The sequence below is a fragment of the Desulfurococcaceae archaeon MEX13E-LK6-19 genome (assembly GCA_029637525.1).
Lineage (GTDB): Archaea > Thermoproteota > Thermoprotei_A > Sulfolobales > Desulfurococcaceae > MEX13ELK6-19.
The window spans coordinates 1,095,758-1,153,428 of the sequence record CP072660.1 but is presented as its reverse complement, the minus strand read 5'-3'; the positions used below and the strand labels follow the sequence as shown (position 1 = coordinate 1,153,428).

Annotated in this window: 48 protein-coding genes (2 of these 48 running past the window's edge); 30 read left to right on the top strand and 18 right to left on the bottom strand. The window is 41.8% G+C overall.

Going from position 1 to position 57,671, the window contains the following annotated elements; translation table 11 throughout:
* From J4526_06200 to J4526_06190, 3 genes are all read left to right on the top strand, one after another.
* A protein-coding gene (locus J4526_06200; protein ID WFO74670.1) for a sodium:solute symporter family protein crosses the window boundary here: on the top strand, window positions 1-440 show its final stretch. It extends 1,087 nt beyond the left edge of the window; the window shows 440 of its 1,527 coding nt (coding positions 1,088-1,527); its start codon lies off the left edge, out of view; it ends in the stop codon at window positions 438-440.
* 143 nt (window positions 441-583) lie between these two features.
* Window positions 584-1,969 carry a hypothetical protein gene (locus tag J4526_06195; protein WFO74669.1) on the top strand — a complete coding sequence of 462 codons (1,386 nt, stop codon included), beginning with the start codon at window positions 584-586 and terminating at the stop codon, window positions 1,967-1,969.
* Between the two features lie 2 nt (window positions 1,970-1,971).
* Window positions 1,972-2,637, top strand: coding sequence for a hypothetical protein (locus tag J4526_06190; protein ID WFO74668.1), 666 nt, complete (start codon window positions 1,972-1,974; stop codon window positions 2,635-2,637).
* A gap of 50 nt (window positions 2,638-2,687) precedes the next feature.
* On the opposite strand, the gene J4526_06185 is transcribed toward J4526_06190, so the two are convergent.
* The 6 genes from J4526_06185 to allB form a co-directional block, all read right to left on the bottom strand.
* Window positions 2,688-3,149, bottom strand: coding sequence for a (2Fe-2S)-binding protein (locus J4526_06185; GenBank protein ID WFO74667.1), 462 nt, complete (start codon window positions 3,147-3,149; stop codon window positions 2,688-2,690).
* Window positions 3,150-3,157: 8 nt separating this feature from the next.
* Window positions 3,158-4,042, bottom strand: a complete 885-nt coding sequence (locus J4526_06180; protein WFO74666.1) for a xanthine dehydrogenase family protein subunit M — start codon at window positions 4,040-4,042, stop codon at window positions 3,158-3,160.
* A gap of 5 nt (window positions 4,043-4,047) precedes the next feature.
* Window positions 4,048-6,396: a xanthine dehydrogenase family protein gene (locus J4526_06175; GenBank protein ID WFO74665.1), complete on the bottom strand. Its 2,349-nt coding sequence runs from the start codon at window positions 6,394-6,396 to the stop codon at window positions 4,048-4,050.
* A gap of 145 nt (window positions 6,397-6,541) precedes the next feature.
* Window positions 6,542-7,075: a hypothetical protein gene (locus J4526_06170; GenBank protein WFO74664.1), complete on the bottom strand. Its 534-nt coding sequence runs from the start codon at window positions 7,073-7,075 to the stop codon at window positions 6,542-6,544.
* Window positions 7,062-7,712, bottom strand: coding sequence for a YkgJ family cysteine cluster protein (locus J4526_06165; GenBank protein WFO74663.1), 651 nt, complete (start codon window positions 7,710-7,712; stop codon window positions 7,062-7,064). Before J4526_06165 ends, J4526_06170 begins: the two co-directional genes overlap by 14 nt.
* Before the next feature lie 24 nt (window positions 7,713-7,736).
* Window positions 7,737-9,083, bottom strand: a complete 1,347-nt coding sequence (gene allB, locus J4526_06160) for an allantoinase AllB (GenBank protein WFO74662.1) — start codon at window positions 9,081-9,083, stop codon at window positions 7,737-7,739.
* 123 nt (window positions 9,084-9,206) lie between these two features.
* On the opposite strand from allB, the gene J4526_06155 reads away from it, so the two are divergent.
* From J4526_06155 to J4526_06135, 5 genes are all read left to right on the top strand, one after another.
* Entirely contained in the window at window positions 9,207-11,549 is a 2,343-nt protein-coding gene (locus J4526_06155) for a xanthine dehydrogenase family protein molybdopterin-binding subunit (protein ID WFO74661.1), read from the top strand.
* A gap of 6 nt (window positions 11,550-11,555) precedes the next feature.
* Window positions 11,556-12,461 carry a xanthine dehydrogenase family protein subunit M gene (locus J4526_06150; protein ID WFO74660.1) on the top strand — a complete coding sequence of 302 codons (906 nt, stop codon included), beginning with the start codon at window positions 11,556-11,558 and terminating at the stop codon, window positions 12,459-12,461.
* A 6-nt stretch (window positions 12,462-12,467) separates the two neighbouring features.
* Window positions 12,468-12,944: a (2Fe-2S)-binding protein gene (locus tag J4526_06145; GenBank protein ID WFO74659.1), complete on the top strand. Its 477-nt coding sequence runs from the start codon at window positions 12,468-12,470 to the stop codon at window positions 12,942-12,944.
* Between the two features lie 47 nt (window positions 12,945-12,991).
* Window positions 12,992-13,918, top strand: a complete 927-nt coding sequence (pyrB, locus tag J4526_06140) for an aspartate carbamoyltransferase (protein WFO74658.1) — start codon at window positions 12,992-12,994, stop codon at window positions 13,916-13,918.
* A gap of 121 nt (window positions 13,919-14,039) precedes the next feature.
* Window positions 14,040-14,471: a universal stress protein gene (locus tag J4526_06135; protein WFO74657.1), complete on the top strand. Its 432-nt coding sequence runs from the start codon at window positions 14,040-14,042 to the stop codon at window positions 14,469-14,471.
* 11 nt (window positions 14,472-14,482) lie between these two features.
* On the opposite strand, the gene J4526_06130 is transcribed toward J4526_06135, so the two are convergent.
* Both J4526_06130 and J4526_06125 read right to left on the bottom strand, forming a co-directional pair.
* Window positions 14,483-16,651 (bottom strand): glycoside hydrolase family 65 protein, encoded by a 2,169-nt coding sequence (locus J4526_06130; protein ID WFO74656.1) that lies wholly within the window; start codon window positions 16,649-16,651, stop codon window positions 14,483-14,485.
* Window positions 16,648-17,352, bottom strand: coding sequence for an HAD family phosphatase (locus J4526_06125; protein ID WFO74655.1), 705 nt, complete (start codon window positions 17,350-17,352; stop codon window positions 16,648-16,650). The genes J4526_06130 and J4526_06125 overlap by 4 nt, the downstream gene beginning before the upstream one ends.
* A 196-nt stretch (window positions 17,353-17,548) precedes the next feature.
* On the opposite strand from J4526_06125, the gene J4526_06120 reads away from it, so the two are divergent.
* From J4526_06120 to J4526_06095, 6 genes are all read left to right on the top strand, one after another.
* Window positions 17,549-18,589 carry an Rrf2 family transcriptional regulator gene (locus J4526_06120; GenBank protein WFO74654.1) on the top strand — a complete coding sequence of 347 codons (1,041 nt, stop codon included), beginning with the start codon at window positions 17,549-17,551 and terminating at the stop codon, window positions 18,587-18,589.
* 238 nt (window positions 18,590-18,827) lie between these two features.
* Window positions 18,828-20,150, top strand: coding sequence for an ABC transporter substrate-binding protein (locus J4526_06115; GenBank protein WFO74653.1), 1,323 nt, complete (start codon window positions 18,828-18,830; stop codon window positions 20,148-20,150).
* A gap of 24 nt (window positions 20,151-20,174) precedes the next feature.
* Window positions 20,175-21,164 (top strand): sugar ABC transporter permease, encoded by a 990-nt coding sequence (locus J4526_06110; GenBank protein WFO74652.1) that lies wholly within the window; start codon window positions 20,175-20,177, stop codon window positions 21,162-21,164.
* Window positions 21,161-22,003 carry a carbohydrate ABC transporter permease gene (locus tag J4526_06105; GenBank protein WFO74651.1) on the top strand — a complete coding sequence of 281 codons (843 nt, stop codon included), beginning with the start codon at window positions 21,161-21,163 and terminating at the stop codon, window positions 22,001-22,003. Before J4526_06110 ends, J4526_06105 begins: the two co-directional genes overlap by 4 nt.
* 7 nt (window positions 22,004-22,010) lie before the next feature.
* Window positions 22,011-23,105, top strand: a complete 1,095-nt coding sequence (locus J4526_06100; GenBank protein WFO74650.1) for an ABC transporter ATP-binding protein — start codon at window positions 22,011-22,013, stop codon at window positions 23,103-23,105.
* A gap of 132 nt (window positions 23,106-23,237) precedes the next feature.
* Complete coding sequence (locus tag J4526_06095; protein WFO74649.1) at window positions 23,238-23,717, top strand: NUDIX hydrolase; 480 nt, start codon at window positions 23,238-23,240, stop codon at window positions 23,715-23,717.
* Here J4526_06095 and J4526_06090 read toward each other — a convergent pair.
* From J4526_06090 to J4526_06065, 6 genes are all read right to left on the bottom strand, one after another.
* The gene (locus tag J4526_06090) at window positions 23,704-25,131 is read right to left on the bottom strand and encodes a hypothetical protein (GenBank protein ID WFO74648.1); all 1,428 of its coding nucleotides are present in this window, start codon (window positions 25,129-25,131) and stop codon (window positions 23,704-23,706) included. The genes J4526_06095 and J4526_06090 overlap by 14 nt on opposite strands.
* 209 nt (window positions 25,132-25,340) lie before the next feature.
* Window positions 25,341-26,447 carry an ABC transporter ATP-binding protein gene (locus J4526_06085; GenBank protein WFO74647.1) on the bottom strand — a complete coding sequence of 369 codons (1,107 nt, stop codon included), beginning with the start codon at window positions 26,445-26,447 and terminating at the stop codon, window positions 25,341-25,343.
* 5 nt (window positions 26,448-26,452) lie between these two features.
* Entirely contained in the window at window positions 26,453-27,202 is a 750-nt protein-coding gene (locus J4526_06080) for a carbohydrate ABC transporter permease (GenBank protein ID WFO76357.1), read from the bottom strand.
* Window positions 27,203-27,332: 130 nt separating this feature from the next.
* Window positions 27,333-28,220, bottom strand: a complete 888-nt coding sequence (locus tag J4526_06075) for a sugar ABC transporter permease (GenBank protein ID WFO76356.1) — start codon at window positions 28,218-28,220, stop codon at window positions 27,333-27,335.
* A 227-nt stretch (window positions 28,221-28,447) separates the two neighbouring features.
* A complete protein-coding gene (locus tag J4526_06070; protein ID WFO76355.1) occupies window positions 28,448-29,632 on the bottom strand; it encodes a carbohydrate ABC transporter substrate-binding protein in 1,185 nt (394 codons plus the stop codon).
* A 422-nt stretch (window positions 29,633-30,054) separates the two neighbouring features.
* Window positions 30,055-31,110, bottom strand: a complete 1,056-nt coding sequence (locus J4526_06065) for a hypothetical protein (GenBank protein WFO74646.1) — start codon at window positions 31,108-31,110, stop codon at window positions 30,055-30,057.
* A 313-nt stretch (window positions 31,111-31,423) separates the two neighbouring features.
* On the opposite strand from J4526_06065, the gene J4526_06060 reads away from it, so the two are divergent.
* Window positions 31,424-32,479, top strand: a complete 1,056-nt coding sequence (locus J4526_06060) for a glycosyltransferase (GenBank protein WFO76354.1) — start codon at window positions 31,424-31,426, stop codon at window positions 32,477-32,479.
* Window positions 32,480-32,489: 10 nt separating this feature from the next.
* On the opposite strand, the gene J4526_06055 is transcribed toward J4526_06060, so the two are convergent.
* Window positions 32,490-33,575 carry a helix-turn-helix domain-containing protein gene (locus J4526_06055; GenBank protein WFO74645.1) on the bottom strand — a complete coding sequence of 362 codons (1,086 nt, stop codon included), beginning with the start codon at window positions 33,573-33,575 and terminating at the stop codon, window positions 32,490-32,492.
* 189 nt (window positions 33,576-33,764) lie between these two features.
* Here J4526_06055 and J4526_06050 point away from each other — a divergent pair, with 189 nt between their 5' ends.
* The 7 genes from J4526_06050 (at window position 33,765) to J4526_06020 (ending at window position 44,746) form a co-directional block, all read left to right on the top strand.
* Window positions 33,765-35,087, top strand: a complete 1,323-nt coding sequence (locus tag J4526_06050) for an ABC transporter substrate-binding protein (protein WFO74644.1) — start codon at window positions 33,765-33,767, stop codon at window positions 35,085-35,087.
* A gap of 59 nt (window positions 35,088-35,146) precedes the next feature.
* On the top strand, window positions 35,147-36,028 hold the full coding sequence (locus J4526_06045; GenBank protein ID WFO74643.1) for a sugar ABC transporter permease: 882 nt from the start codon (window positions 35,147-35,149) through the stop codon (window positions 36,026-36,028).
* Window positions 36,025-36,855, top strand: coding sequence for a carbohydrate ABC transporter permease (locus J4526_06040; GenBank protein ID WFO74642.1), 831 nt, complete (start codon window positions 36,025-36,027; stop codon window positions 36,853-36,855). Before J4526_06045 ends, J4526_06040 begins: the two co-directional genes overlap by 4 nt.
* Window positions 36,856-36,861: 6 nt before the next feature.
* Window positions 36,862-37,965 carry an ABC transporter ATP-binding protein gene (locus tag J4526_06035; protein ID WFO74641.1) on the top strand — a complete coding sequence of 368 codons (1,104 nt, stop codon included), beginning with the start codon at window positions 36,862-36,864 and terminating at the stop codon, window positions 37,963-37,965.
* Window positions 37,966-38,077: 112 nt separating this feature from the next.
* Window positions 38,078-40,315 (top strand): beta-galactosidase trimerization domain-containing protein, encoded by a 2,238-nt coding sequence (locus J4526_06030; GenBank protein ID WFO74640.1) that lies wholly within the window; start codon window positions 38,078-38,080, stop codon window positions 40,313-40,315.
* Window positions 40,316-40,329: 14 nt separating this feature from the next.
* Window positions 40,330-41,589, top strand: a complete 1,260-nt coding sequence (locus J4526_06025) for a hypothetical protein (protein WFO74639.1) — start codon at window positions 40,330-40,332, stop codon at window positions 41,587-41,589.
* Between the two features lie 40 nt (window positions 41,590-41,629).
* Window positions 41,630-44,746: an alpha-mannosidase gene (locus J4526_06020; protein ID WFO74638.1), complete on the top strand. Its 3,117-nt coding sequence runs from the start codon at window positions 41,630-41,632 to the stop codon at window positions 44,744-44,746.
* Window positions 44,747-44,790: 44 nt separating this feature from the next.
* Here the strand turns inward: J4526_06020 and J4526_06015 are convergent, their stop codons facing one another.
* Complete coding sequence (locus J4526_06015; protein ID WFO74637.1) at window positions 44,791-46,905, bottom strand: hypothetical protein; 2,115 nt, start codon at window positions 46,903-46,905, stop codon at window positions 44,791-44,793.
* Between the two features lie 268 nt (window positions 46,906-47,173).
* On the opposite strand from J4526_06015, the gene J4526_06010 reads away from it, so the two are divergent.
* The 6 genes from J4526_06010 (at window position 47,174) to J4526_05985 (ending at window position 53,488) form a co-directional block, all read left to right on the top strand.
* Window positions 47,174-48,139 (top strand): GNAT family N-acetyltransferase, encoded by a 966-nt coding sequence (locus J4526_06010; protein WFO74636.1) that lies wholly within the window; start codon window positions 47,174-47,176, stop codon window positions 48,137-48,139.
* A 262-nt stretch (window positions 48,140-48,401) separates the two neighbouring features.
* On the top strand, window positions 48,402-49,520 hold the full coding sequence (locus tag J4526_06005) for a glycosyltransferase family 2 protein (protein ID WFO74635.1): 1,119 nt from the start codon (window positions 48,402-48,404) through the stop codon (window positions 49,518-49,520).
* Window positions 49,521-49,574: 54 nt separating this feature from the next.
* On the top strand, window positions 49,575-49,730 hold the full coding sequence (locus tag J4526_06000; GenBank protein ID WFO74634.1) for a hypothetical protein: 156 nt from the start codon (window positions 49,575-49,577) through the stop codon (window positions 49,728-49,730).
* Window positions 49,731-49,886: 156 nt separating this feature from the next.
* Complete coding sequence (locus J4526_05995) at window positions 49,887-50,237, top strand: CPBP family intramembrane metalloprotease (GenBank protein WFO74633.1); 351 nt, start codon at window positions 49,887-49,889, stop codon at window positions 50,235-50,237.
* 141 nt (window positions 50,238-50,378) lie between these two features.
* Window positions 50,379-51,614, top strand: a complete 1,236-nt coding sequence (locus J4526_05990; GenBank protein WFO74632.1) for a hypothetical protein — start codon at window positions 50,379-50,381, stop codon at window positions 51,612-51,614.
* A 254-nt stretch (window positions 51,615-51,868) separates the two neighbouring features.
* Window positions 51,869-53,488: a hypothetical protein gene (locus J4526_05985; protein ID WFO74631.1), complete on the top strand. Its 1,620-nt coding sequence runs from the start codon at window positions 51,869-51,871 to the stop codon at window positions 53,486-53,488.
* Here the strand turns inward: J4526_05985 and J4526_05980 are convergent.
* Window positions 53,481-54,857 (bottom strand): glycerate kinase, encoded by a 1,377-nt coding sequence (locus J4526_05980; protein WFO74630.1) that lies wholly within the window; start codon window positions 54,855-54,857, stop codon window positions 53,481-53,483. The genes J4526_05985 and J4526_05980 overlap by 8 nt on opposite strands.
* 31 nt (window positions 54,858-54,888) lie before the next feature.
* The gene (locus J4526_05975; protein WFO74629.1) at window positions 54,889-55,764 is read right to left on the bottom strand and encodes a DMT family transporter; all 876 of its coding nucleotides are present in this window, start codon (window positions 55,762-55,764) and stop codon (window positions 54,889-54,891) included.
* Window positions 55,765-55,975: 211 nt separating this feature from the next.
* Here J4526_05975 and J4526_05970 point away from each other — a divergent pair, with 211 nt between their 5' ends.
* Both J4526_05970 and J4526_05965 read left to right on the top strand, forming a co-directional pair.
* The gene (locus J4526_05970; GenBank protein ID WFO74628.1) at window positions 55,976-57,142 is read left to right on the top strand and encodes a hypothetical protein; all 1,167 of its coding nucleotides are present in this window, start codon (window positions 55,976-55,978) and stop codon (window positions 57,140-57,142) included.
* Window positions 57,143-57,153: 11 nt separating this feature from the next.
* Window positions 57,154-57,671, top strand: the 5' portion of a protein-coding gene (locus tag J4526_05965; protein WFO74627.1) for a hypothetical protein. 481 nt of this gene lie beyond the right edge of the window; only the first 518 of its 999 coding nucleotides appear in the window; the start codon lies at window positions 57,154-57,156; its stop codon lies beyond the right edge, outside the window.

Sequence of the window (57,671 nt, the reverse complement as noted above, 5' to 3'; positions counted from 1 at the left end):
GGAATGCTTACCAACGTGTATTCAAGCCTAATGCAACAGGTAAAGAACTAGTTTTCGCAGCCAGGCTATTCACGGCAGCAATAGCTATTATCTCACTTATACTAGCCCTATACGCGCCAGGAATACTGATCTATCTTCTACTCATAGGCTACGCAGGCATAGTACAGTTCTTCCCACAATACGTTATAGGACTATTAAAGCCAGGGCTTATAGGCAAGAGAACTGCTGTAGCAGGAATGTCTGTAGGAATGATAACAGTAGGACTAATCAAGACCTCGAAAGATATAGCATCAGCCCTGGCAGCCACACCACTAGCTCCTGTAGGAGAATTCCTTGTATCATTAAAAAGACTAGGCTTCTATGCTGGGTTCTATGGTCTCATAGCAAATCTAATAGTGATCGCTATAGGTATAGTGGTTGGCAAGCTAGCTGGAAAATAACAACATTATTTTTCCAACATAATATGACCAAAACTGTTTTTAACCACTTTTCTTACACGCAACACCACGTACACATGACAGGATACAGTATCCTTGGGGGACACTGCAGTTAAGATGGGATACCAACTGTAGGTGGATAAGCATTGCACCTGCCAAGGAGACCTTCTTTTTCCATAATAACTGAGCGAGCCAGAAAAAAGAAAGGCAAAGAACTATTGTTCCTATTGTTTGTGCTTGAAGCTGCTTTCGGAGGATTCTACGTCGTTATAACACGTGGTCTAACACCAATATTCCTAGTATCTACAGGCTATGGGCTCCGTGATCTCCTTCTCTTGAACTCTTTCGCAGGCCTATTGGCTCTACTAATGGCTCTTATTCTCTACAAGAAAGCCGTCCTCGTTCCAAGTAAGAAGAAACTCTTGTTCTTCCATGTACTCGAGAGAATCATGTGGCTCGCAATACCTTTTGCCGCATACTCCACCGAGAGCGAGACCATAGTATATAGCCTAGCCGTGGCTTCTACAATACCTACTGGCGTGTTTCTCAACCAGTTCTTTCTTGTCTCCTTCCCTGAGGCCGAGTACAAGAGACTAGTTGCACAAAGAACTATTTCGGGCAGCATAGCAAGTATAATAGCCCAAGTAATAATGGTCATTACATTAGCCGTAGGAGAACCTGGAACCAAGTATATAGCATTATACATTATCGCATTCATGTTAGGCCTCGTAGCCAGCATTATAATGGCTATTGCTCCTCTAGAGGAACGCGAGATACCGAAGATCTTTGAAAAGGAGGAAGAGGCTGAGGTTAAGGCTGTTAATGTCTATCTCCTCTTAGTGGTATTACTTAGCTCATCAAGCCTCTTATCGATAGCATGGGTACCAAGGATAATGCGTGATCTTAATGCGCCCGATTACCTGGCAGCATTACTTGGGTTCATTCAGACGCTATCAAACATCTTCTCAAGCCTATATTGGGTTAGAAAAGGAATAACCAGCTATAGGTATGCCATTATCCTGTTAAGCACGATCCCTATTTTAGTCTATATAACACCGTTCCCGCTAGCTCATTTAGGCATAGCTGTAATATACAGCTTCTCGTTGGTCGGAACAAACCTCTACGTAAGCATAGCTTATGCAGGACTGGTTAAGAAACTAGGTGTTACACGAGCAGGAATACTATTATCAACAGCTGGCGCGATGGCGACAATGATAGCCGGGTTTACAGGATATCTCGTAGCCGAGACCACAATGCTAGTATTCATTGCTGCCAGCCTATATGGTTTCCTAGGATTAGGTATAGCATTAACTACAATACCTGAACTAGCAATAGTTCCGCCAAGCTATACTAGATTGTACTCGAGAATACTTTATCAATCAAGCATAACGAGCTATAGCTTCATACTGTTCACAATGGAGGAAACAGCCAGGACCGCCCTGAGATTCACTATTCTAGTGCTAGCACTAATTATATTGTTCATAATATATAGGACACTATACTACATTATCATGTTGACCAGTGGTGGATGAAAATGCTTGGCCTAGACGTCTACGCGAATGAGACACTACCTACCACGAATACTACTGCAGGCGGTATAGAGGTTCTATGGAAAGCCTTCTCGATGGCCCTACGTGATCTCGTATCAGTGTTTCCAAAGATCTTTATAGCTATAGCGATAGTAGCGGTCTACGTAGCTATAGCACTTATTGTTACCAGGCTGCTTAGGAAGATACTCACTATCTTCCGCGTAGACGAGATCATGAAGCCGTTGCTCATGCACACCTATTTTAGTGTAACAAATCTCGTAATAGCACTAACCAACATAGGCTTAGCGATACTCGCACTATACTCAATAGTTTTGACGTTATTCCCAGAACAAGTCCATGCAACAACATTGTTCATAGACTACGTGGCCCGTGTTGCTAGCGTCGTATTCCTAGTCATATTCGTCTTCATATCACTGAGCTTGCTTGTAGAAAGAATACGTATGGAAGCACGTCTCCGAGGCTTCATGTTCCTGCTCTTGTTGTTCATGTCACTAGTACTGATTATAGACATAACAGCACTCTCTCCGGAAGTAAAGGCAGCACTAGCATGGGGTATCAGCATAGGAATAGGGTTATCTATAGGAGTGTTCTCGGCCTGGTACTTCTTCCATGACATAATAGAGAAGTATCGCAGAGAAAAACATGAATAGAATATTGTAAACACTTTTCCCGATTTTGTTTACTAAATACCTGGATGGTATCAGTCTCTAGTGCTCGCCGCCAATACTGCCTCAATAATTTTCTTGTAGCCTGTACATCTACACAAATTGCCTTCTAGAGCTTTTATCACATCTTCTTTCGTGATGCCTCTTCCCTGTGATAGAAGACTATAAGCTACAAGCATTATTCCCGGTGTACAGTATCCGCATTGTATGGCTCCTTTTTCCGCGAAACTATAGACTAGCTTCTTGAATAAATCATCATTTGCTAAACCTTCAACAGTTGTTACTCTATGCCCATTAACTTGTACTGTGAATATCATACATGAATACACTGGTTTTCCGTCAAGCAGTACTGTACATACACCGCATTCTCCTTTCTCGCAGCCACGCTTAACGCTCTTGACCCCCAGTTTAAGTCTCAATGTATCAAGTAGTATCTCATTGGGTTTAACATCGACTTCTACAGGTTTGTTGTTGAGAATGAAACTTACTTTAACCATTTACTTGACTACACCTCCTCAAAGCTATATCCTAGGTTCTTTAATGCATTAACCAGTGTATCACGTGTTAAAACAATAGATAGTTCTCTACGGTAATCAGCCGATGCACGTACATCACTTATCGGCGATATATCTTTTATAACAAGTTTTGCCGCTTCATCGATTACATCACGTGATATATTCTTTCCACGCAAGTACTCTTCAACACTCTTTGCTCTAACAGGCGTTGGTGCAACAGAGTTTAACGCTATTCTCACGTCTTCAAATACTCCATTAGATACCTTCACAGCAGTAGCAATAGCAACAACTGATAATGTGAAAGCGCTTCTACGACCAAACTTTATGTAAGAGAAACCATAGCTGTCTAGTATTGGGACTATTATCTCGGTCAGCAACTCGTTTTTCTTCAGAACAGTATTCCGTGGGCCTTTAAAGAACTCTGTTATATCCACTATTCTTTCTCCATTGATACTAGTCAGCTTAAGTTTCGCTTCATGAACAAGTAGTGGTGGTGCTGTGTCGGCTGCTGGCGAGGCGTTACACAAGTTACCACCAATAGTAGCCATATTACGGATCTGCCAGCTAGCCATGTTGTAGACAGCATTATGGAGTAATGGGAGCTTTGTCTTTATAGTACTTGATTCAACAAGTTCTTGTAGGCGAGTCAACGCACCGATTCTTACAACACTTCCTTCATCAATAATGTAGTTGAGCTCTTTGATACTACTTATGTCGATTAAGTGTTTTGGTTTGTATCTACGTATCCTCATGTCGTTAATGAGGTCTGTACCGCCGGCAATAACTTTGGCATCCTCTAGTTTATCGATAAGTTCTAGAGCTTCATCAAGGCTCTTGGGCTTATAGTAGTTAAACAATGGTATTCTATAGAACATGCCTATCACCTCTCCGTTTCTTTAATTAATTTCAAGAGTTTCTCGGGTGTCAACGGTAGCTCCTTAACTCTTGTGTTGAGAGCATGTGATACAGCATTGGCGATAGCTGCAGGTAATGGTATGAAAGCCATTTCGCCAACACCTTTAGCTCCAAATGGCCCGTATTTGAACAAGTCCTCAACGTAAACGGGTTTCTCGACTTCTAGCGGTGCGTCCATTGCTGTAGGTATCACGTAGTCTGTTAGATCGGTATTAATGATCTCTCCCTTGTTGCCGAAACGGAGTTCTTCCATAAGAACGTAGCCTATGCCCTGTGTGATCGCTCCCTCGATTTGTCCCTCGACTTGTACCGGGTTGATTATCTTGCCTGCAGCAAGCCCTGGCCATGCCTTTAACACTCTTGTTCTACCAGTATGTGTATCGACTTCAACCTCCACGACAACCGCTACGAAGCTGTAGGCTGGATAAGCATAGCCTTGTCCACGTTCGTTGTCAAATCTGCCTTTGGGTAGGAAGAAGTATCCTGTAGCCGAGAGATCTATTCCTCTAGCATATGCTTGCTTAACTAGTTCCCTCCATGTAATCGTTTTTTCTTCTCTACCTTTGGCATAGATTCTACCTTCTCTCATAACGATCTTATCAGGAGGAGCGTTCAAGAGATCGGCTGCCAACTTGTTGAGCCGCTCACGTAGTTTAGCAGCTGCAACAAGTACGCCTATAGCACCAATACTAGTCCCTCTTGATGCATGTGTAGCCCCTGTGTCCGGTGCATCACTTGTCCCATGTATGATCCTTACGAGTTCTAGTGGTACGCCAAGAACTTCTGCAACAATTTGCCTATGGCTGCTCGACGGCGACCCCTGTCCTATTTCTACGATACCAGTGTATACTGTCACTGAGCCATCCTTGTCTATTTTTATGTAAGCATTACTCCAATCAGGTACTCCACGACTAGTACTAATACCATGCCATGCAACCCCTATTCCCACACCACGTTTAAACCGCTTACTACGCTTATTCCATTCCTCCACTTCTTTCCTTAGCCTCCACCAATTAATCGTCTTGGCGAGCTTGTCAACCATATCGGCGACTCCAACAGCATGATCCAGTTTCTGGCTGGTAATAGTCTCCATTCCAGGGCGAAGCAGGTTCTTGAGCCTAAACTCAACAGGATCCATACCAAGTTTACGGGCTAGCTCATCCATCTGGGACTCTGCTGCAAACTGTACTGAGGGATTACCGAATCCACGGAAAGACCCTTGGGGTACTTTATTCGTGTAGACACAATAACCGTCAACCCAGGCATTAGGTACATAATATGGTCCTGATGCATGTACTGTTGCTCTCCACAGTATGAATGGTCCCCTATTGGCGTATGCACCTGTATCATGGATAATAGTTACCTTTATTGCTGTTAATTTCCCGTCTCTTGATGCCCCTGATTTATACTTTATAATAGTTGCTTCTCTCTTCGGGTGAATACGTATGGATTCTTCTCTAGTGTACATGAGGAAAGCTGGTTTACCAGTGACATAGGCTACTAGTGCTGCTTTAGCTGATACCAGCGGCCCTTCATCGTCTTTACCGCCGAAAGCACCACCTATGTATGGTGTGATGACTCTTATTTTGGATGCAGGTAAACCTAGTACACGTGCAATAATCTGTTGAGCCAAGTGGGGGTATTGTGGACAACCAATAACTGTTACCCCGCCATCTTCCGGTATTGCGAGAGCAGCTTCTGTCTCGAGGTACGCGTGCTCTTGGTGATGTGTCCTATACTCGTTTTCGACAACAACATCAGCTTCACTAAATCCCTTCTCTACATCTCCACGCCTAACCTTGGTTCTAAACGCTATATTCGAGCCAAACTCGTCATGTACAAGAACATCATTTCTCTCCATCGCATCAAGAGGATCCAGTAATGCTGGCAGAGGCTTGTACTTTACCTTAACTTCCTCCGCGGCTTGAAGAACATGATCTATATCCCAGCCAGCTACAAGAGCAATTGTTTCTCCATGATATCTCACCTTCTTCTCGGCTAGAAGAGGCTGATCAGGTAACGCGTAACCTACCTGGTTCTCGCCCGGGATATCACGGTAAGTAATAACTCTCTCAACTCCAGGAACTTCTAGTGCTCTAGAGTAATCAATATCCTCGATTAACGCGTGAGGTTCCGTGCTAAGGACTTGTTTAACAAAAAGCATACGCCCATGCTCAAAGTAGTCTTCAACAAATCTAGCACGGCCTAACGCCTTATCTATAGAGTCGCTACGCACAATATTCTTTCCAACAACAATGTATTCTCTGGCCGAAAGCCACTTATTAATTAGATCAAATGGATCTTCTATAGACATGTATACCACGCAAAACAGTCTACTCTACATCATCAATATACTGTCTCTATTCTATAATAACTTAATCCCAGCCAAACAATAAACACTATAGACAACATATTCCCTACACTCTTTAACTAACTGCTTACTCGTTTATGTGAAAACACTATGGTTCAATACAATATTTTGATACACGTTTACTCGTCTTAACAAAGAGGCATCTGCTGAGCTTCTCCGGATCAGCTATCCCACATAATCTCTGTAAATAATTATTATTACCCAGAGTAATCATGTACACGATAGCATCCATGGCCCGTAGTATCAGCTCATTGTCTACCTCAAGACCTTCATATAGTCTTGTTGATGGATGAACATAGTTCGATAATGTTAGATAGAGACGAAGTAGTTTCTTTCGAGTAACTCCATCAACCCCTTTGAGTTTAGTTATCATCCATGTTTTGAAGCTAGCGTATTCACGGCTTCTCTTAGATAATATGCGCTGGAACTCATCATCACCAACGCCTATGAGCCTATAATAGGTTTCTTGGCCAACAACCTCATAGATTATCTTCAATATAGAATATAGACAGATCAGGGGACAATTCTTCTCAATACATGTAATAAGATCCTTGGCTAGGCGGCATACAAGAGACTCCTCGGCAATACATAGTATTTCCTTGAACAACTTAATGCATTCCACAATGTTTTCTCCATTCATACCCGAATAGTCTCCTCATACGCTTGGCTTCCTGTTTAACCATATCTTTAAGCAGGTCTATACTATGTCTCCATGGCTTAAAAACAGGCTTGCCTTTATCAATACCGTACTTATAATATATGGTATTACCACGTAGTGCAACTAAGCCGCAAAAAGTAATCATGCATATTACTGGTTTCATCATATGTATTTTACACAATTTCTTTTCTTCATCAAAAAATACGCATCTACCATGTCTGCCTACGTCAAGACTATATATTTTTACGTTGATGCCATCTAGGAGCCTATAGTATCTATATGGTAGTTTCTCTATAATCTCGTCAAGCCCCATAGCTTCTATTGAGAACATGAAAGCCCCGGAATAAACACGGCAACACTCACCACATTGTAGACAAATCATCTTATATGAATCTTCAATAATGTTCTCATCGATTTCAATAAAGTATTTCCTGGGATAATTATCTCTACTATCCAGCTTAAAGACTGGAGCGTATATGTTTTGTGAAGGAATGTAGTACGTGCCGATATAGTGTTTCTTCAATAAAGCCATATGGTAGAGTACAGTATAGTTGTACATAGCATCGTTTTTAGGGCCTATGGGAATAATGTATTTGGGCAAAATACTGTACACCAAGATTTCATGCTATATATTCTTAACTGGCTTCACTAGTTTACCTGTAGGCTTATCAATAGTTTCTCCTTCACTGTAAACTAGTGTTCCCCTTAGTATGACGTGTTTTATCATGCCCTTGAGTCTCCATCCATGGAATGGTGTTAGCTTGTGTTTTGTATGGAGTTTATTCTTATCGATCACTGTTTCCTTGTTCGGGTCTATGACTACTATGTCTCCATGGCAACCTGGTTCTAAACAGCCTTTCATAGGATATAGATTGAATCTTTTAGCTGGGTTCAAGGACAATAGTTCTGGTATTTTCATTAAAGATATGTTGTTCCTCAGTGCCTGGTCGATCATTAGTGGCAGTAGTGTCGCTACTCCCGGGAATCCCCCCGGAGCACTCCATACATCACGTTTTTTCTCATCAGCACTATGTGGGGCATGGTCTGAAGCAATGATGGTTATTATGTTGTTTTTCACTGCTTTCCATAGGCATTCACGATGCCATGGCTCTCTGATAGGTGGGTTTACTTTAATTAGTGTGCCGTACTTCTTGTAGTCTCTTGAATCAAGTAGTAGGTAATGAGGATTTGTCTCACCAGTGATATCAACTCCTTCATTTATTGCTTGTCTGAGTGCTTCTACTGCTTCACAACTACTCATATGGACAATGTGTATACGTGCCCCCGTGTGTTTCGCTATAACTGCTAGTTTTCTTATAGCCAGTTCCTCACATATGGGGGGTCTTGAATCCATGTGTGCCTCTGGATCAATTCTACCACTCGTCTTTATCTTCTCGGTAAAATACTTCACAAGACTCCATTCTTCTGCATGGAATGCCAGTGTAACGCCTGTTTCTTTCGACAACTCCATTGCCTCGTATAATGTTGGTGTGCTCGGTGCCGGTATATCCCCCGTGGTTGGCCCCAAGAATATTTTGAAGCCTATAGCCCCGGCTTCGACCATGGGTTTAAACTCATCTATATTACCATCATGTATAACACCATAGAGCCCGAAGTCAACATAGGCTTTGGGCTCAAGAAGTTTTGCTTTCTCAACTAGTCTCTCACGAGTATCAACCGGTGGCAGAGTATTAGGCATCTCTAGTACCGTCGTTACCCCACCCATCAATGCGTCTAGTGTACCCCTAGTGAAGTCGTCTTTATATTCTAGACCAGGTTCTCTCATGTGAACATGTATATCGACGACACCTGGTAGTACGAGCATACCCTCGGCATCAACTACTTCTACACCATTTGGTCTAGGGATACTCTTGCCAACAGCCTTTACAACACCGTTCTCGATGAGGATATCCCCTTCAATAATACGCCATGGATAAACAATGTGTCCTCCGCGTACGAGCAAATTTGACACAGAATACCCCCGAGTAGAATAGTTCCCATAAATCCAATAAATAAACCACGATCAATAGAAAAATTAGCAGAGGGCTATATTTTTCTATTACCTGTCTAAGAATTAACTTGGTGTACTCTTATTATGAAATATAGGTTTATTGGTAAGAAGATTTCTAGACATGATGGAGTTGCGAAGATTACTGGTCAAATAAAATATGCTAATGACATTGTGTTGCCTGGAATGCTTTATGGTAGGATACTTAAAAGCCCTTATCCACATGCTCGTGTAAAGAATATTGATACAAGTGGTGCCAAGAAGTATAATGCTGTTGTTATTACCTTCAAGGATGTCCCGCGTGTCAAGTTTAATCCTAGGCTAGTCAGCACCGAAGACGTCACCTACAAGGACTGGGAGGTTCTCACTGATCACCCGAAGTTTGTTGGAGAATATGTCGCCGCTGTTGCTGCTGAATCCGAGTATTTGGCACAAAAGGCTCTTGAGTCGATAAGAGTCGAGTGGGAGCCTTTACCGTTTGTTCTGAATCCTATGGATGCAATGAAGGATGATGCTCCTAGAATTCATGAGAAGATATTATTGAAGGATCGTGAAGTAGATGTTATCAATAATATTGCATGTAAATACGAGTACGTTGAAGGCGATCCTGATAAGGCTTTTGAGGAAGCCGATGTTGTTATCGAGAGGAGTTTCAAGACAAATCGTAGATACCATATGCAACTTGAGCCCAAAGCTGTTGTAGTGCGGCCAGAGCCCAATGGTGGCGTGACTATATGGACTACAACACAGACAATTCATAACACGAGAATACTTGTATCACAAGTCTTCAACATACCATTAAGTAAAGTCAATGTAGTCAAGATCCCTATAGGCGGAAGTTTTGGCTCTAGCATACAGACAAACCCTGTTGTCCTTGTTGCCGTGGCATTGGCTCTCAAAGCCAAGCGGCCTGTCAAGATCGCTCTTACGCGTGAAGAAGATATGCATGAGCATTGTAGTTACGAAATGTACTTGAGGATCAAAGCTGGCGCTAAGAGAGATGGCACTATTATTGCCGGCGAGCTAGAGAACATAATGGATATTGGTGCACACCAGATCCAACCCTATCCCCTACTCGGTGTTGCCCTAGGCTGGTTTGTATCACTGTATAAATGGAAGAATATACGGTATCGCGGAATAGCTGTTTACACCAATAAGGTACCCAGCTGTGCTATGCGTGGTTTCGGGAACCCCCAGGTAACATGGGCTGTTGAAACCGTTATTGATGAGCTCGCTGAAAAACTAGGCATCGACCCTATTGAGTTTAGGCTCAAGAACTATGTTGGTAAAGGCGACCTATTTTGGGGACAAGGGCCAACTGTAAGGTCTATTATTAGGAGTGATGGAGTCCCCGAGTTGATGAGAAAAGGAGCCGAGCTAATAGGCTGGAGCAAGAGAGGAGATCCAAGAGATAAGAAGGGAAGATATCGCCGTGGAATAGGAGTTGCACGTGGATTCCATACAAGTGGTGCTGGAGGCCCCTTGTCGGGCACTGTCATTGATTATACTGGTGTTATATTGAAGCTCAACGATGACGGGACAATAGATTATATCACTGCACTACAAGACCATGGCGGTGGAACGCTCGATGCTCACGCCAAGATTATAGCTGAAGAACTACAGGTGCCGGTCGAGAAAATAAACATTGTATGGAGTGATACCAACACAACACTATACGATGTATGTACACATGCATCCCGTGGCGTATTCGTTGGCGGCGAGGCTGCTAGACGTGCTGCACGATTGCTTAAAGAGAAGATACTTAATTATGCAGCCCGTATACTTGGTGTTGTTGCGACACCTGAAGGGCTTAGAATGGAGTACGATGAGGAAAGCGGCGAGACTATTATTTATGTTGAAGGCAGCCCCGATAAAAGGATCACACTTAGAGAACTAGCCAGGACTCTATGGCAGAAGAACTGGGGCACGTTATCAGTATCGCTTTCCTATCGTGCTCCAGCAGCTCCACCAGCTTACCTAGTCTACTTTGTTGAAGTAGAAGTTGACACCTATACTGGTGTTGTAAAGCCTGTTAGAGTCGTAGCTGGAGTCGACTGTGGCACAGTAATCAATCCCGAGCTAGCTGAAGGACAAATACATGGAGGCTTTGCCATGGGGTTGTCAATGGCTTTACTCGAGGATACACCATACGATCCTGTTACAGGTGATCTCCTGTCACATGGCTTCATAACCGACTACAAGATACCATCGTCACAAGACCTCCCTAACCCAGATGACTTCAAGGTAATCTTCGCTGAGACACATGAACCTACAGGTCCTTTCGGCGCAAAAGGTCTTGGTGAAGCAGCCAAAAACCCTGTTGCAGCAGCTATTGCCAACGCGATCTATAATGCTATTGGCATAAGATTCTACGAGCTACCAATTACACCAGAGAAGATCCTTAAAGCACTTTCCGGGAAAGAGGGGTGATCGGTCATGGGTGTTCCATGGATTAACCGTGTCAACACACGTATACTACCATGTGAATTCGAGTACTACGAGCCAACATCAATCCATGAAGCCATTAAGCTTCTTGGTAAACTAGGTCCGGATGCAAAGATCCTGGCAGGCGGAACAGACCTTCTTGTACAAATTAAAATGAAGCAAATCAACCCCAAGTACATTATTAATATCAAGAAGATCAAGGAGCTTTATGGATTAAAAGATTATGGGGAACACTTGTCCATAGGAGCTTTGACCAGGCTCAAAGAGCTAGAGGAGAACAATATTATCAAGGAAAAATTCACAGCCCTGCATGAAGCCGTTAAATCTATGGCTAGCCCACAGATCCGTAATATGGCTACTATTGGTGGTAACTTGTGTAACGCCTCGCCAGCAGCCGACACAGCACCACCATTAATGGTGTTTAACGCAAAACTCAGGATCGCCGGGCCCTATGGAGTAAAAGATGTGCCTATAACAGAGTTCTTCAGAGGACCTAAGAAGACTATTCTTAACTATGATGAGATACTAACAGAGATCATTATACCATACCCAACTGGGCATGTAGGCTCGGCATTTATAAAGATCGCGAGGACTTCAATGGATTTAGCCAAAGTTAATGCTGCTGCTAAGCTTGTTGTAGACAAAGACGGTGTTGTTAGAGATGTTGCTGTAGCACTAGGCTCTGTCGCGCCAACACCTGTTAGAGCAAAGAGTGTTGAAGAGTATCTGAGAGGAAGAGTTTTCACCAAAGAAACTGCTTGGAATGCCGCCAAGCTTGTTGTTAACGATATCAGTCCAATAACTGATATTAGATCTACTGCCGAGTATCGCCGTAGTGTCGCAAAGACTATTGTTTATGACGTGTTGTTAAAAGCTTTCGAGAGAGCGAAGAGGTGATCATATATGAGGATCAAGTTCAGACTTAATGGGAGCCCTGTGGAAGTTGATGTTGAGCCTAATGAGCTACTGATCAATGTGCTTAGAGATAAACTTGGAATAACGAGTGTTAAGTATGGATGCGGTATAGGTGAGTGTGGAGCATGTACAGTAATAGTTGATGGCGAGCCTGTTCTCTCCTGTTTAACTTTAGCGGTAGAAGTTGATGGAAGAAATGTAATAACCGTTGAGGGACTTCAAGACGACCCATTATTCAATATAATCAAGAAAGCATTTCTCGAGGAAGGCGCTATACAGTGTGGTTATTGTACTCCAGGATTTGTGTTGATGGCTTGGAGTCTCTTGAGAAAGAATCCCAAACCAACTATAGATCATGTAAAAGAGTATCTACGTGGTAATATATGTAGATGTACAGGCTACGTTAATATATTAAGAGCTATACTTAAGGCTGCCGAGCAAATAAGTTCAACAACAAAGAAATAGTTTTTATCATATAAATAAAGATATGTGTTTATAGAGGTTCGACTCTCATGGTTAGTCTGAAGAACCAAGACATAGTTTCTGCTCTACAATTCGACAGAGACACTGTTCTCTATCTTTTCGAACTAGCGGAGAAACTACGTTCTGAAATTAGAGATAAAGGTATTCTGGACTATGCTAGAGGAAAAATCATGGCTACAGTATTTCTCGAGCCAAGCACGAGGACAAAGCTAAGTTTCCAGTTTGCCATGAAGAGGCTTGGCGGCGACGTTATTGATTTCGATGTTACTACTTCTAGTTTGGCAAAAGGTGAAACCGATGTAGACACGCTAAGAATAATTGATGGATATGATCCTGACGTTATAGTATTGAGGCAGAGTAAACCTGGGTTCCCAGAGCAGATCAAGGACATTATCAATGCTCCTATAATTAATGCTGGAGATGGATGGAATGAGCATCCCACCCAGGCACTCCTCGACGTCTATACTATTTGGAGAGAACTAGGTCATGTCGACGGGTTGACTATTGGTATCATGGGGGATCTTAAGTATGGTCGTACACCTAGTAGTTTATCGTATCTTCTCTCAAAATTCAATAACATCACTATTTACTACATTGCACCAAAGCCACTGCAAATAAGAGAAGAAGTGCTCAAGAAGATAGAAGGCAAGATCGATTACTATCTGGTGGACAATGTTGAAGAAGTTATCGAGAAACTTGACGTACTCTATGTTACTAGGCTACAGAAGGAACGATTACCCGACAAGAGTATGTACGAAGAACTAAAGGGGAGCTACAGGATAACAGCCAATATGCTTATGAAATATAGGAAGATACCAATAATAATGCATCCTCTACCCCGTACATGGGAACTAGACTCAAGCGTTGATAAATTGCCTCAAGCAAAATACTTTGAACAAGCAAGAAACGGTCTATATGTACGCGCGGCTCTTATAAAGGAGGTTCTTGGCGTATAGCCTAAGGAATTAATGGAATCTTTTTTATGATTAATCACGTAAATCACACCGATTGGTATTTTTGCTATAGCTGACATAATATACCCATGGTAGTTACCGATTTTGAGGTGTATAGATAGTCTTGGAACATCCATTTTCCCGAATACTAGTTGCTTTTGATGGCAGTGTCTACGCTAAGAAAGCCCTCAACATTGCTTGCGCATTATCACTTGCGCTAGGCTGTAGAGTTAGAGTCGTCCACGTTGTCGATACTACTCATGTAGGCATAATGGTGTCAGGCATAGGTATAGTTCTTGAGAAAAGTCTTTTAGAGAAAGGTAGGAGCCTCATTATTGAAGCTAAAGAACTAGCTAAAAAACATGGTGTTGATGTAGAGGTTTCTTTACGGCGCGGACATCCAGCTGACGAAATCATTAGGGAAGCCAAGGAGTGGAAAGCAGACCTCATAATAATGGGTAGTCGTGGTCTCGGAGGATTCGAGAAATTGCTTCTCGGTAGTGTATCTGATTCTGTAGCCAGACTAGCTCCCTGCCCTGTACTAATTGTAAGGTAGTTCATGATTTTTTATACATGTATTACATTTTCTTTATTCTCTACTACCACTTTCTTCTTATTGCCACCAACAATTATGTTCAATGATACTCTCTTCCAGTGATCAGGAAGTCTTGGCTCGATACTTTTTATTTCACCATTCTTCAATGTTATACCCAGGAATCCATGTAGGAATGCGTACCATACCCCGCCTGCTGCTCCAACATGGAATCCATGTTCAGTATTTCCATAGATATCATTTAGGTCTGTTTCTGCTGCTCTAATAAAGTACTTGTAAGCTAGATCTATCAATCCGAGGCGGGCAGCTAAACCAGCATAAAATGGTAGTGAAAGCGATGAAGCATGTGTGGTCCTCTTAACATAGTACTCAAAATTCTTCCTGATAACATCTTTCTTGAACTCATCGTAGAGGATAAACATCGCAGCAACAACATCGGCTTGCTTAACTAACTTTGTTTCTTCAACTCTATTGAGAATCTCTCTTGGAACGCATTGTTCACCAAAACACTCATCTTCAATAACGTAATCTTTGAGCTCCATATAACCTTCGAATTCCTCACAAAAACCATCTTTATTGCAGGGTATGTAGATCTTGTCTCTTATTTCCTTCCATAAATTAACTTCGTTGAGAGTTATACCTAGTTCTCTAACAACTTGCAACCACTTCTTCTTTCTCCGTGAGGCATAATAATATCTTATGGCTAGATCCATATTCTTCTTAACAAGAATATTTGTATAAAAACTATTATTTACATGTCCATGGTATTCATCGGGGCCCATCACTTTCTCCAATACGTAGAATCCATTCTTCATCTTTACACGACTAGCCCAATACCTAGCAGACTCAAATATTATCTTCAAACCACATCTTTCCATGAAGTAGTCGTCTCCTGTAGCATTGTAATAATAGTCTACAGCAAAAGCTATATCAGCCGTAATATGTTCTTCCTCTATACCAGTATAGATCGGTATCTTCTCCTTGCCAAGGACATCGAGAGGAATCTCGTTAGGTGCTGCCTCATAACCATCGTCAGCACATTCCCACGGGAATCTGGCTCCATTATATCCAAGGGATCTAGCATACTCTATTGCCTTACCGAGAAGATTACATCTATAGTTAAGCACCAATCTACCTGCTTTGCCAACTATTAGCGTGTAGAACGGGAGTGTATAGATATCTGTATCCCAGAAAACATGCCCTCTATAACCTATGCCATGTAGTCCGCGAGCAGGGATCATAATATAATCCTTCTCATCATCAACTAACTGTAGTAGATGAAATGCATTAAACTTCAACAACTTCTCAGCGTATGGGTCACCTTCTATAGATAAGTCTATTTCTCTCCAAATAGACTCCCATGCTTCAACATGTTCTTCATATACGGTATTCCATCCTTTATCTAGAGCATCAACAAGTACATTCAATGCATTCTCGAGAACATTATCTACATCAATATTTCTTACCACACTAATGTATTTTGTAAACACATGTTCATCCCCGTCATTTACATCAAGAATAATAGATTCTCCAACAACATTGCCCGTCTCTATGAAAATTCTCTCGAAATCATTTCTTCCACTAGGTCTTAGAAGCGATGCTATACCGACTCTATATTTTTTGTCATGAGTCTCAACTATAACGCCAACACCTTGCTTGCTATCAACTTTGTCCAGAACTTTATAGTGTCTTATAGTAACGTGTTCAGGAAAAGAAGGATTTGTCTTATCAAGTTCTATTGGTGATATAATGGTTAATTTCCCATTAAAACCCATGGTTTTTATCTTGAAACGAAGCCCTGCAAGAAACTTATTCTTCTTATGGACTATTCTCGTACTTTCATAGAGTACTTTCTTGCCTCCACGCTCCCAAGTAATCTTCGTTGATAAGACACCTTTGTTTATATCTAATATACGCTCTATGTGGTACTTAGCTTCTTTACTGAATACCAAAGGTTCCCCATTAACTATGATATATACTCCGATAGGTCTTGGGAGATTAACTATTTCCCTATAGTAAACCGGAGCGTAATCGTATACATTACTGACAAAGATTCCATACCGTGATGGTATAAGCTCTAGTTCTCCACGAATAGAAAACCTACCATTAGCTAGAGTAAGTAATGTACCCAACTTTTCTTCCATACGGTAATCAAGCTTATTTTGTTTGTAAATAAACTTCATTTTAAAATACACCCAAGCTCTTTGATCAGAACCAGGGGGTTAAGGTCTTTGAATTCTTTAACAACAAGATCTGCTCCAGCTTCAAGTAATTCATTACCACCATAGCCAACGACTTTTAAGCCAAGTTTCTTACCAGCTTTGACTCCCGAGGGTGCATCGTCAAAAACTATAGCACAGTCTATTGTACCATAGTTTTCTTTAACATACTCTACAGCATTCTTGAAAACCTCTTCTTTAGAGCGGCCTGTCCCACTAACATCTATATCAAATAGGTTTGCCAAGACGCCATAGCCTTTAATGATAACTTTGTAAGCTATGGGGCTAGCGTTTTTCGAGGCAGAAGCAAGTACTTGAATTATGCCTTCTCTCTTAGCCCGGATAATGAAGTCTATAACACTCCAATTAACTTCATAGACACCTCTCTCAATGAGCTCGCGAAAGACTTTATTCTTGAAATTAGTAAATTCTCTCAAAAGCTTCTTCTTAGATTCACTGTCTACAAGACCTTTTGCTTTATAGACTCCCAGAAGCTCTAAGATCGCATGCCCCCCTTCAAATCTCGGGCGTCCAGCTACATGCTTTAAGTAGAAATCATGTGTAAAACCCTTGGCACCATATGTTTCAGCAGCAATCCTCCATGCTTCCTCATGAGGAGTAAACACTATGACACCATCGAAATCCCATATAAACACGTAAATCATGGAAGTACCCTACCTTCATAGCTCCTTGTCTCTGCACTACTATACCAGAACAATAATATACTACCAGTCTGTAGTATATAAAAAATATGTATATTTGAGTACTATATAGAAGAGAAAGGGCACATGAGAGTGCCTGGAAACAACTCATACCATAAGATTATCTTGTTATACAGAGTCTGAACGGAGTGTGAAAAATATGAATGTAGATATCGAGGAGATTATTGCTAAACTCAAAACCCTTGGTTTATCATCTTATGAAGCTAAAGCCTACATTATACTCTTACGTGAAGGAGTATTAACTAGTACAGAGATCGCTAAAAAAGCCCATATACCTCAACCAAGAGTATACGATGTACTTCATGGACTTGAAGAAAAAGGTCTTATCGTGTCTAGTGAAGGTAGACCTAAGCTTTATCGTGCGATAGAGCCAAAAACTGCCTTACAAAGACTTGTTGAAAAAATACAAGAGAAAATTAAGGAGAGCTACGAGAATGTTGTTGGTTTACTTGAGGTTTTAAGCAAGGAGAAACCTAGGCCTGGCACAGGTATAATATGGAGGCTTGAACCATTAGCCAAGATAAAGAATAGCATAATCGAAGCCATTGAGGCGGCTGAGCACGAGCTTCTAGTATCATGCTATAAGCATATGTTCTCATTCATAGAGAAACCATTGATCAAAGCATACAAGAGAGGTGTCTCAACATGTCTTGTCACTTATGACGAAATAGAGCCCATTACCTATGTCGACGAACACAGGATCAAGAAGACTTACGGTATAGTTGTCGCGCTTCCTGATAGGAAAATGGTGGTTTTTGCTACAGACTGGTATGAGCCCTCAGAGCATACTCCTTCGGGGTACTATACTGAAAACAAGGAGCTAGTCAAATTATTCACAGAATACTTCCTCCACAACATAAGAGATTTAGCTAAACCTGTCTACACCGCTTTTGGAGAAAAAGTCTTTCTAAGAAGGTTTGTTAATGTACCCAGAGCCATAGTAATGATCGACTCCTTAAAGAAGAAGGGAAGAAAAGTAGTTGTTAGAGTCAAAGGAAAACTCGTGAAAAATAAGAAACCGATAGTAGTTGAAGGAGAACCTATTGACACACTCTATGATGTCTATGCTGGTATTGCAAGAATAATTGTTAAGACAAGTACTGGGCTAAAATATAGCGTAGGAGGATGGGGTGCTTATCTAGAAGATATTGAATCTGATGTCATAGAAGTTATATCCTAGGAGTACACTTCGTATAATCATATTTTTGTAGAAGATGTTTTGCTACTTCTTATTAAATACTACTACGTTCTCTTATACAATAAAGAGTATATAGATTATGTTATTTAATCAAGAGTATTGTATACTACTTTTTCACAACAGAAGATCAGTTATATTACTCATTACGATAAAGAATTTATACTACCCACTGGTAATAAGTTCTTGTCAGATACTCAAGTTCTCCATGGGGAGATAGGTCTTGGCCAGATCTAAAGCCCTGGCAAAAAGTATCATAGCCTTAATTGTTTTAGTCATAATTATTGCTGCAGCACTAGCAGGATGGTACATATGGACTCAGATGCAACGACCAACAGAAAAGATCTATATTAGATTTGCTGGATGGAGTGCTGGAGAAACAGAAATGAAGAATTATGAAAAAATAATATCATTATTCCAAGAACAACACCCCGATATAATAATAAAGTATGAAGTTATTACACAGATGTTTCATGAGAACATTTTAGCGTCATATGGTGCTGGAGTCGCACCTGACGTATTCTATCTTGATTCATCATGGGCGCCCATATTCATTGATAAGGGAGCTGTTTTACCAATCTCTGATTATGTTGATGAGGAATTCATAAACCAGTTCTATAGCTTCCTACTAGAGCCTTTCAAGGGAGCTGACGGGAAAATCTATGGTCTCCCCAAAGACTGGAGTATGTTAATGTTATTCTATAATAAGAAGTTGTTCCAGCAAGCAGGCTTAACTAGACCTCCTGACACATGGGATGAACTTGTAAAGTATGCTGAAATCATAACTAATAAGACCGGTGTACCTGGACTAGCAATATACCTTGGCGGCTTCAACAGGTATATGCCTGTTGCGCTAAGTAATGGAGCTCCTAAACCATGGTTTGATAGCCCTGATGACGCATCTTGGTTTGACCACCCTGTTGTTAGAGAAACTATGGAATGGTATATCAACCTCTACTTAAAGGGTAAGATTGAGAGAGAGCAGAAGGGATTACCTCCATATGTTGTCGCGCCAAGTGATGTCGGTGCAGGATGGCTTGGCGACGCTTTTGGTAGCCAGAAAGTAGCCATGGTCATTAGTGGGAACTGGATGATACCATTCCTTGCAGACCAGTACCCAGACTTCAAGTTTGGCGAAGACTGGGACATTGCTCCTGTGCCAAGAGGAACAAAAGGAAGAGTAACTATGGCATATACAGTTGCTCTAGCAATAAACTCTAAGACAGAGAACCCTGAGGCAGCTGTTGAGTTTGTGAAATTCGTTGTAGGCAAAGAGGGACAGAAGACTCTCGTTGTCAAAATGGGACACACACTACCATCGATCAAAGGGCTTGAAAATGATCCAGATATGTGGCCTCAACACAGGAAATCTCTATCGTTCCTAGACGAGTACACTATGGTACAAATATTCCTGTGGGGACCAAAGTCTGGCGAATTAGAATCAAAGATAAGTGACATCATGGCCGCTGCTATGAGAGGCGAAATTACTATAGATGAAGCACTAGAGTCTATGAAACAAGTTGTACAAGAAATGTTCCAGGGCTAGATAAGCTCTCGGGGGACAAAATAAATGGCTAAACCTATATTCAAATCCCAAATATTTTTTGAATCAAAAGAAATAGTTCAGAAGAAATTCTCGAAGATAATAGTTAAGAAAAAGTACCGTGAAGCCCTATCGGGTCTTCTTTTAGTCTCCATCGCCACCCTCTTAAACTTTGTCTTTGGATACTTTGCTGCTCTCTTCGCAGTTTACTTAAGCTTCTTTGAGTGGAATTACATAGGCCCCATGAAGTTTGTTGGTCTTAAAAACTATGAGATCCTTCTACGCGATCTCTTAAGAGGAATCTCGGGAGCACATTACTTCCTAGCACCATTCTATACAGGCTTAAAGAATATAGTTTTGTATACACTAATAGTTGTCCCTACACAAACCTTTCTAGCAATGGTGCTTGCTGCTTTCGCTAACCAGAAGATCAAGGGTGTACAATTCTATAAAGTATCATACTTCCTGCCAGCCGTGACATGCCCAGTAATAATATCACTTATATTCATATGGTTATTTATGAAGTACGGATTCATAAACTATATGATACAATTAATCATACCCGGTTTTGCTCCAGATTGGATACATGACAAGAACTACTTGCTCTACGCCATAGCATTAGTAGCAATATGGGGTACAAGCGGCCACTTCATGGTATCCTTCCTGGCTGCCATGCAGTCAATCCCGAGAGAACTATATGAAGCAGCAATGCTGGATGGAGCAGGGCCTATCCGGAGATTCATATACATAACTATACCTATGCTCAAACCTATGATTGTTTATGTAGTTGTTATGGGAATGATCGGTGCTCTGCAAATGTTCGATCTAGCATGGGTTATGGCAGGACCTAGTGGAGGGCCAGGTGGCGCAGGCTATACAATGGCCCTCGACATATATCGTGAAGCCTTTATAAACCTTAGACCTGGTGTAGCAGCCGCCAAAAGTATGTTCCTGTTCACACTAATCTTTGTATCAACATATATTTTCCAGAAGAAGTATAAGGTGGTGCCCCGATGAAGATTAAAAGAATCTTATCTAGATTTGCTTGGAAAATACTTGTATACACCGTGCTAACAGTATTTGCTTTAGTATACTTAACTCCTTTCATAAGATCATTTATTGCATCATTTATGACATGGGAGCAGGCTTCACGTTATCCGCCTGAATGGATCCCTGATCCATTTACTTTAGAGAACTACATTAAGGTGTTTAGGCTAGAGCTTTTCCCTAGATGGATACTTAATTCAGCTATCTACGCCGGGTTAATCGTGGCCGGTAACATATTATTTACTAGCATGGCAGGATATGCTTTCGCTAGACTAAAGTTCCCTGGCAAAGATGCTTTGTTTTCAGCCTTACTAGCCCTTCTCATGATACCTGCTTTTGTAACTCTCGTACCGAACTACATTATAGTCTATAGGCTTGGGCTTATCGACAACATACTAGGACTAGCTCTTCTAGGATTAGCCAATGTATCAAGCATATTCCTTATGAGACAATACTTTCTCTCATTACCACAAGACGTATTTGACGCAGCTAGATTAGATGGTTGTGGTCCTGTTAAGACCTTCTTCTACATAGGCTTGCCTTTAGCCAAGCCTGCTCTTGGCGCAGTAGCTGTATACCAGTTTCTCGGTGCATGGAATGCTTTCCTTGGCCCACTAGTCTTCCTTAGATCCCCTGAAAACTTTACGCTTCCAGTAGGACTTAGTTTTGCTTTTCAACGCAGCATGTGGACAGAATATACTCCGATCATAGCTGGGTCACTTATAGCCGCTGCTCCAACAATACTCCTCTTCATAGCATTAAACAAATACTTGATCAGGGGAATTGTTATAACAGCAGGTAAGGGGTGACCTTGGATTGGCTAGAGTTTTTCTCAAGAATGTAACTAAGCGCTTCGGGAAAGTAGTAGCTGTTGACCACGTAACATTAGAGGTTAGAGACAAAGAGTTTATGGTTCTGCTTGGCCCCAGTGGATGCGGTAAAACAACTACACTAAGACTAATAGCAGGACTTGAAGATCCCGATGAGGGAGAGATATGGATTGGTGAAAGACTAGTCAATGAAATCGATCCTGTTGAAAGAAATGTAGCTATGGTTTTCCAAAGCTATGCCCTCTATCCTCATATGACGGTATTCCAGAACATAGAATTCCCATTGAAGATGGCTCGTGTACCTAAGGAAGAACGTAAACGTAAAGTCATAGAAGTTGCTAGATTCCTTGGCATAGAGAATCTATTGAATAGATATCCAAAGCAATTAAGTGGTGGCCAGCAACAACGTGTAGCTTTAGCTAGAGCTATTGTTAGAGAACCGGAAGTATTCTTGTTAGACGAGCCTCTCAGTAATCTCGATGCAAAACTTAGAGTTAAAATGAGGTTTGAGCTACGTAAATTGCTCCACGAGAAATTAGGGATTACAACGATCTATGTTACACACGACCAGGTAGAGGCTATGACCATGGCTGATAGAATAGCAGTAATGAATGAAGGTAAAGTAATGCAAGTAGGTACTCCAATAGAGGTCTTTGAGAAACCAGCTAATATGTTCGTGGCAGGTTTCATTGGAGTACCTCCAATGAATTTTATGGAAGGTACTTTAGTAGAAAAGGAGAATAAGCTATATCTCGATATAGGAGAAGTCTCCATAGAGATCCCTAGTGTATATAAAGAACCTCTAAGTAAGTACGTTGGTAAAAGCATTGTCTTGGGAGTTAGACCCCAGGACATAATTGTTTCAACAAAGCCTATGGAAGGTTATTATAAAGGTAGAATAGTAGGCTATGAGCCTCTTGGCACCGAGACATACATACACTTCACAGTAGGTAGACTAACAGACTATGTTGCCGTGGTTAAAGGGAACATACAACTCGAACTAGGAGGTATAATATACTGGACACCAAGACCTGACAAACTGTATTTCTTTGATAAGAATACGGGGAAAGCAATAACATAAATCAATACGCCTATTTATTATTACATGCCCAAATACAATTTCATAGAATACCCCAAGTGCTATTATAGGAGCGTCTATGACTGTATATATTATGGAATGCCTATCTAAGCTACTTATCTGGGGTCTAGATAGATGAGTTGTGATAGAGTTTATCCAACTAAGCCTATTATAGGTGTTGGAGCAGTAGTTATTGACTGCAACAAGATACTACTTATCAAGAGAGGGCATGAGCCATGTAAAGGATGTTGGTCTATTCCAGGTGGTGTTCAGAGAGTTGGCGAGACCCTTGAACAAGCTGTTCTACGCGAGCTATATGAAGAAACAGGAATCAAGGGTGTTGTAGAAGGTATTCTGTGGATCGATGAAGCTATTATTCTTGATGATAACAAGAAGCCAAAGTACCATTACGTGATAATTGATTTCCTCATTAAACCCCATAGCCTAGAGGTCACTCCTGGAGGTGATGCTGTTGAAGCTAAGTGGTTCCCAATAGATACAGACTGGAGTAAACTAAGGACGACACTTACCATGAAAAAACTGCTTAGCTATATAAGAGAACATGGAATAAAACCATTACCTTACACAAGAGCTGTTATTGTTAGCGAGAAATAGTGAAATACAAGATAGCTATGTTGCCGTGCTTAATCCACTGTTCTTCTCTACATAAAATCTCGTCAACTACTCCTATGTCAATAGAATTATAGTACACTTCGATGGGCTCTTCTCCAATGTTTCTGATATACCCTTCTAAGCCATGTTCAAGAGATATTATTGAACCGACTAATACATTCAGATTACTTATATTTAGTTTATCAATCGTAGTTATTGGTGAAAACAACATGTACTCGCTGCTGTTCTTTAGTATAGACCGTATTATGTCATTAATCACTATGGCTTCACCTTGATCAAGGTAGCCCTCGTCTAATGGTGTTTGCGGCACGGTAATTCTTGTCATATTGATTTCTCTATCGACTATATTGCTTAGAAACATCGGTAAGGTGTTTTCTGTTCCACTAATAATATATTTATCATGAAGAGCAACTGTTTGCGTTAAATAGATAATTTGTTTGTATCCCGTTGGCTTTACCTGTTCTACTGCACAAGAATCATAATAGTATTCCTCCATGACTAAGACCAGAGGTTTTGTAAGTAAGTAAATGTATCCGGCATTAGCTTCTATTCCTACATCCATGTCCATAGCTATCCTAAAATCTCCTTTGAGGCACGGTCCCGCTATATACTGTCTGAAGGATCCAGTACTTGTATTTTCTACTACAATATATGTATGGAAACTAATGTCTCCAACACCGTTATACGTCATAACAATTCTTGTTTTAACATCGCCCTTAGTCTGCTGAATAGTAATTACTGGTGTCTTCAAGAATTTTTCTCCATGATATACCGATGTTACATTACTACCTAGAGTATTCTCCATATCATCTAATGTGATCACCTTGGTTATTAACCAATAGTATCTCCTCTCGCAAATCCTATTTTCCCAAATCTTAAGCTCCAAGCCTTTCTCTGTGAGAGGAACAACCACGGTCAAGTCTACTATGATTTTCTTCCCTGAAGCAATTACGAGAGGATTGTACGTTATTGTTCTTAATGGCACTCTTTGGAGAACATAACCTGTAGATGGATTGTATATGTATAGTGAGATGAGAAGAGGAGGCTCAAGACTAACACCATGTTCTGTGATATATTTTATCCAGGAGTCAACAACATTTTTTATATCATCGCTTTTGATGAACAATACATTACCTAGAACCCTCCCCTCATACACTGTGACAATACTCTCTTCACTACTTCCTGGAGGCATAACAGCCCATACTTGAGCATAGAGAGATAAACCAAGGTTTTCGGCAGTAAACACTCTACCCTTATCAGATAAAAGCGTTATATGTATCTCTACCCCAGGCCATGGTCGTATAACATAGTTGAGAAGCATGGGTACGAGAAAAGAGCCTGCGATAAGTAGTGCTAGTAATGCCGACAGAAAGCCCTTAGCAAGTGGACTAATCACTTTTATCACCATCAGTATATGATATGTTAGGTATCAGCTATAACATTATAATATTAAAAACAGATACAATGATATATCTTTGCCTATGGGCTGGTTATACCTTGTATCACCTTGTATCAATTTAGTTTAAAATTACAATAACCGATATTGAAATAACGTTTAATAAACACATAATTGTGAGATTATGTATTATTTTAAAAATATTTATGTTATGCAAGAGCCTTACCTGTTGTTGCATCGAATAGTACTATTTTGGTCCAGTCTGGCTTGAGGTATACTATGTCGCCAGTATTGAATTTCCCTCCTTTCACTAGCTTTATCTTGACCAAAGATTCTTCGCCGCCTGGGTTTATATCAACGTTCAATATAGTCTCTGAACCCAGGGGTTCTACTACAAGTACTTTTGCTTTGATCGAGTCTTCTACAGGCTCCTTGTAGACATCCACGAACTCTGGTCTCATTCCCAACAGTATTTTCTGTTCGGGTTTCACATACTTTGCTGCTTCACTCGGGATTTTTCTCTCGAAACCTGGGCACTTGAGTTTATATCCTTCTTTCGTTTCTTCTACAATACATTCAATAATGTTCATTGGTGGGGCGCCAATGAATGTTCCCACAAACACATGCTGGGGCTTCAGGTAGATTTCATCTGGTGTGCCAACTTGCATTACTTTTCCTTGGTTCATTACTGCTATGCGGTCAGCCATACTTAGTGCTTCGGCTTGGTCGTGCGTAACATATATTGTTGTTATGCCTAGTTTCTTCTGGAGTCTCTTGATCTCTGCTCTCATCGCAAGCCTAAGCAGTGCATCTAGGTTTGATAATGGCTCATCCATAAGCCATACTTTTGGTCTTCTTATAAGAGCTCTTGCCAATGCTACTCTCTGCTGTTGTCCACCGCTTAACTGTCCTGGTTTTCTATTCAATAACTCCTCTATTCTGAGTAGTTTAGCTACCTCTAGGACTCTCTTTTTAATATCCTCTTTTGTTAAACCTAATTGCTTCTTCTTGATCGCCAACGGGAATGCTATATTGTCGAAAACTGTCATGTGTGGATAGAGGGCATAGTTCTGGAAAACCATTGCTATATCTCTGTCCTTGGGCTCGGTGAAAGTTACGTCCACGCCATCAATGTATATTCTTCCTTCATCCGGGTACTCGAGCCCAGCTATTAGTCTTAGTGTCGTGGTTTTACCGCATCCACTGGGGCCTAGTAAGACGAAGAACTCTTTGTCTTTAATCTTTAAATTCACGTTGTCTACAGCTACTACCTTACCGAATCTTTTTGTAACATTTTCTAATACTACTTCACCCATATGGATCACCCCTTACCCGAAGCCCATCCAATCATACCTCTCAAGTAGTACTTCTGAAGGAATACGTAGATGAGGAGTGGAGGGAGCATTGCTAATATGGAGCCTGCAGTTAAAAGACCCCAGTCAATATGATATTCTCCCTTGATCGTGACTACTTTTTGTGTAATAACCATTTTGTCGGGACTGTATATGAACATTAATGCGAAGAAGAAGTCGCTCCAAACCCATGTGAACTGTATTGCCGCTGCTGACGCTATTGCTGGAAGGCTTACTGGCAACACTATCCTGAAGAATATTGTCAGATATGATGCACCGTCTACACGTGCTGCCTCCTCTATCTCCTTGGGCAACATGCTGAAGTAGTTTTTCATGAAGAATGTTATCCACGCTATACCCCATGCACTATGGATTAGTATCAAGCCCGCTAGTTGGTCTAGTAATCCGAATGACTTCATCATGAAGAACAATGGTATGACCATGGTCTGCTGTGGTACAGCCATTATGAACAGTATTAGTACAAACAAGTAGTTTTTCAATGGGAAGCTGAATCTAGAGAACCCGTATGCCATCATAGCTGCTATTATTAATGGGATTATGGTGCTTGGTATCGTTATTATGAACGAGTTCATGTAGCCTCTTGACAGGTCATATAACGGGTTCTCAAGTACTTCCACATAGTTCTCGAAAGATATGTGAGCTGATGGCGTCCACCATCCATGTATCACAACTTCACTATATGGTCTAACAGATGTCATGAATAATCCTATGAATGGCAGCAACCATATGAATGCTACAGTCCAAGCTATAATATTGCTTATTATTATTGATGGTTTTAATATTCTCCTAATCCTATTCTTTAGGTATTCCTTTTTTAGAGAGACGTGCCTAAGCACTTCTCTTCACCACCCTCTTTATGAATATTGTTGCTGGAACGAGGGTTAGGAGAGTGAGAATAATTGCTGTTGCAGCAGCTCTTCCATAGTCTAATGCTCTAGCAAAATACAACCACATGACTAACGCCAAAACTGTAGATGAACCGCCTGGTCCTCCTTTAGTTGCAGCATAGACTATGTCGAATATCTTCAGGTCCCATAGCATGGTCATTACTACTACTGTTAGTGTCGCTGATCTTACTGAGGGTGCAACAACTTTATAGAAGATCTGCCACGTTGATGCACCATCAATTTTCGCTGCTTCTATATAGCTTTGCGGCAAAGAGTCTATTGCTGCAGCGTGTATCGTTAAGCTAAATCCCGTCCATAACCATATTGAGCCAAGTATCAGTGATAGCAGTGCAGTATCTGGATATGACGTCCATGTCTTGTCTAACATTGTAATCCCTAGGAACCCGAAAAGTCTTGGCACAATGCCTATGTATTTATCGAACATGAATCTTATAATAAGTCCTCCTATAACCATTGGGATAACCATTCCTATGAACATTATCGACTTGACAATAGATCTTCCGTAAACCATTTTCAACATGTAGGCTAGTATTAAACCTAAGAATGTCGTTAAAGGCAGGTGAATAGCTATCCATACAAAGTTATGTATTAAAGCACCCCATGGTGGTGGCCTAGGCATATCCTCTAGTTTAATAAGTGCTTTATCCGGCGAACTCTCTGAGATTACAGCAGCATAGTTATCTAAACCAATACCGTTATCAGTAACAAAGCTTATGTATAAAGTCCCTATGATTGGCGTTATCACAAAGATCGCAATCATTATCAAACCTGGGCTCATGAAGAATAGTGCATGCTTTATTTCTCTCATTGTTAGTGCTCGTAGATGCTTCTCTCTCGACACAATTAATCACCTGAAACAGTCTTCATAATGTATCGTATAAGTAAGACCGTTTAATCTAGTGTGGTTGTGAAAGAAAACCTGTGGTGGAAATAAGAGGTGGAGTAGTGGGGGGAAATGTAAAAAGTTTTGATTTTTATTTTTCACCATGAGGTTTTCCTCATAGTGCTTGTGGTTTTCTGTTATTCTCGCTGCCTTTAGGAGCTTGGGAAGTTCTCTGTGAGAGTGTTTAGTACTTCGTCTAGTTTGTCTGGTTCAACCCATAGTAGTTTTAGCTGGTCCCAGAATAGTGTCTGCCAGTCACCACCAACGCTGTCGTCTAGGTCTGGTAGTATGGCCAGGTTAAGCTCTTTGATCTTCCTGTAGACTTGCTGCATTGGACCCCATAGCTTGTCTTCTGGCACCTTTGTCCATGTTGGTATCTTACCTGCTGGTTGTGCAGCATGTATTTCTTGTCCTTTGGTTGCTAGGAACTTGAGGAAGTCAAGAGCCTCTTCCTTGTGTGCAGCAAACTTTGGTACGAATGCGTAGTCAGCTCCTCCTACGACGCCCTTGCAGCCTGGTAGTGGGAAGAAGCCTAGGTCGTTGGGGTCGTCAACCATACCGGTAATCCATGTACCCATGAAGTATAGACCGTACTCGCCGTTCCACCACTTTGAGACAGCTGTTGTCCACTCGATTGGCTCGCTGAAGTAGCCATTCTTTATTAATGGAACTATGTAGTTCTCGAAGATCTGTTTGACTTGTGGGTCGTTGAACTTTACTTCACCTTTTATAAGCTTTAACTGTAGGTCTGTTCCACCGAATGTGATGATGAAGTGTTCAACAATATCGCTTATAGGCCATCCTACGCTATCGCCTGTTACGATCGGGTTCTTGACACCCTCGATATTCTTTAGCTTATCTAGTAAGCTCATGAATTCATCCCAAGTCTTGGGCTCCTGTAGACCGTGCTGCTGGAAGAATGATTTCCTGTACCAGAATCCTGGCTTAAGCCACATCGTGAATGGTACTCCCCAGAGCTTGCCATCCCACTTAACTTTGTCGACAATACCTGATACATACTCGTCTTCGTTAATGAGGCCCGTGACTTCTTCTACATAGCCTTTCTTAGCCATCTCTACAATCCACCAGGCCCATGGCGTGATTATGACGTCTGCTGAAGAGATTCCTGCTGCGAACTGTGCAGGCATCACTGTTGCTAGATCCTCTGCTCTCATGACAACATACTTTATCTCAATGTCTGGATGCTCTTTCATGTACTCATTGATAACTGCTCTGAAGTATTCCTCTTCTTTACCAGACCATGGGCCGTAGACTACTAGTGTTACCTTGCCTGGTGCTCCTGTTTCTTTTAATGTCTTCACTTCTTGCCATAACATGAAGGTGAATGCAATACTTGCTATAGATAATATGATTGCTACTATAGCTATTCCGGCTAGAACCTTAGTTTGCGCGATCACAAGAAACCACCTGTCCACGTGTATCCTACCATTTTGTTTTATAAGAGAAGATATAAAACCTTTACTACTATTATTATCTTTAAACGCCTTTCATGGTTTAGTTAAATAATATAACCTTCTGAATTAGATACATAAAATAAATTACTGGCTAGTGGTAAAGTCTGTCTAGATAAACGTAAAGGCAGGTACATGTTATACAGTATTCTAACTCGGCACTACTACAGGACATAAAATACATGGTCTAAACAATCAAGTAATAAAAATGATTTATTGACCAGAAATACAGAGTTCTCGTTTAAATTTCCTTTAAAAGATATAATGTCTTGAGTAAGACTACATTGTTATTGCACTGTTAGCTCTAGGTACCTAGATTCAATATCTTCTATTGATGCACCTATTCCGCCTGCACTTATAATGTTTCCTTCTTTATCTTCAATGTATATTGATCTTATACCACCGTCGTTAGTTATTAGTAACTTTTTAATATAGCCTTCAACTTCTACTGGTTCATGTGTTTTTACCTTAAAGCCCTTTATTTTAGCAAAGACGTTATACCCGTTTTGTAGTGCTTTCTGTATGATGTCTAGTGCAAGCCAGTGATGGGCTGTCCTGTATGTTGCTCCTTTTTCTACATCGAAATCCTTGATTTTCTTTGCTAAACGCCAGTACCCATGGTAAAAAGACTCATTGGCCAGGACAATGAGCTCCCACTCGGCTGAATGTATTACATAGTTTTTGCCGAATAGCATAAGGTTTGATAGATCCACCTCAAACATGTTTACTATTCCTGTAGGCAGGATTTTTACTTCAATGTTCTTTGTACGCTCAACAATTTCCTTGATACTAGCTGGTATATCTTCAGAGATAACAGCTATTCCGAAGATACTACTTTTCTTTGCTGCTAATGTCTTCGCCAAAGTGTTGATTACTTTCTTCAGCACATTTACGTTGAGAGATGTAAATCCATCTGTATCCATGCTCGTTATCATATGCCTCATTCTCTCGACACCAACATCAATATTGTACATCATCCATAGAACAGGTTCTCTTTCCCCTTCAGACTCCTGGTAGTAAGATGATAGTTTCTCGACAACAGCATTAGTCAACTCCGTTAACTCGTTAATCCTCTTTCTCACATAGTGTATTAAAGAGATCCTAGGTGGTAGTGCACGATACTTACGGGGCCTCCCCATTCTTACCTCGATCAAGCCTTTCTTCAAGAGGGATTCTAGTACACTATAGATTCTTGGGAGAGGGATACCCGCTTTAGAAGCTATTGTTGGAGCTGTTTCTTCTCCAAGCTTGAGTATTGTTAGATAAGCTTTTAGTTCATAACCACGTATATCTAGTTTCTCGAGGGCTTCACGTATCATATGTTCCTCGTCTTCAGGGACCATTGGCTATCACCAATGAGTCTTCTCGAAATAACTACCAGTTAGTAAATATTTTCCGATATCATTAATAAGTTAGATATGGAAAGAATATATATGTGGCGTACTTAAATGATTAATTAAACTGTGGAGAGACGCCTTGATAGTAAAACCTAATCAGAAGAGAAATATCTGGGATTACAAGGATATTGTTGGAACACCTGTTATAGAAGAGATCATTAATGTCGCCAATAGCCTCAAAGGATTGAAGGTAACACATGTAAACTCTACATCATTCGGAGGCGGTGTAGCAGAGATTCTCCATAGTCTAGTACCCTTAATGAATAGTGTTGGATTAAATACTGAATGGGAGGTAATCGAGGCTCCTCAAGAATTCTTTAATGTTACTAAGAAGATCCATAATGCACTTCAAGGAGCTCCTATTGATCTCAGTAAAGATGAGAAGAAACTCTACCTAAGTATAAACAAGCGCAATGCTGAGGAAGTATTGAAGCTACATGGAGAAGCAGTTATAGTTCATGACCCCCAGCCTCTTGCGATCAAGAAGTATTCGAGCAACCATAGGAAATGGTTATGGAGATGCCATATAGATTTAAGTAAACCGTATGAACCAGTATGGTCGTTTATCAGGGATCTACTCAATGGATATAATGCTTCAATATATCATATGAAGGAGTATATACATCCCGGGACACCCACTCCAATAAAATACGTTATGCCACCATCAATCGATCCATTAAGCGACAAAAATAGAGAGCTAGACCCCGATACAGTATATAAAATATTAAGTAGATACGATATCGATCCCGAGAGACCCATCATAACACAGGTAGCACGCTTTGATCCTTGGAAGGATCCTATTGGTGCAATCGATGTTTACAGGCTTGTGAAAAAGAAGATACCAGGAGTACAACTACTTCTCATAGCCAGCATGGCTTCTGATGACCCTGAGGGATGGATTTATTATGAGAAAACTGTAAGGCATGCTGGCGAAGACTATGATATACACTTCTTGACTAATCTAGTTGGCGTAGGCCCCCTTGAAGTGAATGCTCTTCAGCGTGCTTCGACAGTAGTGATTCAGATGTCTACACGTGAGGGATTCGGGTTAGCTGTAACAGAGGCTTTATGGAAAAAGAAACCCGTTGTCGCTAGACCTAGTGGTGGTATAAAACTACAGGTTATTGATGGATATAATGGTTTCCTCGTTAAGGATGTTGCCGAAGCTGCTGAGAAGATAATCTATTTGATAAAGAACCCTGATCTAAGAAGAACCATGGGTGAAAACGGCTACAAGCTCGTTAAAGAAAAGTATTTGATAACGAGACACCTGTTGAACTACCTGAAAATACTAGACATGGTTTTCAGAACATAAAATATCGTATCTACTCCTTATCTCCAACCATATCTTTTACTTCAACCATAATTTCTTTTGCCATAACGTCTTCCATGAATGCCCTATGTCCTCCAACAGAGTATATGCTACCACCTGTATCAAGGAGTATCGAGTATATTCCTTTAGTGGGGTTCGACACAACATTATATACTATTCCTTCAAGAGCTACTTCGGTCAACCCTGCCGTCATATACCCCTTAACCTTGGCGTATACTTCATACTTGTTCTGAAGAGCATGTTGTATAAAGTCTACAGCAGACTGTATGTTCTTGAAAACATACTTGTCTCCAGGTCTAATACTGCTATACACTTCTATCGAGCTAGCTACGATCCTGTTGTAAAAGTATGATGTCAATATAAATCCTAGCTCAATGTCTTCTATGTATGTTGCTCTAGGTATGTAGATTGCTTGATCACCTGGTGATAAGGGGGTAATAAGGGATGATTTGCTATCAGTTATTACAAGTATTCTAGAACCATGCGGTCTTTCTCTAGATATTGTTGCTATACCACTATATCCATATATTGTCTTTAAGTGCCTCCCCGAGATAGTATTGGAGGCAACAAGGCTAACATAGATGTTCCTATCAAGAGCTTCTCCCAGCTCCTCTGCAACCTCAAATATAATGTTCTTAGGCATAAACACGAGTATTTCGTTCTCAGCTGTTTTTATCATAAATTTTATCATTCTCAGTATATCCTCCCAGCCATCTACAATGCTGAACACAGTCTCGAAACCATGTGCACCAGTTATACTGTGCTCAATAGCTGTCGACACTTCTTTAGCTAAATCCAATAACTTCCTCATACGCTCCTCGATCAACATGTTGAGTTTCTTGTCAGGCGGAATAACAATAAACATCCTAGGCTTCGTAGCAAGAGTCATTACGAGACCGTGTTCCTCAAGATTCTTTAAGGCCTTGTATACACTGCTTGCAGGCAACCCAGTATGAGCTATTATCTGGTCTGCCGTAGCTTTACCGCCGAGATATATAAGCGATAAATACGTCTTGATGCTGGGTTCTCCAAGCCCTATTTTCTTGAACAACTCACTGATCTTTTTCTCTAGGTCCACTCTACATCCCCTACCAATGATCTTACTACCCGTAGGGGAATAGTACAAAAATTTTTTTACTAATACGTATTTTGCATAATACATTAGATATATAATAAAACAACAAGGTATAAATACTATTCCTTAATCAGAAATAATGTAGTGAAATACCTAGTTAGAATAAACCCCGGACTATGGTGGGTGGATCTTATGTCAGAAGCCTTAACTAAACTACAAGCCCTTATAATAGCGATCATAGTTATCGCCGCTATTGGAGGAGGAGTAGCCTGGTATTATATGCAACAACCAAAAGGTGTTAAGATCATCTGGGCATCCACACAGCTTGTTCCAGCTCAAGAGCAGGCATTCGTTAAGGATACATTGTTAAAGGAGTTTACAGAAGAGACAGGTATTGAAGTTGAGTTCGTTCCCATAAGCTATGAGGATCTGGCTACACGTCTCCAGTCAGAGGAGGAAGCTGGTAAAGTAACAATTAGTGTTATTGGAGAACTCCATGGTGGTATTGATTATTTCGCTTCTCAAGGATGGCTTGAAGACTTAAGTAAGTTTGGTACACTGCCAGATAGAACCTTCCCACAAGTACTCGAGGATTATAGTAGACTACATGGTATCAAAGCATACATACCATGGATGACTGCTACCTACGTAATGGTTGTAAACAAGAAGGCTTTCGACTACCTACCAGAGGGATTAACTGAAGACGATGTAATCCACGGTACCAGCAAGTGGACCTATGACGCACTACTTGCTTGGGCTAAGAAGCTATACGAGGAGACTGGTGGACCTAAACTAGGGTTCCCAGCAGGACCCAACGGCTTGTTCGTGAGATTCCTACACGGCTACCTATACCCAGCATTCACAGGCGCTCAAGTCAAGAACTTCAATAGCGATGATGCTGTTGCCCTCTGGGAGTACTTGAAGAACCTATGGCAATACGTGCACCCAAGCAGTACCACATGGGACGCTATGGCAGACCCATTATTGAAAGAAGAAGTATGGATTGCATGGGACCACACAGCTAGAATCAAAGACGCTATCGTACAGAAGCCCGATCAATTCGTAGTAGTGCCTGTACCAGCCGGCCCCAAGGGCAGAGGCTTCATCCTAGTAATAGCTGGTCTAGCAATACCTAAGGGTGCTCCAGACCAGGACGCTGCCTGGAAACTCATTGAATACCTGACAAGACCAGAGACTCAAGTCAAGGTACTAGAGAACGTAGGATTCTTCCCAACAGTCAAAGAGGCATCAGCAAAGATCACTAGCGGCCCATTAAAAGTACTAGCCGATGGTGTCAACAACCAGCTCAACACACCTGACGCCCTAGTAGCATTAATCCCAAGCCTTGGAGCCAAGGGCGGTGACTTCAAGAACGTCTACATAACAGCATTCCAGAGAATCGTACTCAACAACGAGGATATCAAAACAGTACTAGACGAACTAGCACCACAGCTCCTCAGCTTATTCGAAGAAACAGGTGCTCCTCTACCACCACCAGACTCGATGTCCGGTTAAATACAATAGTTTTTTCCTCCCGACCCCCTACTATGTTAGGCTAGGAGGTTTTTACGCTTATGACTAAACTTTTGAATAAACCCTCGTTATTTGAAAAATACACACCATACCTGCTGATACTGCCAGCTCTTACTTACTTATTGTTCTTCATAGGCATACCAATAGCTCAAGCAATATACCTAGCATTCACTGAGAAAGGTGCTTTCTCTACAGAAAACCTAGACTACCTCCTCAATAGCCCGTTTTCCATGTTTAAAGAGGCGCTGAAGTATACTTTCCTACTAGCAATAACAATAATTCCTATACAAGTAGCTATAGCACTAGGTCTTGCAATGCTATTTAACATCAAGTTCCCTGGAAGAAACGCCGCCCTATACTTAGTGATACTACCATTGACGATAAGTGATGTTGCAGCCGGCTTGATATGGTACTCCATGCTATCAAGCTATGGCTTCCTCAACAAACTACTCATAAACATGGGGCTTATAAGCCAGCCCATATACTTCTTTGGCTACCAGTACCGTAACATGGAGTTCCTAGCTATAGTACTGACAGAAGTGTGGAGAGCAACAGCCATAGTATTCGTCATATTGTTCGCTGGACTCCAGATGATTAGCCAGGAACACATCGAAGCAGCAGAAGTCTTTGGCGCTAATGTCTGGCAGCGTCTACGCTACATAGTCTTCCCAATGCTCCTACCAAGTCTACAAGCAGCCCTAATAATCAGAACCCTCTTTGCACTACAGATCTTTGGTGTTGTATGGATCCTTGCTGGTAGAGATATCCCGGTACTAGCCGGTGAGGCATACTACGAGCAAGTCTTCTTGAAACATACTGGTGTAGCCGCGATCTACGCGTTAATAATAGCTGGTATATCCGTGGCTGTTGGCGCTCTCTACATAAAATTGTTTAAAGCAAAGTACCTGGAGGCTGGTACATGATGCCCCATGAAGAGTATTCTATAGTTAGATATTACCTTAACAAAATAGTTATCGCAGGACTTGTAACCATAGCTATCTTATGGGTAATAACACCATTTGTCATAGCGATAGCTTATGCTTTCACCGACCCTGATCAATACTATAGTATTAGTGTAGTGTTTCCAACATCTTTTACAGCTGACCACGTTAAGATGCTGCTTGCACTAGGTGCCGACAAGGCTATCATGAACAGCATTATAGTGGCCGTACTAACGATCATATTTAGTTTCGCGTTGGGCTTACCTGCAGGTTATGCTTTCGCCAGGTATACGTTCAAAGGCAAGGATTCATTAAAACTATTCATTATAGGACTTAGAATGTTCCCAATAATGGTGATAGCTGTACCACTCGTAACACTGTACCTTAGACTAGGTCTCAACGACACCCTACTGGGTGTAGCACTAGCCCATACATCAATGGCACTGCCCTTCGTGATACTGATCACGTCAAGTATTATAGCTGGTATACCAAAAGAGCTAGAGGAGGCGGCTATGGTTTTTGGTCTTGATAGAAAAGGAGCATTCATTCATGTCACCATGCCGCTGGCTCTACCGGGGCTAACAGCTGCAGCAATATTCACCTTCCTGATGTCATGGAACGAGGTCTTCATAGCATCCGTGCTGACTCTGACAAACAGGACCCTAACAGCGTTCATACTAAATACCGCGATGGCTGCAGTCGACTTCATAAAATTCGCTGGAGCATTCATCATAATCTTCCCGGCTATGATCTTCGTGTTCATAGCTAGAAGATACCTCATATCCATGTGGGGTATTACCCTGAGGTGAAACCCCATGGTAGACGTGCATCTAAAAGGTATCGTGAAAAAATTCGGTAAAACAATAGCTGTAAACGGTATAGACCTGGATGTACGTGATGGAGAATTCATAGTATTCCTAGGCCCAAGTGGGTGCGGTAAAACCACAACACTAAGAATCATAGCCGGTCTCGAGAAACCAGACCAAGGAAGAGTATTGTTCGGCGATAAAGACGTGACGTATCTGCCGCCGAGACTAAGGAATGTATCAATGGTTTTCCAGAACTATGCTATATGGCCCCACATGAAAGTATATGACAACATAGCGTTCCCACTGAAGATAAAGAAGCTTCCTAAAGACGAGATTGATAGGAAGGTTAAATGGGCTGCTGAGCTGCTCCAGATCTCTGAGCTTCTTGATAGATATCCACACCAGCTTAGTGGTGGTCAGAGACAACGTGTAGCTGTTGCCCGCGCGATAGTCGTAGAGCCAGATGTACTGTTGATGGATGAGCCTCTGAGTAACTTGGATGCACTACTACGTGTAAAAATGAGGAGTGAGATCAAGAAGCTACAGAGGAGGATCAAGGTAACAACGATCTATGTTACACACGACCAAGTAGAAGCAATGACTATGGGTGACCGCATAGCTGTTATGAATGCCGGGAAGATCATGCAAGTAGGGACTCCCAGCGAGATCTACTTGAAACCCGCGAACATCTTCGTAGCAGGGTTCGTTGGAACACCCCAAATGAACTTCATTGAAGCTACAGTAGAGATCAAGGATAGTGAAGTGGTTCTCGACACAGGTGATTTTAGGATAAAACTTGACCCCAAATTCGCTGAACTACTCAGGAACTACAGTGGTAAGACTGTTATAATGGGTATAAGGCCGGAGCATATCTATCCACAAGACGCCGTACCCAGTAGGGCAAAAGAGCTTGCTGAAGCAGAGGGAGTAGTAGATTTTGTTGAAGCACTAGGTTCTGATACAATAGTACATATCAATACAGGCAGCCACATCATAGTAATGAAGATTAGCGGTACCTACCATGCGAACGTAGGCGATAGAATGAAGTTCATGATCGATCTAGATAAACTGCATGTCTTCGATAAGAATACCGAGAAAGCAATAATATGAGTTAACCTAGCATGAATATTAAACACAAAATAGTTTTTGAAACACACCTGTCAACGAGCTGGTAATCAATGCAACTACTCAAGACACTCAATAATAACGGGTGTACCAGATATTGGATGAAAGTAGTACTCCTAGCAAAAACTGGTTCGAGAAACCTGTGAGAGTTCTACAATTCAATATTGAGGATAGACATGGTACTGTAGTATCATCTTTATCGGGTAGAGAACTCGTTGATCTAGCTAAGAAGATAGGAGCTAATGTACTTGTTATTTTTGCTAGAGACCCATGGGGTAGAGCGTTCTATAGAGGAAGCAGTATTAATCCTGTACACCAGAAGCTTAGAGGAGATCTTGTTAGAGAAGCTATTGAAGCTGGGAGAAGAAATGGCGTCAAAGTAGTTGTTATGATAGGACATACAGCCAACAAATACATGTATAGACTCCATAGCGATTGGGCTCAAGTAAATTATCGTGGTGAAACCATTCTCCTCGAGCATGTACCATATAATGAGGAGAATTATGATCCCGAATGGCCGCAAATGTGCCTTAACTCTCCATTCATAGACTTTATTGAGAAGGAGATAAGTGAGGTCATGAAACTAGGTGTTGACGGAGTTTTCCTGGATAGCTTCAGGTACCAGCCAGATTTAGAGAGAGCCTGTTACTGTAAATGGTGCCAAGAAAAATTCATGAAAGAACACGGATATGAAATGCCACGTGAACCCAAATGGAATGATAGCCGTTGGCGGGAGCTTTGGAAATGGAGATACAAGGTTGTAGTCGAGAAGCTTAAGAGACTCTATGAGTATACCAAAAAGATCTCGCCAAACACCTTGTTCATGTATAATAGTCATCCAGGAGGATGGGCTGGTAGAACCAACAAGGTTGTCGAGATGGCTAGAGACTACATAGACGTCGTGTTCGCTGAATGCAGCGAAGCCGACCACCAGCCACCAGGATTCATCACAGAGATGGTAAAGTTAACGAAAGCAATGAACGGCGGTAAACCTGTTTGGGCTTCACGCAACTACTTCCACTTGTACAGAACAGTCTCTTCGACAACACCATTAGCTATAAGACAAGGACTCAGAGAAGCTATTCTAGGCGGCGGGTCTCCATGGCTTCTCGTATTCTCCATATCCTATAGACAAGACCCATCAGTTCTTGAGGCTGCTAAGAAAGTATTTGAGGAACACAAAAAACTCGAAGAATACCTCGATGGAGCTGAGCCTCTCCACCACGTTGGAATAATTGTGTCTAATAATACGAGAGATTTCTATGGACGCGATCACCCGGAGGACTATGTTGACGAGATTCGCGGCTTCTACTACGCTCTCGTACATAACCACATACCAGTAGAGTTTATCTCGGAGAAAGACGCTGCAAACCCCATGTTTTTGAAGAAGTATCGTGTACTAGTACTGGCCAACACTGTTTGTATGAGCGATAAAGTGTTATCAAATATAAGAGAGTATGTTGCAAGTGGAGGCAGGATTATTGCCACATACCTTGCTTCAACATGTAACGAAGAGTGTATTGAGAGATATGATTTCGGGTTACGCGACGTACTCGGCGTTGAAGAGAAGGGCTTGCTGAAACAACCATGGAGCTACGTGATCCCTGGAGACAAACATCCAGTATTCAATAATGTAGACAAGAAGCTCATCCTATGGGGTGATATGAGCTATGATTTCACTGGATCCAGAACTGCTAGGAGTATCGGATGGCATGTACTAGTTGAAACTATTGGTGATGCACGTGTACTAGCAACAATAGGTATTCCAGGCGGTGAATGGGGTTACGAGTATACTCTAGGTAGATCACCTCCACCACTAGGCATTGAGACCAAGGGTCCCGCTATTGTTGAGAACAAGTATGGTGTAGGGTTATCGGTCTACTATAGCGGTCAACTAGGCAGGCATTACTGGAGGACAGGGTTGCCGGAGTACATGAAGCTCATAGTTAATACTATTAAGTACCTTGGCGGCGAGCCAAATGTAGTCGTTGACGCACCTGAGACCGTGGCTGTAGAAGCGTTTACCCAGGGGAACAGAGTTATCGTGCACCTGCTTAACCACACATATAACCAGAGGATTATGGCAATAGGGATCGGGAGAACGAAACAACCGATACCACCATATAGTAGTAATGAAGCTGTCCATCCTCCACGTGAAGTAGTGCCCGTCTCGAACGTAGTCGTCAAAGCCAAGGTTAAGGGAGGATATGAATACAGGGTTTATAGTCCTCTTACAGGCAAGGAGTACAGTTACGATTTCAAGAATGGCTATGTTGTAGTTAAGGTCGAGTCTTTGGGTGAATACGAGGTACTCGTGTTTGAGCCCAAGAGATAAAATAGGGTGTCGTCATGCCCAAGGAGCTTTTCCCCAAGGTAGAGGGCTATGATAGTTGGAGAGATGCCGTAGCTGTTGTAGAGAACGCTGAGATCGTAGTAGGTATTCCCTCGAGAAACGTTGCTCACACCATCGCCTATGTATTGAAACAAGCAGCTATTGGCCTCGAGAAATACTATGGTGGCAGGAAGACAGCTATTGTTGTCTGCGATGGATTATCCGATGACGGGACCGTCGATGTTGTTAATGTTATGAAGAAGAACATCAAGATCCCATTGACGATAATACCTAATCTCAGAGCACCAGGTAAAGGAGCTGCAATGAGAACTATTATCGAGTTGATTGCAATGAATAGTGAAGCCGACACACTTGTTTTCATCGACAGCGACCTGCGGAGCATAACACCCGAATGGATCCCCCTACTAGCTCATGGTGCAATCGAGTGTGGCTTTACTGCACCCCTGTACAGAAGACACAGATTCGACGCAACAATAACGAATTTTATAGCACGACCATTAACCGCTATGGCCTATGGTATCGATATAAAACAACCGATAGGAGGCGACTTCGGGCTCAACCGTGGATTAGTCGATGTTCTAGCCAACAATATACTATGGACTTCTAATCCATGGACACACCTGTTCGGCGTAGACATATTCTTGACACACACGGCTCTAGCAAATGGAGTAAATGTATGCGAAGCATTACTTAAAGCGAAAATACATGAAGCAAAAGATCCGTCTAAGGGTCTCAAGAACATGTTCGTCGAAGTCACAGGAAGCCTCTTTACAATGCTTATAGAGTACAGAGACTCCTGGACCAAGAGACGTTTCACAGAACTAGAGTCTCCACCAGTAATAGACAAGCCCGAAGTACCTGATCTTGCTCCATGGGAGGTGCGTGTTGATCCCGAGAATGCTAAGAAAGTTTTCCACCACGGACTCCACGAGTACAGGGTTGTCTACGAGAAAATACTTGGCAAAGACTTGTTCGAAAAACTATACTCGAGCCAAGTGTATAACGAAGGTATTGACACAGAACTATGGTCAACTATAGTGCTAGAGTTCTTCAAGTATTTCGTTCGCGAGCCAGCTATGAGTAAGCGTGCTATTGTGATCGAAACACTGTTCCCTCTATGGCAAGGGCGTTTATACAAATACTACAGTGAAGCAGAGAGATTAAGTGACAAGGAGGTCGAGGAGTTTTTGAAGAATGAGGTCAAGGTTTTTGTCTCCAAGAGGAAGTATTTTTTAGAGGAATTCCTCCCCATATAGACAAATAATCAACTGGTTGTATGGTGATAAGGCTATAGGCTTGAAGAATAGATTAGAGAAACTGCGTGTAAACACTACTCTGTTGAAAGCACTAGCTATAGCAAATATATGCGAACAAGACCATGTTGTCGACACAACAACTGGAGAGATTCTTGCTTTACCCATTAGCAAGAGCCCGGATACAACATTATTTACCGTGAAGATAACTATCCCAAGACTTAACTATAAAGATTACTTGGATACACTTGTCTACGTAAAAACAAATAGTGATGGCATAATCTATCTCGACGGTAAACCCTATTATGGCCTCGATAGGTTCCATAGAATCTTCAGGATACCTTATGGAACCAAAGAGGTTACCATAGAGCTGGAGTGCCATGGCTTATGGGGTGAGAAACCCCGTAGTTGTATTCTCGAAAAGATAATGTTTCTTCAGGTAAACAGGGATCTCCTAAGACTCGTTTATGCATTAGAAGCCTTTATTGATACGGCTTCCTTTTTGGCTAGAATAAATAGGCGGGATGCTGCTTATGACCTGCTTTATCTAGCTGAGTATGCTGTTCGAAACATTTTGAGCCATATAGGTCTTGATCCCGCTAATATTACTTACCTAGTGGATTGTGTTGATGAGATCTGGGGTATTGACTATGACTTGAGGAAGCTTGTCGACGGTATATACTGGTATGCCGTGAAGAATCCTGGTCTACTTGCCGCAACAGGATTTAGGGAAATTAACCATAGTGTTGTCTCACATGTTTCAAAGAAAATACTTGATGAGCTCTATAATGAGCTGGATAGGCTATCCAGTGTTTATGGTAAACAAGGTATTGTATATCTGTTTGCACACTCACATCTCGATATGGCTTGGCTATGGGATGTTGATGCTACACGTAGGAAAGTGTTTAGGACAACACTTAATGTTCTTCGGCTTATGGAGGAGTTTAGGTGGCTTGCGTTTGTGCAGAGCAGTGCGTTTTACTACAAGTTACTTGAGGAGACTAGTAGAGAGACTTACCAGAGTGTTATGAAGACGTACAGAAAAGGTAAATGGATTCCCGTTGGTGGTATGTGGCTTGAAGCTGATGTAGCCCTCCCGTTGGGCGAGAGTATTGTCAGGCAATTTGTTTATGGACAAGAGTTCTTCAGGAAGAAATTCGGGGAGCCATCGTGGATTGCATGGCTTCCAGACTCTTTTAGCTATCCATCCAGCCTACCACAGATCATGACTAAAGCCGGGATCAAGGTTCTTGTGACACATAAGCTTGAATGGAATAAGGAGAACCCCTTCCCCTACACTACTTTCTACTGGATTGGATGCGATGGTTCAAAGATTCTTGTCCACGTATTAAAGAAAACTTACGGCGGCGGAGTCAATGCATCGAAGATCTATAGCCTATGGAGAGACTACGGGGAAAAGGATGTCTATCCAAAGACTCTCTCTGTATACGGGTACTGTGATGGTGGCGGAGGTCCCGGTTACGATGATGTAGCCAAGCTTGAGGTCTATTCTAAAGCACCTGTTTTACCCAGGATAGAGACCCATGGGCTTCACGAGTTCTTCAATGAAGCGCTCAACAAGAGTTTCCCTGTATGGAGTGGGAAAGAACTGCCTGTGGACGTGCATCATGGCGTTTATACTACTGGTACTTTGTTGAAGAGATTGTTCCGTAGACTAGAGACCACTACTAGAGATCTCGAGTTACTTTACAGTCTTAAATGTATACTTAGTAGTGACGATAAATGCGACCCTGGCTTCCTTGATGAGTACTGGCTTACTATCCTAGAAACAATGTTCCATGATGTTGTCACGGGTGTATCTCGCAGAGAGGTAACAGAGCATTATATCGAGAGGATCAAGAGTCTACTGGCTAAGGCTGATAGGACTATAGAGAGACTTATCGAGGAAATAACTGATGGTGATGAAGGACTCGTTTTATTCAACACGTTATCGTGGAACAGAGTGGGTTATGCCGAGGTATTGGTTCCCCGTGGATTAAAGCCCCGCTGTCCATTCCAGATCTTGGAGGAAGATGAAGAGAAGACGAAGATTCTTGTTGAAGGAAATGTACCCGGTATTGGTTATAGTGTTTATGCTCTCAGCAACCACTATAATCAACCAGAGCTGGATACGCGTTCTTGTGCACGGGTCTATAGTATAGGTGACAAGATTATTCTCGAGAACAATTATCTCGAGCTAATACTTGGCCCCAACGGGTTCATTGAGTCTCTTACTAAAAAGAAACACAATAGAGAAGCTATTAATGGGCCTAGTAATGTTGTCGCAGTATACTCTGATTACCCGGGTGTTTGGAATGCATGGGATATCGATCTAGATAACCTCTATAACCAACTCGATAAACCCCGGCTTGTAGGAAGACGTGTTGTTGAACAAGGTCCTCTCCGTGTTGTCGTCGAGTATACTTATAGTGTTCTTGACTCCATAGTGAAAACAAGGTATGTTCTCTACCGTGGCATACCGAGTCTCCGTATAGAGTACGTTATAGATTGGAGGAACCCAGGGACATTGGCTAAAGCATGGTTCAAATTGAAGAACAGCATAGATAGTATCGTCTTGGCTGTACCCTATGGTTCAGAGTTCTTGTCCAAAGAATCTTGGTTCAAAGAGAAACTACTTCATACGCTTCTCTATATTCCATCACAGGGTCTCTACATAGCTACTGATACTCCGCGAGGAATACTCTTCTACAATAACATGATAGGTTTGTCGCTTGTTAAACACCCATTGTACCCTGACCCCGTGTCGAGTACTGGCTCTACGAACTTCACTATAGAGATAGGGTTTGCAGACAACTATACTGAAGCCTATAAGAGATCGCGTGAGCTACTACACAATGTAATAGCGCTCATAAAGAAACAAGGTAAGGAACATAGTATTAATACAAAGTCTAGAATCCTCGTATCACTAGACTCTAAGTACACGGTGTTAGAGGCTTTGAGGATACTGGACAGAAACAAGATTCTAGCTCGTCTCTTCAATACATGGCGCGAAAACGATCTTGCCAGACTCGTTATCGATAAGTGGGATATAAGCAATATCTATGAGACAGACTTGATTAATAGACTTGAAAGAGAAATTACTAACTCTGTCAGCCTGGGTTCCTTTGAGGTTAAAACAATAGTACTTCTTGGTAAGTAATAAAGAAAAAGACTAGGTTAAAAACAGCTGTGCGGTGTTTTTGTCTAGCCTCTTCTTAGGATTGATACTCCAGAAAGTACTAGTGCTAGTACTACCAATGCTGCTATAGCATAGCTTAGGTTTATTGCTGTGCTTTGCTTATCTGATAATTGTTCTGATAACCCCGTGATCTTGTCTACTGTTGTCTTGATTGTCCCGATGTCTGTCTTTATCGTTGCTACATCTCCTTCTATGCTAACAATTTTGCCGTAGATTGTACCTAGTGTCGTGTTTATTGCTACTATGTTTTCTCCTATGTAGGTTATTGTTGTATTGAGGTCTGCAAGTTCGACCTTGATTTCACCTAGTATTGTCTTGATCGTTACAGTATCATTGTTTATTGCCTCTATTGTAGCTCCTATATCTGTTAGTTTTAGCTCCACTAGCCCAAGTGTTGTATTGATGTATGCTACTCCCTTCTTGACCGCCAGTACTTGGGCATTGGTCTCGTTTAATAAGCTACTTAGTTCAGCAATTTTGTTCTCGATCAAATTCTCTAATGATGCTGTACTCTCATTGATAACACTCTTTATCTCGCTTGTTTGCTCGCTTATTTTCTCGGCTATATCTGTGACTTTTACCGCTGCTGATGTTGTTCTCTCAAGGAACCAGTACCCTGTATCCACGATTATGAATACCGTTGATACGTTCTCTATCGGAGGTATTGCTACTAGATATGTTCCACTTGCTACCTTGGTGTAAGATAATGGTATTGATTCTCCTGTTGGTGTCATCAGTGTTACTGTTAGGTAGTCGGGGTCTACTTTCTTGTTACCAAAGGTTATCTGAACGAGTGCATAGTCTTCTTCACCAGCGTTAATCTGTGTTGGTGCACTTATTCTTACTACGAACTCCTCTGTTGGTGTGAATGCTTTGAAGTAGTAGTCTAGGAACAAGCCCCAGTATGTCTCTGTTGGGAAGAGTGTCTGCTGGAAGTACCAGTATCTTTCTTCTAGATACCAGTCTACTGTTGGTGGTATGTAGATTGAGAGACCGTGTGCGTTAGGGTGCCCTGATGCAGCCCATTGTGCTATTATTGCTTCATCTAGGTAGTATAGTGTGGCATTAACGTATGGTCTTGGATCATAGCTTGACGGCCATACATCTGTCTCATTGATTTTCTCGAAGAAGTCGTATATGTCTATGAACTCTCCCTCGCCAGTCTTCTCGCTATCATCTCTTAGTGTCTTTATGGTGTCTGATAGTTCTGGAGATAGGTATACGTCTATTAACAGGTATAGTGATGCCATGTCTAGGTTTGGTACAACTGTTGATATGAACTTGTTGAGGTCTATGGCTGCTAGTGTTGGGTAATCTAACGGCTTTATTGTTGTATAGAATGTTTTGTATGCTTCAACTATCTTTGCGGCCAGTTCTTGGGCTGTCATGTTTGGTTTAGCTACTAGTTCCTGTAGGAATGGTGTATAGTACCATCCGTCCCATGGCTCGAATTCTTGTGATGCGACAAGTACATCAGCATATCCTCTTGAAGCTATGTCGTATGCTATTTCAACCATGCCGAGAAGACATACATCAAATCCTATTAGGTCTAGGTGTATGCCTAGACTGGAGATCTTGTCGAGAGCCCATAGTAGCTCCTGCTCTGTGATATAGTCATAGCCGTCACTGTAATCCCAGCAAACACCTTTCTGGCCAGGCGCTAGTCCCCGTCTCCACGCGTTTCCATGGTCCCATAGGACTAGTGCATAGTGTTCTGCTGGGAAGTGTGTTACGGTGTAGTTTACGAAGAATACTAGTGTATTTGGATCACCCATATTTGTTTCTCCAAGGTCAACAAGCAGCGTTGAGTTTATAACATTTGGATCAACGTCATGTTGTACAAGGTATATTCTTGTTGTCGTCCAGTTACCGTTACTGGTATCATAGCCAGGGTGCCTATCGATCATAACAACTATAGCGACTTCATCTGTTGACCCAGCCATCTCCATCTCATTGAAGTCTGATATACCGGCACCCTCAAGGTTATTATCAGCATCAAGATATACCATGAAGACCCACTTATACTCTGGCGTGGTCTGCGCACTAGCGAACATTGTGTTGATAGGCAGTAGTGAGAGTATCAGTAAACCTAGTAGTAGAGTCTTATACCAATTCTCCATGTATCCCACCCCACGACCACTATACGGTGAGGAAGGAGATACGGAGGAGTGGCAGAAAAATATTTTCTCCCACTATAATCACAAACAAATATGTATTCGTTAAAACAAAGTCTGTGGGAACATCATAACATCTACTATGATTGTACAGACAATGAACTAGGCTTGTAAGGTTCCTGTACCACCATAAGTTTATTAGACAAAGTATTATTTACAGTAACTGTTATCTAAGTGAAGTAGACTATTATCGTGTGTATGTGGGTGTTGTGTTTTGCTCCGGCTTGTTGAGGGGTATTGTGGCGGTAACGACTGGGTCGATAATGGTATTGCTCTGCTTTACAATAAGTGTAGGTTAGCTAGTATCGCGTGGGCTATGAGGGCTAAGAGTGTTGATAATGTAAGGGATATGTTTAAGTCGACATGGTTTGATCCTAGGGAGTTTGCTTTAGTTATGTTTGACAATAGGATTGTGGGGTGTGCCTGGGCTTTAATTGAGAGAAATTGTCGTATAGGCTTATGTATTGATCCTTACCAGCCTCCGTGGGTTGTCGAAGAAGCTACTAGGATGCTATTGGCTTGGGCTCGCCATAGTTTTGAGAAACGTGGTGCTAGAGGAGTTGTTACTATTGGTGGCTGGGATCAGTTTGGCTTCATGTATAGGTTGTTGCGGAGGATACTTGATGGTGTTCTTCTCCTGGAAGATTATGTTGCTACGTTAATGGTTTACGTGGGCCTGAAGTCTAAACCTAGTGTACCAGAGGGGTACATGATTAAGCGTGGATCAATGAGTGATATACCACGTGTTGTCGAGATATTTAACAAGGCTTTCTCTATATATGATTGGTTCCATCCATGGGATCTAGAGGATGCACGTAGATACTTTGAGAGATACAAACCGATACTGTATGTTGCAGTAGACAGGAATGGAGAGATTGTTGGGTATGCTGATGCCATGGTGTTTAAGGCTGTCGACGATAGGGAGACAGGTGTTGTAGCTACGGTAGCTGTGGATCCAAACCACCAACGTAGAGGACTCGGTAAAGCATTGGTGGCAACCATCGTTAAGGAGCTAGAGAACAAGAGCGTCAAGAGGATATATCTTGATGGGGTCAAGGGGCTAGAGGCACTTTACGCTAAACTTGGTTTCAAAGAATACTCTAGATGGATAAGATTCACCACAACACTACCTTCACTACCACAATCCCTACCATCATACAGCATCTATACCAGAGATTAGGTCAGCGGACTAGGTATCATTATTTTCTTCATTATTTACTCCGATATGTCAACGACAATAAGTAAAAACACTTGTAGCCATATACCCATAGTTTTATTGCACCATAATAGTCTTCACGACTTTAGTCTTACACGTAGTATCCTCAACAGATTTCCTTGTCTCCGGGACCAAAGAGTATTAATTCCTTGCCTGCTAATGATCAACAAGTATCGTCTCCCCGATGGCTATCGGGCTTGTATGGGTTGTTCATGGTGCCAGTGTATTGAAGTCTCTAGTGAGCGTGATAATACCTGTGTATCGTGAGTCAAGGATTTTGCCGCGACTGCTTGAAAAGCTGTCCAGACAGAGTATTGACTGTGAGGTAATTGTTGTTGTCGATGAACCTACGGAGAGTTTCCGAGACCTGATGAAGCATTTCTGGGACAGAGTAGTGTTTATTGTTAATGAGGAGAGAGTAGGTAAGGCTATGGCACTGAATAAAGCCGTGGGATTTTCTAGTGGGGAAATAATTGTCTTCCTGGATTCTGATGTCGATATACCTGATGACCCTGAGTTTCTCGAAAAAATCGTTGAGGAGATGAGGGATTGTGATATACTTGATTTCAAGAAGGTTGTGGTCAAGAACTCCCTATTGGCTAAAATGACTTACTACGAGTATGTTGGTGCAAACACAGCTTCATGGCTTACAACAAGGTGTCTGGGAAGATGTCCTGCGATAAATGGCTCAGGGTTTGCTGTAAGGAGAAGTGCTTTTGTTGAGCTAGATGGGTTCCGGAGAGTTATTAGCGAAGACTTTGATTTTGCCACAAGGGCTTTCCTCAAGAAATACAAGTTCAAGTACACCACAAGGGTCTTCATCTACAATTACGTGCACTCTAGTTGGCAGAAATGGATTGTACAGAGGAAGCGGTGGTCTCTGGGTTGCGCACTTTGGCTCCGAGAATGGTGGAAATCCTTACTCAAAGAGTGTCTGAGGAACCTACAGGTATTCATACCAGCCCTTCTTGCCCTAATCCCCTCTATAGTGTATATCGTGGCAAACTTCTTCATACCAGACATGATCATCTACAAGCTGTTTACCTCAATACTATTCTTCATCGCAGTAAAATTCAACATAATATTCCCGCTACTATTACTGACAACACTAGGTATAGGCTTTATGAAAAACCTCGCGATACTCCTAATAAGCTTCCTGGCTTTCACACTAATATTCATGGCTTTGTCCAAGAAACTAGACTTCAACTTCAAGACATACGAGTTCCTAGCCTACTATTTCGTGTACTCACCATTAGTACTATTCACGATAATAGTAGCTCTCATAAAGGTCTTCATACTGCGGAACAAAGAAATTATAAATAAGCTAGACGACTGGAAAATATAAAGACGTTGTTTATTATTGTAAAGGTACCAAGACAGTAGCTGATTAGGTGGGATAGTGATTCATATTCTGATCATAAGTCTTGGACTATGGCTTCTAGCATTCTTGCCAGGGGCTATTGTTGGCAGTGTTTTGACGAAGAAATTTAAGGACAGACCTCTTTGGGCTGGCACTGTTAGCAAATTGTGTTCATTATCTTTTCTATTCTCGTGATAATATTCTTGTTTAACAGCGACTTCAAAAGCTTTGGTTTCACTATAACTAAGCTTCACTGGTTGTTTAATGCTGTAATTGTTTCTTTTCCGATAGCTCTTTTCTTAGCGATTTTATCAGCATACCTTAATAAGACAGAAAATTACGAGCCACCTTTTGCCCCCAAAGAGCCTGTCTGAAGTAGTCCTTGTCCTGGCCATACTCGCTCCCATTGGTGAAGAAGTTGTTTTCAGAGGTATTGTTGAGAGTTATCTATTGCTCCAGAGAATAGGCTTCTGGATCTCTATAGCTATGCCAGGAATACTATTCTCTCTAATACATATAACGCCGTTTTCCTCAGCTCCAAAAAAGGTCTTGGTAACAATACTGTTTACGGCATTAATTGTTGGTCTCCTAGCTGGGTACTATAGAGCAGTAAGTGGCTCCCTGTTACCCGCCATAGTAATACACTCACTTTTCAACATCACCGGATTTACAGTAGGTAGAATCATTAGTAGACAACCGTAGATAATTACTAGTGCACTGTCCCAATTGGCTGGAACAGTATCTCGTTGCACCACGTCATCACTCTAGGGAATAATCTCCTTAAAGTCTGAACGATAGCATAGTATACATGACTAGAGAATATGGGAGAAAGGTGACAGCATAATGCATCTCAAGCTCATGGGTTTACTCCTAGTTGCCCTAGTTGTCGCATCGATTACAACTACACCAGCTACTATGCTATCCGTTGCTTTACCAGTATCCACTACTGATAACGAAGATGCTCCAGCGTGGGCTAGGCTCAATATATCCTTGGATACAGCGCTTGATCTAGCTTATACTGTTAGGGCTGCCGTGGAACCTCTCTACGGGTGGGCCAAGGTACAGCTAGCAGACACAAACATAACTATTCATGAGAAGATGTGGGAGCGTGGAGACTACTTCCTTGAGAAAGCCGAGAACGTTAGCGAGGTCAACGAGACTCTAGCAACAGCCTATGCCTTCACAGCATCAGTATTTTATAGTAGAGAACTCATTGCCGCACACATCATCCTCGGTGTCACTATAAGAGAGAACATAGCCAACAAGACCCTCACCAACGAGACAGTTGAAGCCGTTCTAGCTAGGGCAAGTGAGCTACGAAGTATTGTACACAATGTATCAGAGGATCTAAACGTTACGATTCCTGTTGTCTTCTACAAGCTACTTAATGAGTCAGAAGAAAAGGAGTTGAAGAGTAGAGAACTACTTAATGAAGGCAGACTCGGCAGAGCCTTCTCGTTCGCAGTAAGGAGCTACCATGACGTGACTAGGGCGTACGCCGTCCTCATCAAAGCGATCTATGCTGAAAAGCTTGGTCTAGACATCAGCAAGCCTAGGTTCTTGACAATGATGCTTGGGCGCCACAAGGAGGATCTCCAGAGGAGACTAGGGAAGCTACTTGAGAGACTCCCAGAACACGCTAGGCAAAAGATCATGGAGAAAGTGAAGAGACACCACGATATAATGGAGCTCCGTAAAGCAATCAGGGAAACTATAAGAGAGATCCAAAAGAGAATGAAACATGCCGACATAAAAGTAATCGCAAAGGTTACAACAAGAGTGATCCTAATAACATCCAAAATGCCTACCGAGACAGGTCGTGCCGTGAGAACATGGATGAGAGAACACAACATAAAAACTCCAAGAGAACTCTTTGACTATATCCTAAACCTAGTCAACGAGACAGCGACAACATACAATGTTACAGGATTCAAGCTACTCAACATAACACTAACCACACTATCCCAAGACATATACAATGCCACAGGCGTACAAGTAGATCTACTCCACATATTCTATACAATGGCAGTCGTCCACATCCATGCACACAGCGGACACCACAAACACGGAAAACCTTAAGATAAGGAATGTTTTTATTATACTTGAAAATAATACTTTTTTCTTTCTCCTTAACAAGAAACACTTTTTCTTATTAAGTACTACAAAAATCATAATATTTTTGATTACTGATCTGACGAAAGAGCAGCGGACTCAAGATCCGCTGGCTTTAATTCTTTACAATTATTAAATATTACATTAAAACTAGTTGATTTTCATTGATGTAGTGATGTTTATATTTGTTTCTTTATTGTGTTTGTTTTTGTGTGGTGTGTATGTGTGGTGTCGTTTCACGTGATCCCGTGTTTTGTACGGGTTTGTATGTTTTTATAGTGACTGGTTCTAGGGATTGTGTTTCTCGTGTACTTGGGTTTCTTGGTGTTGGCCAGGATCGTGTTGTTGATTTTGTTGAAGAGTATGAGAGAGTCCTTAGGGAGTCTAGTAGAGATGAACTGCTTAAGTGTCTCCGGGAGAGACTTCGGAGGGATAAGGGGATCTATAAGCTATCTGTTAATAGGATCAGGGAGCTCGCTGATGGCGATAAGGATATCCTGTTCTACAGCCTCCTATGGATCCATAGTAGATACGGCGATAACTTACGCGATAAAATACACCTTGGTGACCTAGCTAGGTTTTCCACCGTAATGCTCTGCAGAAATATAAGCACGAGAGTTGTCGCCAGTCTTTTTGAGGAGACTTTACTCGGGGTTAGACACGACGAGTACATTATATTGTTGCCTCACGCCTGGAGAGTAGCTAGGAAGTTCGGGTCAAAGAAAAAGATCCCAAGCCAGAAGGAGGTATACAAGACGCTTAAGAAGCTCGAAGACCACTTGATCCCACTAGTCTATAGTGTGTACACCAGGGTACATGCCAACAAGTTGTTGTATAAGAAGACCTATGGTGTAGAACGGGATGAAGTACTGAACACGCTTGCCGTCAAGGGTATAGTGTATAAGGGTATCAGCAATAGATTGCTGACACAAATAGTTGTTGATATCGTTAAGAAGATTACTATGGAGAAGACGAGAGAGATCATTAAGAGGATAGGGGATGTCCTCGAGAAATCTCGTGTAAAAATTGATTATGGGAAGAAGTTCTTCTTGTCAAAAACACTATGTACACTATACCAAGCCGAATACAATGGACAACAGGTAGGAGTTTATGTGTGCCCATATGCATTGAATACACTGTATCCAACGTATGATATAAACATAATCGTGATGAAGGGCTTAGAGCCGAGTATACATGAGTACCTGGTTTATACACCTGCACTGAATGTGCCGAACACACTATGGGTCTATATAGTAGGTGAGTATAGAGAAGCGCTGATCATAACTAGGGATGCCAGTAACCCATTATTCAAGATGATAGCCGAGGAGACGACCAGAAGGTTTAACGGCAAGACTCTAGTCATACAGCTGCCATATACTAGGAGCCGGTTACTAAACCCAATGAGTTTCAGGAGAAACTTAATCAAGGATATTGAGAGGGCTAGACAACGACTAGTAGTGATATCGCCGTTCTTGAAGAAGAGTATTGTCGCAAGATCTATTGGTGATGGAGTGCTAGCTAGAGCTCTTGAGAAAAAGATCAGTGTTAAAGTCGTTACATTGTCTCCGAGTTCACGTGGGATAAGAGAACGCGGTGAACTACGGGTACGGGAGCAAGAAGAGTGTATTAAGTTGCTCACAGAGAGTGGTGTAGACGTCGTGTTGAAGAACAACATGCACTTTAAAGCAGTTCTCGTAGACGATCATATAGTGTATATAGGGTCAGTGAATCCCCTCAGTACAATACCTCTTAAAAGCAACGACTACATGATCAGGGTTGAAGACAAGAATCTCGTGGAGGAGATTGAGGAGGCTGTTGGTCTTAGGGAACAAGCTACTTGATGATACCTACTATGAAGTCGTTGACGTTCGTGCCCGTGTACCCTGTCTCGATGGTTCTACCTAGCTTGCGGAAGAATGTGTAGCTGTCATTGTTCTCTAGGTATTCTTCTGGGGCTAGTCCTTTCTCTCGTGCCTCCCAGTACGTCTCGATGTCAATGATTGCTCCTGCTGCTGGGCTATTCCCGTCTACCCCGTCGCTACCCATACAAGCGAAGACAATGTTTCTTCCACGTAGGTGCTTGAGGTCTATCGCTAGGCTCAAGCATAGTTCCTGGTTTCGTCCACCAACACCACTGCCTTTGACCGTGACTGTTGTTTCTCCACCAGCTATAACAACTGCTGGCTTGGCTACTGGCTTATCGTGCTCGAGTATGCTCCAGGCAATAGAGCCTATTGTTTTGGCTGTTTCCCGGGCCTCACCATGCAGGAATGGTGTTAGCAACAACGTGTTGTAGCCTAGGCTCCTAGCCTTATCCTCCATTGCCTTGAGAGAGATGTAGTTGCTTGCAACAATGACGTTATAGGCTTTCCCAGCCAAGGGGTCACCGGGCTTCAGAGTCTCCGGGACCTCTCCCCTGATACCTGCTTCAATCCATTTCCTCACGTTCACGGGCGCTCTATCCCATAGACCATACTTAACCAGGATGTTCTTGGCGTCGAGAAACGTTGTCTCGTCAGGCACCGTTGGACCGGAGGCAATAGTGTCGAGCCTATCGCCGACAACATCACTTATAATCAGCGATACAACATGTTTCGCCCTCGCTAGTTTGAGTAAGCCACCGCCCTTAACCATCGACAAATGCTTCCTCACAGTATTCAGCTCAAATATGTCAGCACCAGCCTTCATGAGCTCCCTGGCAACCCACCCAATGTCACCGAGACTAATATCGTCTACGGGTACCTCGAATAACGCTGAGCCACCACCAGATATCAGTACGAACAATAAGTCACTGGGCTCAACAGTCTCCTTGACATACTCTACTAGTCTACGGGAAGCCTCAAGAGTCCTATCCCCAGGTATAGGGTGATCGCCTACAACAACCTTGACTGGCCCAATGTCCCCGCTAGGGAAAGGCGATATAACAACTCCACCATAAATGGCATCGCCTAGGACCCGATGCAACCCACGGGCCATCCCAACTGAGGCCTTGCCGAAGCCAACAACATGCACTCTATCAAAGTCTCTGAAGACCCTGTCGGCAACAACGATATCCCAATCCTTGACTGTCACACTCCTAGAGACAGCCTCCACGGGGTCAGCAGCCTTCAATCCCTCAAGGAGAATATCCAGGACATGCCTATAGAGAACACCATGACCAACTAGTTCATCATAGTTCTTTATAGCCGAGGAAATGATATCACCCAACATAAACTTTACACGAGCCACAACATGAAAAACATTACTTCCCCCGAGCCTCCTCGTAGACAATAAGGAAAACAGAAGACAGCACCACAGCCATCAAGACAGCTTCACTAAACCCTATGGTCTGGCCGAGGAGAATATAGGCTAGAATCGAGGCACCAATAGGCTCGCCCAAAGCAATCGCTGTAACACTACTCGTCTTCATGAACCGCAACAGGTAATTCATAACAGTATGGCCACCAATCATCGGGATCAAAGCAAGTAGTACAAAGAAGACATAAGAGCGAAGACTATAGCCGAGAAGCTCACCGCCTATAACAATAATGTAGATTAGAACCGTGAAAACACCGCAAGAATAAGCTGGTATAACATATGGCAGCAACTCTTCGTATCTACGTACAAACCTACCTATACAAAAGTAGACAGCCACAGCAAGAGAACCACCCATAGCAAGCAGCACACCATAAACACTATAGTCGCCAATAATACTCGGGTGGAGAAAGAGTAGAACCCCCGTGAAACCCATGACAAACCCTATCAACTGCAGCCTCGTAATACTTTCTCTAAACAATACTTTATCAATAACAATATTGTATAGAGGAAAAGCTACAACAATAGTAGTGCTGACTGCAACAGGAATATGGAACAACGACTCCATCCACAACAAGAAATGTGCTCCAAGGAAAACTCCTGAAACCATAGAATATAGCAGTAGTTTCCTGATACACGGTATAATCCTTTTCCCGGAAAGGACGCCATAAGAGAAAAGCACTATAAGTGATATCGTGAGTCTCCAGAAAGCACAAGCATACGATGGTGCTCCAGACAACAACACCAAGATAGAAGCCGACGAAATACTAACTAGCACTATACTTGACAGCAGTAGCACTAAGAACACACTAATGCTACCCAAAGAACCACCATTCACTACGACTTTAATAGTCAGATAAATTCTTTACCATTAAGACAACCTATTGAATAATATAGAGCACTTCCATATGGTTGTACTTTCTAATCCCTCAAGATCGATTTACTGATACTTGATACTATGTGCAAATTATACTCATATGTACCAAAGTATATAACCTAACCTATCAAACATGTAATCATTGGGGGTTCTTATTTTGCTTAAAGTATACTCTACCAGTAGACAGTATAGACGTAACCTACTAGTGCTAAGCATCATACTGGTGGTCATGTCAGCGGTTGTAGGCTATTGTATAGGATGGTATACTGGTTCTCTCGTCATAAATAATAAAGATACTGCCGAGGAAACAGTTAAACTCAATAACGCCATTACAGCCTCAATAGAGATCGAACAGTACCGCGACAATAAACTGATCGCCGTGTATAAGAAGGAAAACGACCCACTTACAAGAAACTTCATAGCAATCATAATCAATACTTTTCTAGCAATGAAATATCAGGGTACACCAGTACCAATAACATTCACAGACGGAACAATACTAAATGATTTCATACTGGATAACGCCTACAATAACAAGCTAAAAGGCACATACATAGCCATAGGTAACGGTACAGGTACTCCAAGTTTCACAGATTACAACATGTTCAATAGCGTGTACATGTCAAGAACTGTCCTCACACAGGAAACACATAATATGACACATTACATTGCCGTAATTGAAGCATACTTCATAATCGATGAAGACATGAATATCACTGAAGTTGGTTTACTTTTGAAAACAAGAATAGGTTCTACATATAAGTACATATTACTAGCACATGATACAGTATATATAATCGCCAAAACCTATGATGCCATCGTTGTAAAGTACGTATTCACGTTTACAAAACCATTTACATACAATTTTGCTGTGCTGATCACACGACTTGTCTTATCCGGGCTCCAATACGCCTATATAGTAGACATCAATAGGATCACGAGGTGCCCTGATTTTGGTGTTGATGGGGCAGGGGATGATCTTATAAAAGAGGACATACTAATGTGGCTTGGAAACAATCCATCGCCATTGTTTACCATGTACAAATATGATGTCTCCACAAAAATAGCTGAAACATCAAAGACGCCAAGAGTAACATACGGATACAATAAAACAAGCATATGGGTCATCATTCATGGATGGATTGAATTAGATGCAGAAGAAACGGCTACGGAGGTGGGACTACTACTCAAAACTGATGGGGTATGGGATTACTCTTGGTATCCAGCATGGATTAACATACTCTACATCCCTCTCGACACCACGCTAACTGGTCCTGGTATACATGGCGTAAAGATCATACTCTATTACTCGCAGGAAGGGTGAATAGAGATATAATGGACAGTGGATACTTTAGAACACTCATAATATTAATGTTCATATCACTTTTCATGGGATACATAGTAGGTTTTAGCATGAACACCATTCTATTCAGACATATCCAATACCAGCATAAGGGAGAACAAACAGTAATAATAGACTATACAGCATCAGGTTATGTAACCAATGTATATCCTACAACAACATACATAGGAAAGTACACTGTTTCAGGCACAATAACAACTACCACCCCCAAGTATACAAGACAAAAATACATTTTCAACGGCACGGTATCAACTACAATACCGTACTCATATAAAGAAAAACATGTTTTCTACGGCTATGCAAATACTACAATAGCACGTACATACACAGGCAGATTCAACGAAGAAGGAGTCTCAAGTGTTTACCTAGGTGGAAATTATAGTATACAATACATTACTGTGTATAGTAATGTCGGAGAGAATGTATGCATTATTAATGAGGTCTGTGTACTGGAAGTACTTATATGGGATCCATGGGGATGGAGATGGGT

Bases quoted from the DNA above. Each gene is read 5' to 3' on its own strand.
- J4526_06190 (WFO74668.1), top strand. From the start codon at position 1,972: ATGCTTGGCCTAGACGTCTACGCGAATGAGACACTACCTACCACGAAT.
- J4526_06185 (WFO74667.1), bottom strand. From the start codon at position 3,149: ATGGTTAAAGTAAGTTTCATTCTCAACAACAAACCTGTAGAAGTCGAT.
- J4526_06180 (WFO74666.1), bottom strand. From the start codon at position 4,042: ATGTTCTATAGAATACCATTGTTTAACTACTATAAGCCCAAGAGCCTT.
- J4526_06175 (WFO74665.1), bottom strand. From the start codon at position 6,396: ATGTCTATAGAAGATCCATTTGATCTAATTAATAAGTGGCTTTCGGCC.
- J4526_06155 (WFO74661.1), top strand. From the start codon at position 9,207: ATGAAATATAGGTTTATTGGTAAGAAGATTTCTAGACATGATGGAGTT.
- J4526_06150 (WFO74660.1), top strand. From the start codon at position 11,556: ATGGGTGTTCCATGGATTAACCGTGTCAACACACGTATACTACCATGT.
- J4526_06145 (WFO74659.1), top strand. From the start codon at position 12,468: ATGAGGATCAAGTTCAGACTTAATGGGAGCCCTGTGGAAGTTGATGTT.
- pyrB (WFO74658.1), top strand. From the start codon at position 12,992: ATGGTTAGTCTGAAGAACCAAGACATAGTTTCTGCTCTACAATTCGAC.
- J4526_06130 (WFO74656.1), bottom strand. From the start codon at position 16,651: ATGAAGTTTATTTACAAACAAAATAAGCTTGATTACCGTATGGAAGAA.
- J4526_06125 (WFO74655.1), bottom strand. From the start codon at position 17,352: ATGATTTACGTGTTTATATGGGATTTCGATGGTGTCATAGTGTTTACT.
- J4526_06120 (WFO74654.1), top strand. From the start codon at position 17,549: ATGAATGTAGATATCGAGGAGATTATTGCTAAACTCAAAACCCTTGGT.
- J4526_06110 (WFO74652.1), top strand. From the start codon at position 20,175: ATGGCTAAACCTATATTCAAATCCCAAATATTTTTTGAATCAAAAGAA.
- J4526_06105 (WFO74651.1), top strand. From the start codon at position 21,161: ATGAAGATTAAAAGAATCTTATCTAGATTTGCTTGGAAAATACTTGTA.
- J4526_06095 (WFO74649.1), top strand. From the start codon at position 23,238: ATGAGTTGTGATAGAGTTTATCCAACTAAGCCTATTATAGGTGTTGGA.
- J4526_06085 (WFO74647.1), bottom strand. From the start codon at position 26,447: ATGGGTGAAGTAGTATTAGAAAATGTTACAAAAAGATTCGGTAAGGTA.
- J4526_06080 (WFO76357.1), bottom strand. From the start codon at position 27,202: ATGACATCTGTTAGACCATATAGTGAAGTTGTGATACATGGATGGTGG.
- J4526_06075 (WFO76356.1), bottom strand. From the start codon at position 28,220: ATGAGAGAAATAAAGCATGCACTATTCTTCATGAGCCCAGGTTTGATA.
- J4526_06070 (WFO76355.1), bottom strand. From the start codon at position 29,632: ATGTTATGGCAAGAAGTGAAGACATTAAAAGAAACAGGAGCACCAGGC.
- J4526_06065 (WFO74646.1), bottom strand. From the start codon at position 31,110: ATGGTCCCTGAAGACGAGGAACATATGATACGTGAAGCCCTCGAGAAA.
- J4526_06060 (WFO76354.1), top strand. From the start codon at position 31,424: ATGAATAGTGTTGGATTAAATACTGAATGGGAGGTAATCGAGGCTCCT.
- J4526_06050 (WFO74644.1), top strand. From the start codon at position 33,765: ATGTCAGAAGCCTTAACTAAACTACAAGCCCTTATAATAGCGATCATA.
- J4526_06045 (WFO74643.1), top strand. From the start codon at position 35,147: ATGACTAAACTTTTGAATAAACCCTCGTTATTTGAAAAATACACACCA.
- J4526_06040 (WFO74642.1), top strand. From the start codon at position 36,025: ATGATGCCCCATGAAGAGTATTCTATAGTTAGATATTACCTTAACAAA.
- J4526_06035 (WFO74641.1), top strand. From the start codon at position 36,862: ATGGTAGACGTGCATCTAAAAGGTATCGTGAAAAAATTCGGTAAAACA.
- J4526_06025 (WFO74639.1), top strand. From the start codon at position 40,330: ATGCCCAAGGAGCTTTTCCCCAAGGTAGAGGGCTATGATAGTTGGAGA.
- J4526_06015 (WFO74637.1), bottom strand. From the start codon at position 46,905: ATGGAGAATTGGTATAAGACTCTACTACTAGGTTTACTGATACTCTCA.
- J4526_05990 (WFO74632.1), top strand. From the start codon at position 50,379: ATGCATCTCAAGCTCATGGGTTTACTCCTAGTTGCCCTAGTTGTCGCA.
- J4526_05985 (WFO74631.1), top strand. From the start codon at position 51,869: ATGTGTGGTGTCGTTTCACGTGATCCCGTGTTTTGTACGGGTTTGTAT.
- J4526_05980 (WFO74630.1), bottom strand. From the start codon at position 54,857: ATGTTGGGTGATATCATTTCCTCGGCTATAAAGAACTATGATGAACTA.